The following is a 45,348-nucleotide window of genomic DNA, read 5'->3' as shown; positions in this document are numbered from 1 at the left end:
TTCATCAGATTCATTTAAGCAAGGGTTTCTTCTTCATTCCTGATGAAAGTGCCATCTAAAAAGATGATCTTAATAAATCTATTAAGAATGAGATGGAGCACACTGGATATTTTACTTGTGAAACTGTTTCACTCCTTTACTTAATTTATAGAGTTACCTTCCGCTTTTTGAAAATACGCAACGGCCATTTTTTGCACTTAGATACAGATTTTCTGCGCTGTATGGCATTGATTTGCTGCTAATCCTGTGGTTTGCACTAGCTTTAAGTGGTCGAGATCACATTTCCTTGCTCATCCCCGCAACTCCTCCCTGCCTAATCCCCCGCAGGATGAGGAAGGTCAACATCGAGCCTGGCAAACTAGCGATAACGTTGTGTTGAAAATCTAAGAAAAGTGGAACTCCTATGTCACAACCTATTTTTAACGATAAGCAATTTCAGGAAGCGCTTTCACGTCAGTGGCAGCGTTATGGCTTAAATTCTGCGGCTGAAATGACTCCTCGCCAGTGGTGGCTGGCAGTGAGTGAAGCACTGGCCGAAATGCTGCGTGCTCAGCCATTCGCCAAACCGGTGGCGAATCAGCGACATGTTAACTACATCTCAATGGAGTTTTTGATTGGTCGTCTGACGGGCAACAACCTGTTGAATCTCGGCTGGTATCAGGATGTACAGGATTCGTTGAAGGCTTATGACATCAACCTGACTGACCTGCTGGAAGAAGAGATCGACCCGGCGCTGGGTAACGGTGGTCTGGGACGTCTGGCGGCGTGCTTCCTCGACTCAATGGCAACTGTCGGTCAGTCTGCGACGGGTTACGGTCTGAACTATCAATATGGTTTGTTCCGCCAGTCTTTTGTCGATGGCAAACAGGTTGAAGCGCCGGATGACTGGCATCGCAGTAACTACCCGTGGTTCCGCCACAACGAAGCACTGGATGTGCAGGTAGGGATTGGCGGTAAAGTGATGAAAGACGGACGCTGGGAGCCGGAGTTTACCATTACCGGTCAAGCGTGGGATCTCCCCGTTGTCGGCTATCGTAATGGCGTGGCGCAGCCGCTGCGTCTGTGGCAGGCGACGCATGCGCATCCGTTTGATCTAACTAAATTTAACGACGGTGATTTCCTGCGCGCCGAACAGCAAGGCATCAATGCGGAAAAACTGACCAAAGTTCTCTATCCAAACGACAACCATACTGCCGGTAAAAAGCTGCGCCTGATGCAGCAATACTTCCAGTGTGCCTGTTCGGTAGCGGATATTTTGCGTCGCCATCATCTGGCGGGGCGTAAACTGCACGAACTGGCGGATTACGAAGTTATTCAGCTGAACGATACCCATCCAACTATCGCGATTCCAGAACTGCTGCGCGTGCTGACCGATGAGCACCAGATGAGCTGGGATGACGCCTGGGCCATCACCAGCAAAACTTTCGCTTACACCAACCATACCCTGATGCCAGAAGCGCTGGAACGCTGGGATGTGAAACTGGTGAAAGGCTTACTGCCGCGCCATATGCAGATTATTAACGAAATTAATACTCGCTTTAAAACGCTGGTGGAGAAAACCTGGCCGGGCGATGAAAAAGTGTGGGCCAAACTGGCGGTGGTGCACGATAAACAAGTGCATATGGCGAACCTGTGTGTGGTTGGCGGTTTCGCGGTGAACGGTGTTGCGGCGCTGCACTCGGATCTGGTGGTGAAAGATCTGTTCCCGGAATATCACCAGCTATGGCCGAACAAATTCCATAACGTCACCAACGGTATTACCCCACGTCGCTGGATCAAACAGTGCAACCCTGCACTGGCGGCTCTGTTGGATAAATCACTGCAAAAAGAGTGGGCTAACGATCTCGATCAGCTGATCAATCTGGAAAAATTCGCTGATGATGCGAAATTCCGTCAGCAATATCGCGAGATCAAGCAGGCGAATAAAGTCCGTCTGGCGGAGTTTGTGAAAGTTCGTACCGGTATTGAGATCAATCCACAGGCGATTTTCGATATTCAGATCAAACGTCTGCATGAGTACAAACGCCAGCACCTGAATCTGCTGCATATTCTGGCGTTGTACAAAGAAATTCGTGAAAACCTGCAGGCTGATCGCGTACCGCGCGTCTTCCTCTTCGGCGCGAAAGCGGCACCGGGCTACTACCTGGCGAAGAATATTATCTTTGCGATCAACAAAGTGGCTGACGTGATCAACAACGATCCACTGGTTGGCGATAAGTTGAAGGTGGTGTTCCTGCCGGATTATTGCGTTTCGGCGGCGGAAAAACTGATCCCGGCGGCGGATATCTCCGAACAAATTTCGACTGCAGGTAAAGAAGCTTCCGGTACCGGCAATATGAAACTGGCGCTCAATGGTGCGCTTACTGTCGGTACGCTGGATGGTGCGAACGTTGAAATCGCCGAGAAAGTCGGTGAAGAAAATATCTTTATTTTTGGTCATACCGTGGAACAAGTGAAGGCTATTCTGGCCAAAGGCTACGACCCGGTGAAATGGCGGAAGAAAGATAAGGTGCTGGACGCAGTATTGAAAGAGCTGGAAAGCGGTAAATACAGCGACGGCGATAAGCATGCCTTCGACCAGATGCTGCACAGTATCGGCAAACAGGGCGGCGATCCGTATCTGGTGATGGCGGATTTCGCAGCCTATGTTGAGGCACAAAAGCAGGTGGATGTGCTGTACCGCGACCAGGAGGCCTGGACTCGCGCGGCGATCCTCAATACCGCCCGCTGCGGTATGTTTAGCTCGGATCGCTCTATTCGCGATTATCAGGCTCGTATCTGGCAGGCAAAACGCTAAGGAAGCTCGATGGAAAGCAAACGTCTGGATAATGCCGCGCTGGCGGCGGGGATTAGCCCCAATTACATCAATGCCCACGGTAAACCGCAGTCGATTAGCGCCGAAACCAAACGGCGTTTGCTTGACGCGATGCATCAACGTACCGCCACGAAAGTGGCGGTAACGCCAGTCCCGAATGTCATGGTTTATACCAGCGGCAAAAAAATGCCGATGGTGGTGGAGGGCAGCGGCGAATATAGCTGGCAGCTGACCACCGAAGAAGGAACGCAGTACAAAGGCCATGTAACGGGGGGCAAAGCGTTCAATCTACCGACGAAGCTGCCGGAAGGTTATCACACGCTAACACTCACCCAGGACGACCAGCGCGCGCATTGCCGGGTGATTGTCGCCCCGAAACGTTGTTACGAACCGCAGGCTTTGCTGAATAAACAAAAGCTGTGGGGTGCCTGCGTTCAGCTTTATACGCTGCGATCGGAAAAAAACTGGGGTATTGGGGATTTTGGCGATCTCAAAGCGATGCTGGTGGATGTGGCAAAACGTGGCGGGTCGTTCATTGGCCTGAACCCGATTCATGCGCTCTATCCGGCAAATCCGGAGAGCGCCAGCCCATACAGCCCGTCTTCTCGCCGTTGGCTGAATGTGATTTATATCGACGTTAACGCCGTTGAAGATTTCCATCTTAGCGAAGAGGCTCAGGCCTGGTGGCAGTTGCCGACCACGCAACAGACGCTGCAACAGGCGCGCGATGCCGACTGGGTCGATTACTCCACGGTTACCGCCCTAAAAATGACAGCATTACGAATGGCGTGGAAAGGTTTCGCGCAACGTGATGATGAGCAGATGGCCGCGTTTCGCCAGTTTGTTGCAGAGCAGGGCGACAGCCTGTTCTGGCAGGCAGCCTTTGATGCGCTACATGCCCAGCAAGTGAAAGAGGACGAAATGCGCTGGGGCTGGCCTGCATGGCCAGAGATGTATAAGAACGTGGATTCACCAGAAGTGCGTCAGTTCTGCGAAGAACATCGTGATGACGTCGATTTTTATCTCTGGTTGCAGTGGCTGGCTTACAGCCAGTTTGCCGCCTGCTGGGAGATAAGCCAGGGCTATGAAATGCCGATTGGCTTGTATCGTGATCTGGCGGTTGGCGTAGCGGAAGGTGGGGCGGAAACCTGGTGTGACCGTGAACTATATTGCCTGAAAGCATCGGTTGGCGCGCCGCCGGATATCCTCGGCCCGTTGGGGCAGAACTGGGGATTACCGCCAATGGACCCGCATATCATCACCGCGCGTGCCTATGAACCGTTTATCGAGCTGTTGCGTGCCAATATGCAAAACTGCGGCGCATTACGAATTGACCATGTGATGTCGATGCTGCGTTTGTGGTGGATACCGTATGGCGAGACGGCAGATCAGGGCGCGTATGTTCACTATCCGGTGGATGATCTGCTCTCGATTCTGGCACTCGAAAGTAAACGTCATCGCTGTATGGTGATTGGTGAAGATCTCGGTACCGTACCGGTAGAGATTGTCGGTAAGCTGCGCAGCAGCGGTGTGTACTCTTACAAAGTGCTCTATTTCGAAAACGACCACGAGAAGACGTTCCGTGCACCGAAAGCGTATCCGGAGCAGTCGATGGCGGTTGCGGCGACACATGACCTGCCAACGCTGCGTGGTTACTGGGAGAGCGGGGATCTAACGCTGGGCAAAACCCTGGGGCTGTATCCGGATGAAGTGGTACTGCGCGGTCTGTATCAGGATCGCGAACTGGCGAAGCAAGGGCTGCTGGATGCACTGCATAAATATGGTTGTCTGCCAAAACGTGCCGGGCATAAGGCATCGTTGATGTCGATGACGACGACGCTGAACCGTGGTTTGCAGCGCTACATTGCCGACAGTAACAGTGCTCTGTTAGGACTACAGCCGGAAGACTGGCTGGATATGGCCGAACCGGTGAATATTCCTGGCACCAGTTACCAGTATAAAAACTGGCGACGCAAGCTTTCCGCAACGCTTGAGTCGATGTTTGCCGATGATGGCGTGAACAAGTTGCTGAAGGATTTGGACAGACGGCGCAGAGCTGCAGCGAAGAAGAAGTAGAGTGCGGTTGATGTCGGATGCGATGCATCCGGCAGTCAGTGTTATCAAATCACCATATTCAGCAGCAGACAGCCTACCAGACCGCACACCGAGATAATGGTTTCCAGCATCGACCAGGATTTGATGGTCTCGCCGATAGTCAGGTTAAAGTACTCTTTGAACAGCCAGAAGCCCGGATCGTTCACATGAGAGAAAATCACACTACCGGAACCCACCGCAATAACCATCAGCTCTGGGCTAACACCCGTCGTTGCAATCAGCGGTGCCGCGATACCACCCGCAGTGATTGCCGCAACGGTTGCGGAACCCAGCGCGATACGCAGTACGGCAGCAATCGACCAGGCCATCAGCAGCGGAGAAATGTTGGTTTCGTGCATCATGGAAGCAATGTATTTGTCCACGCCGCTGTCTACCAGCACCTGCTTGAACGCACCGCCACCACCGATGATCAACAGCATCATCGCAATGATTTTGATGGAAGAAACCAGCGTGTCGTTAATCTGATCCATTGAACGACCACGGTTCAGACCAAAGGTGAACATCGCAATCAGCACGGCAATCAGCGTTGCCATTACCGGGTCACCGAGGAACTCCGCTACCGGCAGGAAAGCGTGACCTTTCGGCAGGATCATTTCGGCAATCGCACGCATCGCCATCAGTACAACCGGCACCAGAGAGGTCCAGACGCTGACGCCAAAGCTCGGCATCTCTTCTTCGCTGAAGGTTTTCGCGCTGTAGAGACCTTCCGGGATTGGCTTATCGATACCTTTCAACACGCGAGCGTAAACCGGACCGGCGAGAATCACGGTCGGGATTGCCAGAATAGTACCGTACAGCAGGGTTTTACCCATATCGGCATTGAAAATGGTGGCAATCGCAGTCGGGCCCGGATGCGGTGGCAGGAAGCCGTGGGTCACAGACAGTGCAGCCGCCATTGGTACACCAACATACAGCAATGGAATATTCGCGGAAGCCGCGATGGTAAACACCAGCGGCAGCATCAGCACGAAGCCCACTTCATAGAACAGGGCAAAACCAACGGTAAAACCGGTTAACACCACCGCCCACTGGATGTGCTTTTTACCAAATTTGGCAATCAGCGTGGTGGCGATACGTTGTGCGCCACCGCAGTTTGCCAGCATTGCGCCAAAACCCATGATCAGGGCAAGGCTACCGAGCGTCCCGCCGACACCGGCTTTGATGGAGCCAATAACTTTATCCAGCGGCATTCCTTGCATTAATCCAACAGCAAGCGCCACGAGGACGAGAGCGATGAAGCCGTTCATTTTGAAGCGGATCATCAGGAGCAACAACAAGATTACACCGATAGCAACAATGACTAATGGCATGATTTACCTGGCCTTTCATTTGTTATGGGTAATGTCAATTTTCTGACGACAAACTCTAATTATCCCAATCGGGAACAGAGATATTGCGGCACCACGACTGATACCCACTAAAACTAATTATTGTAGTCAGATGTCAGGAGTATGTTTGGTACCCATGTGAATGATACGGGTAACATCTGGCGTTTGAGAATCACCAGAGCGGGGTAAATTTAAATTATGAGAGGTTGGTCATATTATCGCGGGGAAACGAAGGGAGGGATTTGCCAAAGCAATGCTGTGCCAACGTCTGGCACATGTTCAACGTAGGCCCGAAATGACGCTTTAGCGTCGCATCGGGCAATCTACAAAAGAGGGGATAACTTAGTAGTAGGAGTGTTCGCCGCGCTGGTGTTCGGTGAGATCGCGCACACCTTTCAGCTCCGGGAATTCGTTCAGCAGCTGCTTCTCGATCCCTTCTTTCAGCGTCACATCGACCATGGAACAACCGTTACAGCCGCCGCCAAATTGCAGAATGGCGTAACCGTCTTCGGTGATTTCCATCAGCGAAACGCGACCACCGTGACCAGCAAGCTGTGGGTTGATCTGCGACTGCAGCATATACTCCACGCGCTCCATCAGCGGTGCATCGTCTGCCACTTTACGCATTTTGGCGTTCGGGGCTTTCAGCGTTAACTGAGAACCCAACTGGTCGGTAACAAAGTCGATCTCTGCATCTTCCAGGTATGGTGCGCTTAACTCATCAACATACGCGGTCAGCAGGTCAAATTTCAGGGCAGTGTCGGTGGCTTCCACGGCATCCGGCGGACAATAAGAAACACCACATTCAGCGTTAGGCGTGCCAGGGTTAATCACAAATACGCGGATTTGTGTCCCTTCTTCCTGATTTGCCAGCAGTTTGGCAAAGTGCGCTTGTGCAGCATCGGAAATACGGATCATAGTAATGGCCTAATAGTTGACTATTTTAGTTGGTTATAATACGCCCATCATCGAGGCTCTACAAGGTTCGACAAAGGCACCAGACCTGGACAGTCGCCGCACCATTGCGTAAAAGCAACTGCGCAATCTCTGCGACGGTACTTCCGGTGGTAACGACATCATCCACAATCACCATATGGCGACCTTGCACGGGCAATTCAAGACGAAAGGCATTTTTCAGGTTGCGCTTGCGCAGCCGGGCACTGAGAAAATGCTGGGTCGCAGTGGCCCGTGTACGTGTGACGGCTTCGCTATCCCATTGGCAGTGCAACCAGCGTGATAACGGCTGACACAGCAAATCGCTCTGATTAAATCCCCGACGCCAGTGACGCCGCTGCCATAACGGAACGCTGATGATGCGATCCGGCAATTGCAACCCGGTGGTGCGACGAGCGTGTAAGACTTCCAATAGTAACAGACGTGACAGGGCGCTGGCGATTTCACTGCGCCGGGAAAATTTAAGCTGGTGGATAAGCGGACTTAACGGCGGCGCATAGTCGGCAACCGTGACCAGTCTTTGCCAGGGCGGCGGTTTTTGCAGGCAGCGACCGCAGGGAAGATGGGAGTGTGTGGCGGGTAATCCACATTGTGGGCATAACGTTTTATCTGTGCGGGTGGCGCGTGAACAGACCGAACAAATCCCCCAATGACCTAACGCCAGTGGCATTCGGCATAGCCAGCATAATCCCGGTACTGTTAGCATATGTTCATCCTTGTAAGTCAAAAGAGAACAATAGCGGATGAATAACATCTGGTGGCAGACCAAAGGTCAGGGGAATGTTCATCTTGTGCTGCTGCACGGATGGGGACTGAATGCCGAAGTGTGGCGTTGCATTGACGAGGAACTTAGCTCGCATTTTACGCTGCACCTTGTTGACCTGCCCGGCTTCGGGCGTAGCCGGGGATTTGGTGCGCTGTCACTTGCTGATATGGCCGAAGCCGTGCTGCAACAGGCACCTGATAAAGCCATTTGGTTAGGCTGGAGTCTGGGCGGGCTGGTGGCAAGCCAGATTGCGTTAACCCATCCCGAGCGTGTTCAGGCGCTGGTCACCGTGGCGTCGTCACCTTATTTTAGTGCTCGTGACGAGTGGCCGGGGATAAAACCGGACGTGCTGGCGGGATTTCAGCAGCAACTCAGTGATGATTTTCAGCGTACAGTGGAGCGGTTCCTGGCGTTACAAACCATGGGGACTGAAACGGCGCGCCAGGATGCGCGGGCGTTGAAGAAAACCGTTCTGGCGTTACCGATGCCGGAGGTTGACGTGCTTAATGGCGGGCTGGAAATCCTGAAAACGGTCGATCTCCGTCAGCCGCTGCAAAACGTGTCCATGCCGTTTTTGCGATTGTATGGCTATCTCGACGGTCTGGTGCCGCGCAAAGTGGTGCCGATGCTGGATAAACTTTGGCCTCACAGCGAATCATATATCTTCGCCAAAGCGGCCCATGCGCCGTTTATTTCGCATCCGGTCGAGTTTTGTCACCTGCTGGTGGCGTTGAAGCAGAGGGTGTTGGTGGTAAGTGAGAGCTAATTATTGTGGGTCGATTAAATTCACCAGTTTACTGATAACTTCACTAATCAATTTTTCATCGGCAACGGTATGAAATTTAGCGCCACGGGCAATAAGATCGACGGCTTTTAGCTGGTGACAAAGTACAACGCCATGCAGGTTACCGGTTTGCGTATCACAGGGGAGGACGTTCACCGTCACCCCTGTGGAACGTGCTGCATTTGCCCCTGTTGAAATCGGGCAGCACATAGCAACTTTTAAAACATTGTTGAGTTTTTTGTCCGTTACCACAATGCAATAATGTGGCCCCTGAAGTTCATGCCCGGCAACCGGATCAGGGTTAAAATACCAGATCTCACCACGATGTGGCGTCCGTGCCTTTACCATGCTTCATTACCTTTTTTCCCTTCAGCCCATCCTTCTGTGGACTGATTTAGCTCCGTAATTTCGCTTTCATCGATTTGGCTCAACAACTGCGCGACGGTAAGACGCCCACGCGGTTTGTGCTCTGTGGCGCGCAAATTAACGCTATCGCCTTTTTTCTCCACGGTAAGCTCTGTGCCCGGTGACCAGCCAAGATCGATGGCAAGATCTCGTGGGATAGTAACGATCATGGCTCCTCCTTGTTGCCGTAATTTCACTGTCTGCATATCAGTTCCCTAAGTGCTACTTTGTGTTACATGCAAGATAGCACAAAGTAGCACTTAAGCAGGGTAGAGTATCTACTGACTCGCCGCAGCCAACTCTTCTTCTGACAGCCCGGTAAATCGCATGATGTCTGCAAGAGGGACTCCGGATTCAAGCATTATTTTGGCTATATGCAGGGCTTTGGATTGTTCCCCCTCCTGCCGCAATCTTTCCGCAATAGTCATTAAACTCTCCTTGTGTTTCGGTGAACGTTCGGCAACGCCGTCGATAAAATCGTTAAAACGTACAGCGTCGCCAGTTTGCAGTATGTAATTAAACAGCCCTTTGATTTGTCTGTCATTAGCGTATCCACTACTTAATAAGCAGGCCATTTGCTCTACCAGCCCCATCAGATCGCGTTGACGAATATGTTTTTGAATTAACTCCAGCAGCGCCATACGTCGGTGCTGCATGATTTCATCATCAGGCATGACGGTGACATCAATCAGCGGAAATGCGGAGGCATAAAGCTGCCTTGCCAGTTTGGGATCGGCGAAACAATCCAGCCAACACAGCGAATAGGGATAGGGGCTTTCAATACCGTGGTAAAACAACAATGGCACCACCATCGGCAACGTTTTGTATCCAGCATCAAGGTGATTTTGCATTGCGGCAATAGCGTAACGCATCATGCGAAATGCGATCAGTTTGTTTGAGGTGCTTTGATGTTCAATCAGACAATAGATGTATCCTGGTCCTTGTTCCGTTTTCACCGACCACAGCACATCGGAATAGCTTTCACGCAGATCGTCATCAATAAAGCTGCTCGACTCCAGCTTGAGGGTTTTCATATCACAGAGCGCGTGAATGGGTGCCGGTAAATGAAACGCAAGAAAATCGCGTGCCGTCTCCGGTTGGCGTAAAAAGAGTTTGAACAGCGCATCATGTGGGGTGGAACTCTGCTTTTTACTCATGGCGTTCCTTCACCTGTTGTTTGAATGCCGCGACTCTACGCGCCACTCCACATCTGTGCATTAGCGAGTTTTCATCCCTGCGAGACGCTTTCAGAGGAACTTACGTTGCGCTGCAAGAATTGCATTTTTATGGAAAGCCGCACGCAAAAAAGCCCGGATGCAAACGCATACCGGGCTTTTCAAAACAGGCGATGGAGTATGGTTAACGCAGCGCCCACCACTCGCGCAGACAGGCTTTGCCTTCCGGGCAGCTTTTACAACTGCCAGAGAGGCAGCCGTCAGGTTCTTCCTGAATCCGCACGGCTTTGCCCATGCTTTCCAGCTGTTGCAGCATGGCGTTAATCATTGGCTGCGGAGTGTTCAATGTCTGGCTTATCTGGGTCGCTTCCATACGGCCCCGTAACGCCAGCAAATCACGTACCTGAATAAGTGAAGCCATTAATGGCAATCACCGGTGGTGCTGGCTGCGCAGCAACTGCTTACCGACTTGCGGGTTGCCAGCAGTTCGATATCCACCCGGCTACGCGCGCGGCGCAGCAGACCGATAACTACGATGTTAAACAGGATTACCGCCAGAATGCACACCAGGCTGTAAGTTGGGTGCTGACTGTAGCTGGCGACCTGATAGAACAATGTTGCCAGTGAGTAAGCGATATTCAGCCCCCACAGGATGGAGAAGCCCATCCAGCCACGGCTTGATTCACGGGCGATGGCTCCCATCACCGAGATACATGGTACATACAGCAGGACGAAAATCAGGTAGCTGTATGCGGCAGCTGCGCTACCGAATTTCTGATCCATCACGCCCATCGCCCCGGTACCCATTTCACCGTCGCCTTTGCTAGCTTCAATGGGGTTCATCAGTACGCTAAGGCTGAAGGTGTCTTTCAGGCTCTGCCAGGTTTCATCTACCGCACTGAACAGCTCTTCACCGAGGTTGAATTCCGCCGGATTGAACTCTTCGTCCTGAATATTTTCTGCGGTGTAGAGGGTGTTGAGCGTACCCACCACCACTTCTTTTGCCATTGCGCCCGTAAACAGGCCAACCGTTGCCTGCCAGTTATCTTCATGTACGCCAATCGGCTTGAAGACAGGGGTTATCACCCGGCTGACGGAAGCCAGCGCCGAGTCGTTGATGTTATCGACGATTTTCCCGCTCAACGAGAAGCTGTTGAAAGCGCTCAGGAAAATGCTGACGATGATAATCACTTTACCAGCACGCAGAACGAAGCCCTTCAGACGCTGCCAGGTCTGGATAATCAGGCTTTTAACGTGTGGTACATGGTATACCGGCAGCTCCATGACAAACGGCGTTGCTTCACCGCGCATGATGGTGTACTTGAGCATCAGGCCAGTCAGCACCGCCATCACGATACCGAGCATATACAGCGAGAAAACCGCCAGGGCACCGTTCTGCCCGAAGAAGGCAGCCGCGAATACTGCGAAGATAGCCAGACGCGCGCCGCAGGACATAAACGGTGCCATCATGATGGTCATCAGACGTTCACGCGGTGCATCAAGCGTACGTGCGCCCATTACCGACGGTACGTTACAACCGAAACCGACGATCAGCGGCACAAAGGATTTCCCCGGCAAGCCCAGCGCCTGCATCAGGCGGTCCATCACAAACGCTGCACGCGCCATATAGCCGGAGTCCTCAAGGAAGGAGAGGAACAGGTACATCATGCCGATCTGCGGCACCAGTGGCAGCACGGTGTTAATACCGCCACCCATGCCCTGGGCGAGGAAGATAGTCAGCCAGTCCGGGAAGTGGAGCGTGTAGCCAATCCATTGAATACCATGCACAAATAGCGCCACGGAGCCGACGTCAAACAGCGGCTGTAACGCCCCGCCGATGTTGATAGCCAGCAGGAACATCAGGTACATCACAAAGAGGAAAATCGGCAGACCGAGGAAACGGTTGAGCACGATTTTATCTACCGCAGTGGTGAAACGGCTGGGTTCTGCCGTCAGGGTGTTGCTTACCACATCACAGATGGCAGCAATGCACTGGTAACGCGCATCGGCAATGTGCAGCGCCGGATCATCCATTTCATTACGCAGACGGGCGAGGGTGGCATCCAGATGCTGCGACGCTTCACCGGCGTAGGCGCGGCTGTAGATATCGCCTTCCAGCATTTGCAGGCCCAGCCAGCGACGTTGTTTCAGCGGGATGTCGGAAGGCATCACTTTTGCCAGTGAATCTGCTTCGTTGAGTAGCGGCTGTGCGTAATGCACCAGTTCCACATTCTCGTTAGCTTTATAGCGATCAATCGCCAGCTTGAGCGCTTCAATACCGCGACCACGGGTTGAAACCAGCGGGATCACCGGGCAGCCAAGACGTGCCGATAGAGCATCAATTTCAATACGAATATTTTGCTTCTCGGCAATGTCGAGCATGTTCAGCGCCACGATGCAGGGAATGCCGAGTTCCAGCAGTTGCAGCGTCAGGTACAGGTTACGCTCAAGGTTAGACGCATCCACCACGTTAATCAGCAGGTCGGCGTCGCCACTCAAAATGTAGTGACAGGCGATTTGCTCATCGAGCGAGGTCTGCGATGAGATGGTGGTCAGAGAATAGGTGCCGGGCAGGTCCACCAGCGTGACCTGATGATCGGTGGTGGAGAATTGCCCTTCTTTACGTTCGACGGTAACGCCAGCCCAGTTACCTACACGCTGACGTGCGCCAGTGAGCTGGTTAAATAAGGTTGTCTTGCCAGAATTTGGATTACCAATTAAGCCAATGGTTAATTTTTTCATTGTTGTTATCACCGTATTAACAGGAAACCGCTTCCACTTCTAATAAGGCCAGATCTTTTTTGCGTAATACCAGGCTCACACGACGGGTTTCGATATGAATGGGGTCGCCGAGTGGAGCGACGCGCACCACATCAAAAGAGGAGCCAGGTAACATGCCTAGAGAAAGCAGTTTTTGGCGATATGCCGGGCTGATTTCACGGGAAAAGCCAGTGATTTTCCACGCAGTATCTGGAGTGTATTGCATAGGTGCCTACTTGTTTCTCATTAACTGGATAACTACCTCATGGGGCGTTTGACCGCGACATGAGACCAGATGATTTGCCAACAAAGGAGAGATTAAATAATCAACAACACAATGATAATGAGAATGGTTTCTATCAGCAATACTTAAAATGTGTACGAATGTTGGTTTGAATAATAATCTGACTCAATGTTGATGTGGCTCAAGGTTATATCGCAGCGAAAATATAATTCGAATAGTGAGTTACCCGGACTGGCTAATGTTTAATTAAGGTTTCAGTTGTTAATGAAGTGATAAATATTAACGGAGTATATTGTGAGTTTGGCTGTGGAATAAAAGTGCCGGAGATATTCTCCGGCACTTTTATGTCAGGCAAAGCGTTCGTTGCCAGATGCGGCGTGAACGCCTTATCGCGCAGGTTTAGGGGCCAGTCCGGGCGTTTAACGTTTTTTACCCATCGCTGCCGCCAGCGCATCCATCATCGCGCTATTACCGGCAGGCTGCGCTTCACGACCGCGTGGTTTGGCTGCCGGGCGGTTGTTTTGCGGGCGTTCATTACCGCCGCCGCGACGAGAGTTGGTTTCGCCAGGCTGCTCGTCCAGACGCATAGTCAGGGCGATACGTTTACGCTGAAGATCCACTTCCAGCACTTTCACCTTCACAATGTCGCCCGCTTTCACCACGGTATGCGGATCTTCCACAAACTTGTTCGACAATGAAGAGATGTGAACCAGGCCGTCCTGATGCACGCCAATATCGACAAACGCGCCAAAGTTGGTGACGTTGGTCACTGCGCCTTCGAGGATCATACCCGGTTGCAGGTCGTTCATTGTCTCGACGCCATCGGCAAACTGAGCGGTTTTAAATTCCGGACGCGGATCGCGACCCGGTTTTTCCAGCTCTTTGATGATGTCAGTTACTGTCGGCACACCGAATTTTTCATCAGTAAAGTCAGACGCTTTCAGGTTACGCAGTTCGCTGCTGTTACCCATCAGATCTTTCAGTGCCTGCTGTGTTGCTGCCAGAATGCGTTCCACCACCGGATAGGCTTCCGGATGAACGGTAGAGGCGTCCAGCGGGTTATCACCGTGGTTAATGCGCAGGAAGCCCGCGCACTGCTCGAAGGCTTTCGGCCCCAGACGGCTGACTTTCAGCAGTTGCTGACGGTTCTGGAACTGGCCGTTCTCATCGCGCCAGGCCACGATGTTTTGCGCCATCATGCGCGTCAGGCCCGCCACGCGGGTTAATAGCGGAACAGAAGCGGTGTTGAGATCGACGCCAACGCCGTTTACGCAGTCTTCTACTACTGCATCCAGTTTGCGGGCCAGTTGCGTCTGGCTGACGTCATGCTGATACTGACCTACGCCGATAGATTTCGGATCGATTTTCACCAGCTCCGCCAGCGGATCCTGCAAACGGCGGGCGATAGATACCGCACCACGCAGCGAAACGTCGAGATCCGGGAACTCCTGCGCTGCCAGCTCGGAAGCTGAGTAAACCGACGCGCCAGCTTCGCTGACGATCACTTTCTGTGCGGTCACTTTCGGGAACTGCTTCTGCACGTCGAGATAGAAACGTTCAGTTTCGCGGGAAGCTGTACCGTTGCCGATCGCCACCAGTTCAACGTTATGTTTTTCACACAAGGCAGCAACGGTCATCGCTGCTTTTGCGGCTTGTCCGGTGTGCGGGTAAATGGTATCGGTCGCCACCAGTTTGCCAGTGGCATCGACCACCGCCACTTTTACCCCGGTACGCAGACCCGGATCGAGGCCCATCGTTGCACGCAGTCCGGCAGGGGCCGCCATCAGCAGATCGTGCAGGTTACGGGCAAAGACGTTGATTGCTTCATCTTCCGCGCGTTCGCGCACGGTACCCATCAGTTCGGTTTCCAGATGCATCAGCACCTTGATGCGCCAGGTCCAGCTCACTACGCTTTTGCGCCAGCTATCCGCCGGGGCATTGTTCAGGCGCAGGCCAAGGTGATCCATGATGATTTGCTCGCAATAGCTCTCTTTGGGCGGCTCATCGAACTGCGGATCGGCATTCAGCGAAAGCTGGAGTACGCCTTCGTTACGCCCACGGAACATCGCCAGCGCGCGGTGAGAAGGCACCGTGGACAACGGTTCGTGATGATCGAAATAGTCGCGGAATTTCGCCCCTTCCTCTTCTTTACCGCTCACCACCGTAGAAACCAAATGCGCGTTCTTCCACAGATAATCACGCACTTTCGCCAGCAGCGCGGCATCTTCGGCAAACCGTTCCATCAGGATATAGCGCGCGCCATCCAGCGCGGCTTTGGTATCTGCCACGCCTTTATCGGCATCAACATATTGTGCAGCGGCGACTTCTGGCGTGTGTGACGGATCGCTCCACAGCAGGTCAGCCAACGGCTCAAGCCCTGCTTCAATGGCGATTTGCCCGCTGGTGCGGCGTTTAGGTTTGTAGGGCAGGTAGAGGTCTTCGAGTTCGGTTTTGCTTAGGGTGGCGTTGATGGCCTTCGCCAGATCATCGGTGAGTTTGCCTTGCTCGGAAATGGATTTGAGGATCGCCTGACGTCTCTCTTCCAGCTCGCGCAGATAGCTCAGACGCGTTTCCAGATTACGCAGCTGCGTGTCATCCAGACCGCCGGTGATTTCCTTACGATAACGTGCGATAAACGGCACGGTATTCCCTTCATCAAGCAGGCGAACGGCAGCGTCAACCTGTTCCGGGCGCGCCTGAATTTCACCCGCAATAATGCGGCAGAACGAATCATTCATCATGGTTTGAGTTCATCTTTTCGGATCAAAAATCAGGGGATAGTTATACGGACTGGCTGGCAAAAATGCCAGCCATCGGCAGGAGGTTAAGACTCTTCCTTACGGTTTCACGTACTCGATAGCATTAACATACCAGTTCGCTTCCCCGGCAGGGGTATTCACCACCGCCAGATCGCCGACTTCTTTTTTCAGCAATGCGCGGGCCATCGGGGAATCGATAGAGATGTAATCTTTACGGCCAAAAATTTCATCGTAGCCGACAATACGGAAACGGTGAGTCACGCCATCGTCGTTTTCAATCTCCACCCACGCGCCAAAAAAGACTTTGCCTTCCTGCTGAGGGGAGTAATCGACAATTTTGAGATTTTCCAGGCATTTAGTGAGATAGCGCACGCGACGGTCGATTTCACGCAGACGCTTTTTATTATACTGATAGTCAGCATTTTCGCTGCGGTCGCCCAGACTTGCGGCCCAGGTCACCTTTTTTGTGACCTCCGGGCGTTCTTCACGCCAGAGATAATTAAGCTCTTGTTTGAGTTTTTCATACCCTTCCCGGGTAACCAGGGGCGTTTTCATCTCGTTGATTCCCTTTGTCTGTTTGATAATGCGCACATTGGGTATAACGTGATCATATCAACAGAATCAATAATGTTTCGCCGAATAAATTGTATACTTAAGCTGCTGTTTAATATGCTTTGTAACAATTTAGGCTGAAATTCATACCAGATTTAGCTGGTGACGAACGTGAGCTTTTTTAAGAATACACGCTTACAAATTGTTGCGAACCTTTGGGAGTACAAACAATGCAAGAGAACTACAAGATTCTGGTGGTCGATGACGACATGCGCCTGCGTGCGCTGCTGGAACGTTATCTCACCGAACAAGGCTTCCAGGTTCGAAGCGTCGCTAATGCAGAACAGATGGATCGCCTGCTGACTCGTGAATCTTTCCATCTTATGGTACTGGATTTAATGTTACCTGGTGAAGATGGCTTGTCGATTTGCCGACGTCTTCGTAGTCAGAGCAACCCGATGCCGATCATTATGGTGACGGCGAAAGGGGAAGAAGTGGACCGTATCGTAGGCCTGGAGATTGGCGCTGACGACTACATTCCAAAACCGTTTAACCCGCGTGAACTGCTGGCCCGTATTCGTGCGGTGCTGCGTCGTCAGGCGAACGAACTGCCAGGCGCACCGTCACAGGAAGAGGCGGTAATTGCTTTCGGTAAGTTCAAACTTAACCTCGGTACGCGCGAAATGTTCCGCGAAGATGAGCCGATGCCGCTCACCAGCGGTGAGTTTGCGGTACTGAAGGCACTGGTCAGCCATCCGCGTGAGCCGCTCTCCCGCGATAAGCTGATGAACCTTGCCCGTGGTCGTGAATATTCCGCAATGGAACGCTCCATCGACGTGCAGATTTCGCGTCTGCGCCGCATGGTAGAAGAAGATCCAGCGCATCCGCGTTACATTCAGACCGTTTGGGGCCTGGGCTACGTCTTTGTACCGGACGGCTCTAAAGCATGAGGCGATTGCGCTTCTCGCCACGAAGTTCATTTGCCCGTACGTTATTGCTCATCGTCACCTTGCTGTTCGCCAGCCTGGTGACGACTTATCTGGTGGTGCTGAACTTCGCGATTTTGCCGAGCCTCCAGCAGTTTAATAAAGTCCTCGCGTACGAAGTGCGTATGTTGATGACCGATAAACTGCAACTGGAGGACGGCACGCAGTTGGTTGTGCCTCCCGCTTTCCGTCGGGAGATCTACCGTGAGCTGGGGATCTCTCTCTACTCCAACGAGGCTGCCGAAGAGGCAGGTCTGCGTTGGGCGCAACACTATGAATTCTTAAGCCATCAGATGGCACAGCAACTGGGCGGCCCGACGGAAGTGCGCGTTGAGGTCAACAAAAGTTCGCCTGTCGTCTGGCTGAAAACCTGGCTGTCGCCCAATATCTGGGTACGCGTGCCGCTGACCGAAATTCATCAGGGCGATTTCTCTCCGCTGTTCCGCTATACGCTGGCGATTATGCTATTGGCGATAGGCGGGGCGTGGCTGTTTATTCGTATCCAGAACCGACCGTTGGTCGATCTCGAACACGCAGCCTTGCAGGTTGGTAAAGGGATTATTCCGCCGCCGCTGCGTGAATATGGCGCTTCGGAGGTGCGTTCCGTTACCCGTGCCTTTAACCATATGGCGGCTGGTGTTAAGCAACTGGCGGATGACCGCACGCTGCTGATGGCGGGGGTAAGTCACGACTTGCGCACGCCGCTGACGCGTATTCGCCTGGCGACTGAGATGATGAGCGAGCAGGATGGCTATCTGGCAGAATCGATCAATAAAGATATCGAAGAGTGCAACGCCATCATTGAGCAGTTTATCGACTACCTGCGCACCGGGCAGGAGATGCCGATGGAAATGGCGGATCTTAATGCAGTGCTCGGTGAGGTGATTGCTGCCGAAAGTGGCTATGAGCGGGAAATTGAAACCGCGCTTTACCCCGGCAGCATTGAAGTGAAAATGCACCCGCTGTCGATCAAACGCGCGGTGGCGAATATGGTGGTCAACGCCGCCCGTTATGGCAATGGCTGGATCAAAGTCAGCAGCGGAACGGAGCCGAATCGCGCCTGGTTCCAGGTGGAAGATGACGGTCCGGGAATTGCGCCGGAACAACGTAAGCACCTGTTCCAGCCGTTTGTCCGCGGCGACAGTGCGCGCACCATTAGCGGCACGGGATTAGGGCTGGCAATTGTGCAGCGTATCGTGGATAACCATAACGGGATGCTGGAGCTTGGCACCAGCGAGCGGGGCGGGCTTTCCATTCGCGCCTGGCTGCCAGTGCCGGTAACGCGGGCGCAGGGCACGACAAAAGAAGGGTAAATAAACGGGAGGCGAAGGTGCCTCCCGTTTTGCTTTCTATAAGATACTGGATAGATATTCTCCAGCTTCAAATCATTACAGTTTCGGACCAGCCGCTACCAGCGCGGCACCCGCAGGGGTGTCGGTGTATTTATCGAAGTTGTCGATAAACAGTTTCGCCAGGGTTTCGGCTTTTTCCTGCCACTGTTCCGGAGAAGCGTAGGTGTTACGCGGATCGAGAATCTTCGTGTCTACGCCCGGCAGTTCGGTTGGGATCGCCAGGTTAAACATCGGCAGAGTGAAGGTTTCTGCATTATCCAGTGAACCGTTGAGGATGGCGTCGATAATGGCGCGGGTATCTTTAATCGAGATACGTTTGCCAGTGCCGTTCCAGCCAGTGTTAACCAGATAAGCCTGCGCGCCCGCCGCCTGCATACGTTTCACCAGCACTTCTGCGTACTGAGTCGGGTGCAGCGACAGGAACGCCGCGCCGAAGCAAGCGGAGAAGGTTGGCGTCGGTTCGGTGATGCCACGCTCAGTACCGGCCAGTTTGGCGGTGAAGCCAGAGAGGAAGTGATACTGGGTTTGATCGGCAGTCAGGCGAGAAACCGGCGGCAACACGCCGAAAGCATCAGCAGTCAGGAAGATAACCTTAGTCGCGTGGCCCGCTTTGGAAACCGGCTTAACGATGTTATCGATGTGATAGATTGGATAAGAAACGCGGGTGTTCTCGGTTTTTGAACCATCATCAAAGTCGATAGTGCCATCTTCACGCACGGTGACGTTTTCCAGCAGCGCATCACGACGGATAGCGTTGTAGATTTCAGGTTCCGCTTCTTTCGACAGCTTGATAGTTTTTGCGTAGCAGCCGCCTTCGAAATTAAACACGCCGTCATCGTCCCAGCCGTGTTCGTCATCGCCAATCAGGCGGCGTTTCGGGTCGGTGGAAAGGGTGGTTTTACCGGTGCCGGAAAGGCCGAAGAACACCGCAACATCGCCTTTCTCGCCAACGTTGGCGGAGCAGTGCATAGAAGCGATACCTTTCAGCGGCAGCAGGTAGTTCATCATCGAGAACATCCCTTTCTTCATTTCGCCGCCGTACCAGGTGCCGCCAATCAGCTGCATGCGCTCGGTCAGGTTAAACGCCACGAAGTTTTCGGAGTTCAGACCCTGTTCTTTCCACTGCGGGTTAGTGCACTTCGCGCCGTTCATAACGATAAAGTCTGGTTTGAAACCTGCCAGCTCTTCATCGCTCGGGCGAATAAACATGTTTTTGACAAAATGCGCCTGCCAGGCCACTTCGGTGATGAAACGGACGGAAAGACGAGTATCCGGGTTCGCACCACAGAAAGCGTCGACAACGAACAGACGTTTGCCGGAAAGCTGCCTGGTCACCAGGCCTTTCAGATGCTGCCAGGTTTCCGGAGAGAGAGGTTTGTTGTCGTTCTTACCTTTGCCTTTGTCTGCCCACCAGAAAGTATCGCGAGTGGTATCGTCACGGACGATATACTTATCTTTTGGTGAACGACCGGTGAAGATCCCGGTATCGACGGCAACGGCACCCAGATTAGTTAACACCCCGCGCTCATAACCTGTCAGGCTCGGATCGAGCTCTTCCTGATACAGCAGGTCGTAGCTTGGGTTGTAAACGATATCATGTACGTCACTGATACCATAAGCCTCGAGTTCTTGCGGGGTCAAACCATTGTTAACGCGCATTTCACTGCTCCTTAGCCAATATGTATTGCCTGAATAGTAAAGTCTTTTTGGGGGTGTTAACCGCGACAAGGCTCATAGATTTACGTATCTGGAGAAATTCATATTTGACAAAAAACTCCGTGATTCCTGTCACGAAACGGTTGCTATTATCGCAGAAATAGCATTTTAGGTGTGGAAAATGTTCTCAAAAGGTTAAATCTTGGTTTATATGGCGGGAATATTGTGAGTGGAATCGCATTCCTGAATGAAATTGATGCAAATTCAACCGGTAAAGTATCGATTCACCACGCTAACTTTTTTTGATTATTTTCTGAAAAAAGCAAAATACTACTGCCCGGATGCGATAATTAACCCACCTTTTGATTCTGGATAACCAACATGGATAACGTTGAACTTTCACCGGCAACACGCTGGGGGATGATTGCTACCGGATTACTTCAGGGGCTGGTTTGCTACCTGCTTATCGCCTGGCTTGCCGGAAAAAATCACAGTTGGATTGTTTATGGCGTGCCTGCGACCGTCGCGTTTTCATCCGTTTTACTCTTCTCCGTGATCTCTTTTAAACAGAAGCGCCTTTGGGGATGGCTGGCGCTGGTGTTTATTGCCACGACAGGGATGAGCGGTTGGCTGAAGTGGCAAACTGATGGCATGAACCCCTGGAGAGCTGAAAAGGCGATTTGGGATTTTGGCTGCTATCTGCTGTTGATGGCAATGTTGTTGCTACCGTGGATACAACAAAGCCTTCGTATCCGCAATGGCAGTAGCCGCTATAGCTACTTTTACCAGTCAGTATGGCATAACGTACTTATATTACTGGTGATTTTTCTCTCCAATGGCCTGACGTGGCTGGTGCTTTTACTGTGGGGTGAGTTGTTTAAACTTGTTGGCATCACGTTTTTCAATACGCTCTTTTTTGCAACCGACTGGTTTATGTATCTTACATTTGGTCTGGTTACCGCACTGGCGGTGATCCTCGCGCGTACACAGTCACGTTTAATCGACTCTATTCAAAAGTTGTTCACGCTAATCGCCACGGGGTTGCTGCCGTTAGTATCATTGCTAACCCTGATGTTTATCATCACCCTGCCGTTTACGGGCCTGAGCGCGATTTCTCGCCACATCTCCGCCGCCGGGTTGCTGTTAACGCTGGCCTTTTTGCAATTGATCTTAATGGCTATTGTCCGCGATCCGCAAAAAGCGTCACTTCCCTGGACGGGGCCGTTGCGTTGCCTGATTAAAACCGCTTTGCTGGTTGCTCCGCTGTATGTGTTCGTCGCCACCTGGGGGTTATGGCTGCGGGTCGCTCAGTACGGCTGGACTGTCGACCGCTTGCAGGGCGCGCTGGCGGAGCTGGTGTTACTGGTGTGGTCGCTGGGGTATTTTGTCAGTATCGTCTGGCGTAATGGGCAAAATCCCCTTGTTCTTCAGGGCAAAGTGAACCTTGCGGTTTCGTTATTGGTGTTGGTGATACTGGTGCTTCTTAATTCGCCGGTGCTGGACAGTATGCGTATTAGCGTGAACAGTCATATGGCGCGTTATCAGAGCGGCAAAAACACGCCAGACCAGGTAACTATCTACATGCTCGAACAGAGCGGTCGCTATGGACGTGCGGCGCTTGAGTCGCTGAAAAGCGATGCCGGGTTTATGAAAGACCCGAAACGCGCGCGGGATCTGCTGATGGCGTTAGATGGAGAGCAACATCTTCAGGAACAGGTATCGGAAAAAGTATTAGCCGAAAATGTGTTAATTGCCCCTGGTTCTGTTAAACCGGATGCGACATTCTGGTCGGCCTTAATCCAGGATCGCTATAACGTGATGACCTGTATTGAAAAAGACGCCTGCGTACTGGTCGAGCAAGATCTGAATAGTGATGGTCAGGCGGAGCGGATCCTGTTTGCTTTTAATGATGACAGAGTCATTGTCTATGGCTTTGACTCAGACAGAAAAGAATGGGACGCGCTTGATATGAGTTTACTTCCGAACGAAATAACGAAAGAAAAATTACTCACAGCTGCGAAGGATGGAAAACTGGGGACGAGGCCGAAAGCGTGGCGCGATCTGACGGTAGATGGTGAAACGCTGGAAATAAACTTAAGTAAGTGACAACGCTTTTATCGGATACGACGCTGTATCTGACCAAAATAATTTGCGATTTATTTCATAGGCGCTGGTAAGCGCAGCACATCAGGCCATTAAGTCGTAAAATCCGGCAGAGCCCTCTCTGCCGGACATACTCATTAATGAACTTGCGGATCTGCCGGAGACGCGTTGTTGCGGATTTCAGCAATATCCATCGCATTGAACAGATAGTGGTTACCGCAGTAATCACAATGCATGTCAATTTCGCCATCTTCCGCCAGGATGCTATCAACTTCTTCATCAGGCAGCGTTTTCAGCGCATCGGCGCAACGTTCACGCGAGCAGGTGCATTTGAACTCCACATCCTGCGGATCGTAAACCGTCACCTCTTCTTCGTGATACAAACGCCACAACACTTCGTTTGCCGGTAAGGTCAGCAGTTCTTCGGTTTTGATGGTTTCGGTTAGCGTCGCCAGGTGGTCAAAGTCGTCCTGCTGGGTATTTTGCGCAGGCATTACCTGCAACAACATACCGCCTGCAGCCGGTTTGCCGTCTACGTCGCCGGTGCGAATAAACAGGCGCGTCGGCAGCTGTTCAGAACGCATAAAGTAATCTTCTAGGCAGGCCGCCAGGGTATCACCTTCCAGACCAACTACGCCCTGATAGCGTTCGCCTTCGCTCGGGGTAATGGTGATCACCACGTAACCATTGCCGACCAGCGTTTTCAGGTCGGCATTTTCTGGAATTTCGCCCTGCACGCGCGCCACACCGCGCATTTGCTGGTTATTGTTACCGTTAATAACCGCCAGATTCATCGGACCGTCGCCCTGCAGCTGTACGGTGATATCACCATCAAACTTCAGCGTAGCGGTTAACAGGCTGGTCGCAACCAGCAGTTCTGCCAGCACGTTTTTAACGGGCTGCGGATAATCGTGGTTCTCAAGGATCTGTTGCAGGGTTTCCGAAACGGTTACCAGTTCGCCGCGAACGGCAAAATTTTCAAACAGATAGCGATGTAATTGGTCATGTTGCGGCATAATCATCTCTCTTGCAGGTGACAGTTATTCACTGTCGCCGTGTTTAAATCGTAACAGGTCGCGGCGCTCTTTTTTGTCCGGGCGTCGGTCCGGGTGCGGCATGGTTAAGGCATTAAGTTTACGTGCCATCGCCATTTTTTCGCGTTTCTCTACACTTTCCGCAGTCTCTTCATACAGCAAGGCTGCCTCGCTGGCGGGGCGACGCTGTTCAGTAATCGCCTTTACAATCACCGTGCGTTCGTCATTTCCCTGGCGCAGAGTGAGCGTGGCATTCAGCTCGACGATTTTGCTCGGCTTGCTGCGCTGCCCGTTGTAATGCACCTTACCGCCTTTAATCATTTCACGGGCCAGCGCGCGGGTTTTATAAAAACGGGCAGCCCATAGCCATTTATCCAGTCGAACCTCAACAGCAGGTTTCTCTTTCATGGCGTCTCCTTCACATTAGCGAGGGGATCAGGCGGCGGTAGTCATTCAGTGACGGATGGCGTTGATACTGTTTCTCGGCAATCCCGGAATCAGGATTAGTCACGCCGAGGCAGTAACGAATACCAAATTGCGCGGCAGCATCGAGAATCGCTTCGCTGTCATCAATAAACAGCGTTCTTTCAGCTTTCAGACCCGTAGCTTCGGCCACCGCATGCCATAACCGCTGATCCTCTTTCGGATAACCAAATGTGTGGGTGGAAAGTAATAAATCAAGGTGTGCGTCCAGACCCGTATGCTCAAGTTTTACCGCCAGGTTGTGCGGATGAGCATTGGTGAGCAAAATTCGCTGCTTACCGCTGGCTTTCAGTGCCTCAAGAAACGGAATGGTATCTTCACGCAGTACGGCGCGCGGTCCCATCTCGGTGGTCATCGCACAGATATCCAGACCCAGTTGCTCACTCCAGTAATCAAGACAGTACCAGTTTAGCGTATGCTGTACGTCGTGATATTGCTGGCGCATATATTCCATCGCTTCCTGTGGCGTAACCCCGTTTTTCGCGCCCCATGTTTCAGGCACCAGCTTTTGCCAGAAATAGTTATCGAAGGCGAGGTCGAGCAACGTGCCGTCCATATCCAGCAGAACGGTATCTACGTCCTGCCAGGCAATGTTGATATGCATGAGGGAAATCTCCAGAGTGAAGCAATTTGCGCGACAGGGTAGCATAACCTGCCGCGCAAACGTGTTATTCGATAAGGCTTTCTGAAGGGGTGATCAGTTGCGGGTTCAGGCAGCTTTCATAATAGGCCTGAATCTCCATCATGCGAGTGCGATGACGCTGGTAACGACGCCAGGCCTGTACGCCATTGTAAATGGCGCTACCCAGCATCGTCAGTAGCAGCAATGTGGTGCTGAGATAGCGCCACAGGCCGGAACGATCCGGGATCGGATGAAGGCCAATATGCTGCGTACCATTGGCGTCAGTGAAGATTTTTGTGACGATACCTTCGGCGTTAAACGGCGTATGCATCAGCATTTGTGCCAGTTTCTGGAAAGCGTTCCACTGTTCTTGCGGCGGGTAGTCGTAAAGTGATGCCGAAGGCCAGGGCTGATCAACAAAATCGCTGCCTTCGTCGCTGACAATCAGGAATCCGCCGGGGGCCGGACTGTTTAGTGATTGTGCCGCTCGCGCCGTTTCATGCGTGATAAACGGCGCGGTGGAGGTTGCCACCAGGTTATCCAGCGATTCCGCACTCACCGGGCGTAATAACACATTCACGCCATCGAGCTTCCCAGCGTTGGCGCGTTTTACCAGCGCGTCCCAGTCTTTACTGTTGCCGAGATTGACCAGCGCATTTTTCAGTCGCACACAGTCATCTTTGGCAGAACATAAATCCGCTGTCTTCAGTACAATGTCGCCAAAATCATCAAGCAATACCATGCCGGATTTTTGAATCGCTGAACGTAATGAGGCACTGACGCGAGATTCATCTTCCGGTTTAGGGTGCAGCTGGCGATTAACTGCTTCAGTCAATGCCGTCGCTTTGTTGACCAGTTCAGATTCTGGTAATGGTAATGAGCGGGCGTCATTCCAGATGATCTGCGAGCAGTCAAATGGTAAAAAAGGTGAATTGGTTTTCGCGCTCCAGGTTCCGGAAGTGCGAATATTACACATTCCCGTACCGCTAATACGCAATGTATCGCCTACCCGCACGCCAGCGTCAGCCAGTTGTTTTACGCTGGTGGCTTCAATGGTCTGCGCGCCTTTCATCCATGAGAGAGTGAATTTCAGCGGCATATCCAGCGGGATCCAGAATAACAGCATAAACAGCACCAGCAGCGAGCCCGCAGCGATAATCGTACTGCGCAGCCAGTGCTGTAACGGAAAGTTTTTTACTTCATCATGCAGCGAAAGATATCGCCCCTGACGCACTACGTGGCGGTCTAGATAGATATCAATATCGGTTTGTTGACCGAGATCCTGAGCAATGTATGGCTGCCAGTGTGCGGGATAGACCAGGTCGATAATACCGAGTGAAATATTGTTGATCTGTTCCTGATCGTTTTCGCCAAACAATCCCCAACGACGGGGTGTACCGCGCAGACAATGAATTTCTCGCAGGGAGGATTTTGCCGGGGGCGCGAATAGCCCCCACAGACCTGCGCCCAGCAGCAGTAATGCGCCGCCTGCCAGCCACGGAACAAATACATCCGGGGTAATCAGGCAGAAAAAGAACATCAGGAAGGAGGCGACGATCAGCAACGCTTCACGCAGCCCGCGCGGACGACTCAGCGCATATTCTTCATGCGTTTCTTTGCGAATATTGAGTAGCTCGATTTGCTCACTCTCTTCCCCGCGAATCGACGCCTGCGTGGACGGAACAGGTTGCAAGGCATAGCCGCGCGTTTCCTGCATGTACTCCTGCAGCGTATGACCGTTGAGTGAAATAACCAACGGCAGCGAATCGGTATGAATCAGTTCAACGGTATTCTCATCGTTGATGTACTGTTCCCAGAAGGGGGGCAGGTGGACTTCTACCGAATCGAGGTAGTAACGCCATTTATTCGGATCGTCGGTAGAGATGCCGTAACGTGTGATAGCGTGTGTCAGCATCATGACGTTGTTGCTTTCGGCATTCAGCGCCAGAGAGATCGGTGCCGCGCTAGCTCCCGTTGGGCCAGGCACCTGTAATACCTGCGTCAGGCTCTCAAGATAATTTTCAACGGCGCTACGTTCTTCAGGTGTGAGTTTACGCGTTTGCGCATCCGCGAAGGCGTTGGTCCAGGGCAGCTGACGCCGTCTGGATCGCACTTTTATCAGCCATCCCGCAAGTAGTGAGCAGGCCAGCAAAGCAGCTAAAAAAATCACAATGGTGCTCATGCTTTCCCCATCTTACTTAGTCTGTCAGGCGTGGTCAGTCGCACCGGACACAATACATGATTCTGCGGTTGGCTATCGGCAAGCGTGGAGTTTAACTTGAGCATCATTAAGCACATCACAGTAACCGCTGATCATAGCAAACCCTCTGAAGGCGGAATATCAGCAAATTCCTGGAGTTATTTCAACCTATTGACTTTTAATTTGATTTGAGGACGATTATTTATTAAGTTACATAAATGTAAATAACATGCAATTCACATTGCCGAAAGCGTGTCCGATATCGCACAATAACCGCTGATTTCACAGCATAGATCCCACGATGAACAAATCATTACAAAAACCCACCATTCTGAATGTTGAAACTGTAGCCCGTTCCCGACTGTTTACCGTCGAGAGTGTGGATCTGGAGTTCAGCAATGGCGTGCGGCGTGTTTATGAACGAATGCGTCCAACCAACCGGGAAGCAGTGATGATTGTGCCGATTGTGGACGATCACCTGATCCTGATCCGCGAATACGCAGTGGGAACTGAATCCTACGAATTAGGTTTTTCGAAAGGATTAATTGATCCGGGTGAAAGCGTCTACGAAGCCGCTAACCGCGAGCTAAAAGAAGAGGTTGGATTTGGTGCGAACGATCTGACTTTTTTGAAGAAGCTCAGCATGGCACCGTCTTACTTTTCCAGTAAAATGAATATCGTGGTCGCGCAAGATCTCTACCCGGAATCGCTGGAAGGCGATGAGCCAGAGCCGCTACCACAGGTGCGCTGGCCGCTGGCGCATATGATGGATTTGCTGGAAGACCCTGACTTCAACGAAGCGCGTAATGTCAGCGCGCTGTTCCTCGTGCGCGAATGGTTGAAAGGGCAGGGGCGAGTGTAAATGCGTGAAGTTTGCCTGATGCACAACGCTTATCAGGCTTATGGGGTTCCTGCAATATATTGATTTTTCACGATTTTGTTAGCCGGATAACGCGTTCACCCGCATCCGGCATAAACAAATGCACTTTGTCAGCCAACTGAAAAGGCGCCGAAGCGCCTTTTTAATCAGAACAATTCCTGTGCCTCACCATTATCGATAATGGTCGTTCCCACCTCGTGCACCGCCTGTTGTGTCGGCTGCGTACCTTCGATGAAATACTCTTCGCGGCTGTTGCCACCATTAGCTAACTGCCCGGTGCTGCGATCGATATTCACCGTCACAATACCCGGAGGCGGCGTCAGCGGCTGCTCCGGCACACCTTCAAGAACGGCTTTCATATAAGCGTCCCATGCAGGCTGGGCACTCTTGGCACCGCCTTCGTAACCTGAGATCTGATCTTTAATCGCTCCGGAAGCCGTTGTATGACCGAGATTACGACGGTGATCATCAAAGCCAATCCAGACCGAGGTCACAACGCCCGGACCGTAACCCGAGAACCACGCATCTTTCGAACTGTTAGTGGTACCGGTTTTCCCGCCGATATCGCGACGCTGCAAATCACGACCTGCACGCCAGCCGGTACCCTGCCAGCCTGGTTCACCAAAGATATTGGTGTTCAAAGCACTCTTAATCAGGAATGCCAGCGGAGTGTTGATGACGTGCGGTGCGTACTCCTGCGCGCCAGTCTTCGCCACTAACGCCTGATTTGCCTGCTCCAGCTGCGGCATTGGTACAGAAACATTCTGCTGCTCGCGGGAGATAGCGACATCTTCAACATCGTTATTTTCCAGCACGTTCGATTTCTGCGTATCACCGTAAATCACTGGAATATCGCATTCCGGGCAGGCTACTTTCGGTTTCGCTTCGAAAATCACGCCGCCCTGATCGTTTTCAATTTTGCTGATAAACCACGGGTCCACTAGGAAGCCGCCGTTCGCCATGACCGCGTAGCCGCGCGCCACCTGCATTGGGGTGAAGGACGCTGAACCCAGCGCCAGCGATTCGGTGTGGACAATGTTTTGCGCCGGGAAGCCGAAGCGTTGCAGATATTCTGCAGCGTAGTCGACGCCCATCGCCCGCATTGCACGTACCATCACCACGTTTTTCGACTGACCCAGCCCCTGACGTAAGCGAATTGGACCAGCATACTGCGGTGGTGAGTTCTTCGGCTGCCAGTCAGAACCGGCACCTGCATCCCAGCGAGAAATTGGCACATCGTTCAACATACTTGCCAGCGTCAGACCTTTATCCATCGCCGCGGTGTAGAGGAACGGTTTGATGTTGGAACCCACCTGACGCAGTGCCTGGGTGGCGCGGTTAAACTTGCTCTGATTGAAATCAAAGCCACCGACCAGCGCCATAACGGCACCATTTTGCGGATTGATCGACACCAGCGCCGAGTTCACTTCCGGCACTTGTGCCAGCCACCATGCATCGCCAACCTGACGAACCCAGATTTGCTGACCCGTTTGCAGAACATCGGTCACTTTACGCGGCGTCGGTCCCTGCTGAGTATCCGAACGGTAAGGACGCGCCCAGCGAACGCCTTCCATACTCAATGCGACGGTCGACCCGTCCGCCAGCATCGCCGTCGCTCCCTGAGGATTGGCGCTGGTGACTGCGGCAGGCAGCAGCGGACCATAGGTCGGCAGCGCCTTCAGCGTATCGGTAATCTTGTTGTTATCCCACGCCGACTCGCCCACTTTCCACAGCACATTTGCCGGGCCGCGATAGCCGTGGCGCATGTCGTAGTCCAGCACGTTATTACGTACCGCCTGCTGCGCGGCCTGCTGCACTTTGCGGGTGATGGTGGTGTAAATGCGATAACCGTCTTCATAGGCACTTTCGCCATAACGGTTATACATCTCCTGGCGCACCATTTCGCTCAGGTACGGCGCAGAGAAAGCAATCTCCGGCGCGTGATAATTAGCGTTAATCGCCTCAGTGCGTGTCTGATCGAACTGTTGCTGGGTGATATACCCTTCATCCAGCATCCGCGACAGTACGACGTTACGCCGCGCGACGGCACGATCCATTGAGTAGAGCGGATTAAAGGTGGAAGGCGCTTTCGGCAACCCGGCTATCACCGCCATTTCGTTCAGCGTCAGTTGGTCGACCGTTTTACCGAAATAGACTTGTGCCGCAGCACCGACACCATAGGCGCGGTAACCAAGGTAAATCTTGTTCAGATAAAGCTCGAGGATTTCGTCTTTCGTCAGCAACTGTTCAATGCGAATCGCGAGGAAGACTTCCTTAATCTTACGCATCAGCGTGCGTTCTGGACTGAGGAAGAAATTTCTCGCCAGCTGCTGGGTAATGGTACTCGCCCCTTGTGACGCGTGGCCGGAGAACAGCGCCACACTTGCCGCACGGAAGATCCCCACCGGGTCAACGCCGTGATGCTCGTAGAAGCGGCTGTCTTCCGTCGCGATAAAGGCTTTCACCATCTCCGGTGGGATTTGATCCAACGTAACCGGAATACGACGTTTCTCACCGTATTGAGCAATCAGCTCGCCATCGGCGCTGTAAATCTGCATCGGAATTTGCAGGCGAACATCTTTTAATGTCACCACATCCGGCAGTTGTGGCTCGATGTAGCGGTATAGGCCATAAATCGAGCCTGCTCCCAGCAGAATGCAACAGACTGCAAGGATCAAAAAATACTTTACGAACTTCACTGGAAATTTCCCATTTAGTTTCATTTGGGCAGTTTATAAACAAACGCGCGGTAGTATAAAGGCAAGCCAGACGCATTGATATACCCGTCAGAGTGACGGGTGATAAGGAGATCATCACAATGACATTTAAGATCTGGCAAATTGGTTTGCATTTACAACAGCAAGAAGTGGCAGCGGTTGCGATCGTGCGGGGCGCAAAAGAATGCTTTTTGCAACGCTGGTGGCGGTTGCCGCTGGCGCACGACATTATCAAAGATGGGCGGATTGTTGATGCGCAGCAGCTGGCTAAAACGTTGTTACCGTGGAGTCGCGAACTGCCGCAGCGTCATCACATTATGTTGGCGTTTCCCGCCAGTCGCACATTACAGCGGTCATTTCCGCGCCCGTCGATGTCCCTTGGTGAGCGGGAGCAAACGGCCTGGCTGTCAGGGACGATGGCCCGCGAGCTGGATATGGATCCGGACTCCCTGCGCTTCGATTACAGCGAAGACTCACTCAGCCCCGCTTATAACGTGACTGCCGCGCAAAGCAAAGAGCTGGCAACGCTGCTTACGCTGGCAGAAAGGTTGCGTGTTCATGTTAGTGCGATCACCCCGGATGCCAGTGCATTACAGCGATTCCTGCCTTTTTTACCTTCTCATCAGCAATGTCTGGCCTGGCGTGATAACGAACAGTGGCTGTGGGCGACGCGCTATAGCTGGGGGCGCAAACTGGCGGTGGGGATGACTAGCGCGAAGGAGCTGGCGGCAGCGTTATCCGTTGATCCCGACAGCGTCGCGATATGTGGCGAAGGCGGATTTGACCCCTGGGAGGCCGTTTCTGTTCGTCAGCCGCCGCTACCGCCGCCTGGTGGAGACTTTGCCATCGCGCTGGGGCTGGCGCTTGGGAAGGCGTACTGATGAACCCGCCAATTAATTTTTTGCCCTGGCGACAGCAACGCCGGACCGCTTTTCTGCGTTTCTGGTTGCTGATGTTCGTTGCGCCTCTGCTGCTGGCCGTCGGGATAACGCTAATACTGCGTCTGACAGGCAGCGCCGAAGCGCGCATAGACGCAGTTTTGCTTCAGGCGGAACAACAACTCGCCCGCAGCTTACAGATAACGAAGCCACGTTTGCTGGAGCAACAGCAGTTACGCGAACAGCGTTCGCAACGGCAGCGCCAGCGACAATTTACCCGCGACTGGCAATCTGCGCTGGAAGCACTGGCGGCGCTTTTACCCGAGCACGCCTGGCTGACAACGATAAGCTGGCAGCAGGGAACGCTGGAGATCAAGGGGCTGACAACAAGCATTACCGCGTTAAACGCACTAGAAACGTCACTCCGCCAGGATGCGTCTTTTCATCTCAATCAGCGGGGAGCCACGCAGCAGGATGCGCAGGGACGCTGGCAATTTGAGTATCAGTTAACAAGGAAGGTTAGCGATGAACATGTTCTTTGACTGGTGGTTCGCCACATCACCCCGCCTCCGCCAGTTTTGCTGGGCATTCTGGTTGCTGATGTTAGTTACGCTCATTTTTCTATCATCGACACACCATGAAGAGCGCGACGCATTAATTCGACTACGGGCAAGTCATCACCAGCAGTGGGCCGCACTGTATCGCCTGGTAGACACCACTCCCTTCAGCGAGGAAAAAACGCTGCCCTTTTCGCCACTGGATTTTCAGTTATCCGGCGCGCAACTGGTTTCCTGGCATCCATCCGCGCAGGGAGGCGAGTTGGCGTTGAAAACGCTGTGGGAAGCAGTGCCGTCGGCATTTACACGGCTGGCAGAGCGCAACGTCAGCGTGAGCCGTTTTTCGTTAAGCGTGGAAGGTGATGATCTTTTGTTCACGCTACAACTGGAGATGCCGCATGAGGGTTAAACGCTGGTTGTTGGCAGGTATTGCATTGTGCCTTTTAACCGGTATGCGTGACCCTTTTAAATCGCCGGAAGATCTATGCCGGATTAGCGAACTTAGCCAGTGGCGCTATCAGGGGATGGTAGGGCGAGGCGAGCGCATCATCGGTGTAATAAAAGACGGGCAAAAGAAATGGCGACGGGTGCAGCAAAACGATGTGCTGGAAAACGGCTGGACAATTTTACAGCTGACGCCAGACGTACTAACGCTGGGTACCGGGACAAACTGCGAACCGCCACAATGGTTGTGGCAACGGCAAGGAGATACAAATGAAGCAATGGATAGCCGCACTACTGTTGATGCTGATATCCGGCGTACAGGCGGCAAAGCCGCAAAAAGTGACGCTGATGGTGGATGACGTTCCGGTAGCTCAGGTGTTGCAGGCGCTGGCTGAACAGGAGAAGTTGAACCTGGTCGTGTCGCCAGACGTCAGCGGTACGGTGTCGTTACATCTAACAGATGTTCCCTGGAAGCAGGCACTACAAACTGTAGTGAAAAGCGCCGGACTGATAACGCGGCAGGAAGGCAACATTCTCTCAGTGCATTCCATTGCCTGGCAGAATGACAATATCGCCCGCCAGGAGGCGGAGCAGGCGCGGGCGCAGGCAAATCTGCCGCTGGAAAATCGCAGTATAACCCTGCAATACGCCGACGCGGGAGAACTGGCGAAAGCGGGGGAGAAGCTACTGAGTGCCAAAGGGAGTATGACCGTCGATAAACGCACCAATCGCCTTTTGCTACGAGATAACAAAACGGCGTTAAGCGCGCTTGAACAGTGGGTAGCGCAAATGGATCTGCCGGTCGGGCAGGTTGAGCTGTCGGCGCATATTGTCACCATTAATGAAAAAAGTTTGCGTGAGTTAGGCGTGAAATGGACGCTGGCCGATGCGCAACACGCTGGTGGCGTTGGGCAAGTCACCACGCTTGGTAGCGACCTCTCCGTAGCGACGGCGACAACGCATGTCGGTTTTAACATTGGGCGCATCAACGGACGCTTGCTGGATCTTGAGCTTTCCGCGCTCGAACAAAAACAGCAGCTGGATATTATCGCCAGTCCGCGTCTGCTGGCCTCACATCTTCAGCCTGCCAGCATTAAACAGGGGAGCGAAATTCCATATCAGGTTTCCAGCGGGGAAAGTGGCGCGACGTCGGTGGAATTTAAAGAGGCCGTCCTGGGGATGGAGGTCACGCCCACGGTGTTACAAAAAGGTCGCATCCGGCTGAAATTACACATCAGCCAGAACGTTCCGGGGCAGGTGCTACAGCAGGCCGATGGCGAAGTGCTGGCGATTGATAAGCAGGAGATCGAAACGCAGGTCGAGGTAAAAAGCGGAGAAACGTTGGCGCTGGGCGGCATTTTTACCCGTAAAAATAAATCGGGTCAGGATAGCGTACCGTTGCTTGGCGACATTCCCTGGTTCGGGCAATTATTTCGTCATGACGGAAAAGAAGATGAACGACGCGAGTTAGTGGTGTTTATCACGCCACGACTGGTTTCCAGTGAGTAAACAGCCGTAAAAGCGGTAATGTTTTTATGCTGAACGTGTTTCATCTATTTGACGCGCGCAGGTATTTAGCATACAAGGAGTACCGATTTGAGAGTTGGTGCTCTTCGCTGCCTGCGTTCCATGATGATGATTTATCATTCAGGCGGCATTTTGCTGTCTTTTTTACGCTAATCTTACCCGGTGATTTATCGCCAGAGCGGTGGTAGCAAGGCAGTGCGCTTGCAGCGACCAGATATGCAGAGGGATGGGTGATTTATTCAGTTGCCAAACCCGCTGGAGTATTGAGATAATTTTCAGTCTGACTCTCGCAATATCTTATGAGGTTTCAGTTCATGTCCTGCGGCGCTCTCTGAGCGAAGCGGGTTTATCATTAACGAATAGTCTTAGTAGTACCGAAAAAATGGCAGAGAAACGCAATATCTTTCTGGTTGGGCCTATGGGTGCCGGAAAAAGCACTATTGGGCGCCAGTTAGCTCAAAAACTCAATATGGAATTTTACGATTCCGATCAAGAGATTGAGAAACGAACCGGAGCTGATGTGGGCTGGGTTTTCGATTTAGAAGGCGAAGAAGGCTTCCGCGATCGCGAAGAAAAGGTCATCAATGAGTTGACCGAGAAACAGGGTATTGTGCTGGCTACTGGCGGCGGCTCTGTGAAATCCCGTGAAACGCGTAACCGTCTTTCCGCTCGTGGCGTTGTCGTTTATCTTGAAACGACCATCGAAAAGCAACTTGCACGCACGCAGCGTGATAAAAAACGCCCGTTGCTGCACGTTGAAACACCGCCGCGTGAAGTTCTGGAAGCGTTGGCCAATGAACGCAATCCGCTGTATGAAGAGATTGCCGACGTGACCATTCGTACTGATGATCAAAGCGCTAAAGTGGTTGCAAACCAGATTATTCACATGCTGGAAAGCAACTAATTCTGGCTTTATATACACTCGTCTGCGGGTACAGTAATTAAGGTGGATGTCGCGTTATGGAGAGGATTGTCGTTACTCTCGGGGAACGTAGTTACCCAATTACCATCGCATCTGGTTTGTTTAATGAACCAGCTTCATTCTTACCGCTGAAATCGGGCGAGCAGGTCATGTTGGTCACCAGCGAAACCCTGGCTCCTCTGTATCTCGATAAGGTCCGCGGCGTACTTGAACAGGCGGGTGTTAACGTCGATAGCGTTATCCTCCCTGACGGCGAGCAGTATAAAAGCCTAGCTGTACTCGATACCGTCTTTACGGCGTTGTTACAAAAGCCGCATGGTCGCGATACTACGCTGGTGGCGCTTGGCGGCGGCGTAGTGGGCGATCTGACCGGCTTCGCGGCGGCGAGTTATCAGCGCGGTGTTCGTTTCATTCAAGTCCCGACGACGTTACTGTCGCAGGTCGATTCCTCCGTTGGCGGCAAAACTGCGGTCAACCATCCCCTCGGTAAAAACATGATTGGCGCGTTCTACCAGCCTGCTTCAGTGGTGGTGGATCTCGACTGTCTGAAAACGCTTCCCCCGCGTGAGTTAGCGTCGGGGCTGGCAGAAGTCATCAAATACGGCATTATTCTTGACGGTGCGTTTTTTAACTGGCTGGAAGAGAATCTGGATGCGTTGTTGCGTCTGGACGGTCCGGCAATGGCGTACTGTATTCGCCGTTGTTGTGAACTGAAGGCAGAAGTTGTCGCTGCCGACGAGCGCGAAACCGGGTTACGTGCTTTACTGAATCTGGGACACACCTTTGGTCATGCCATTGAAGCTGAAATGGGGTATGGCAATTGGTTACATGGTGAAGCGGTCGCTGCGGGTATGGTGATGGCGGCGCGGACGTCGGAACGTCTCGGGCAGTTTAGTTCTGCCGAAACGCAGCGTATTATAACCCTGCTCACGCGGGCTGGGTTACCGGTCAATGGGCCGCGCGAAATGTCCGCGCAGGCGTATTTACCGCATATGCTGCGTGACAAGAAAGTCCTTGCGGGAGAGATGCGCTTAATTCTTCCGTTGGCAATTGGTAAGAGTGAAGTTCGCAGCGGCGTTTCGCACGAGCTTGTTCTTAACGCCATTGCCGATTGTCAATCAGCGTAACAACAAGAAAGGTCAGGCCGCTTATCAAGCGGTCTATTAGCTTCAGGTTAATTGCAACGTGGTAAGCATTAACCTTTTAGTGGGGTGTTAAATGGATGAATTCAAACCAGAAGACGAGCTGAAACCCGATCCCAGCGATCGTCGTACTGGTCGTTCTCGTCAATCTTCTGAACGTTCTGAGCGTACTGAACGTGGCGAACCGCAGATCAATTTTGATGATATTGAACTTGATGACACTGACGATCGCCGTCCGACTCGTGCGCAAAAAGAGCGCAATGAGGAACCGGAAATCGAAGAAGAAATTGACGAATCCGAAGATGAAACCGTGGATGAAGAGCGCGTAGAGCGTCGTCCGCGTAAGCGCAAAAAAGCAGCCAGTAAACCCGCTTCTCGTCAGTATATGATGATGGGCGTCGGCATTCTGGTTCTACTGCTGTTGATCATCGGTATCGGTTCTGCGCTAAAAGCCCCCTCGACCACTTCCAGCGATCAAACCGCGTCTGGCGAGAAGAGTATTGATCTTGCTGGCAATGCGACCGATCAGGCGAATGGCGTGCAGCCAGCGCCGGGAACCACGTCTGCGGAAAATACTCAGCAGGATGTTTCTCTGCCACCGATCTCTTCTACGCCGACTCAAGGGCAAACCCCGGTGGCAACGGATGGTCAACAACGTGTTGAAGTGCAGGGTGACCTGAACAATGCGCTGACCCAGCCACAAAATCAGCAACAGCTGAACAATGTGGCGGTCAATTCCACGTTGCCGACTGAACCCGCAACGGTTGCGCCTGTTCGCAATGGCAATGCATCGCGTGACACGGCGAAAACGCAAACCGCTGAACGTCCGTCCACTACGCGCCCAGTTCGTCAGCAGGCGGTGATTGAACCGAAAAAACCGCAAGCAACCGTGAAAACGGAGCCGAAGCCGGTAGCACAGACGCCGAAGCGTACTGAACCAGCTGCCCCTGTGGCGAGCACGAAGGCACCGGCTGCGACTTCTACGCCAGCACCAAAAGAGACGGCGACTACGGCTCCAGTACAGACGGCATCCCCGGCGCAAACCACGGCAACACCAGCCGCTGGAGGGAAGACCGCAGGTAATGTTGGTTCGTTGAAATCGGCACCGTCCAGCCATTACACTCTGCAGCTGAGCAGTTCCTCTAACTACGACAACCTGAACGGTTGGGCGAAGAAAGAGAATCTGAAAAACTACGTTGTCTATGAAACGACGCGTAATGGTCAGCCGTGGTATGTCCTGGTTTCTGGCGTGTACGCTTCGAAAGAAGAGGCGAAAAAAGCGGTATCTACATTGCCAGCAGATGTTCAGGCCAAAAACCCGTGGGCGAAACCGCTGCGTCAGGTACAGGCCGATCTGAAGTAATCAAGGTTATCTCCCGCAATGGTTTATCGTTGCGGGAGCTGCCTGAAGCGCTGGATGCTGTCGGAGCTTTCTCCACAGCCGGAGAAGGTGTAATTAGTTAGTCGGCATGAAGAAAAATCGCGCTTTTTTGAAGTGGGCAGGGGGCAAGTATCCCCTGCTTGATGATATTAAACGGCATTTGCCCAAGGGCGAATGTCTGGTTGAGCCTTTTGTAGGTGCCGGGTCGGTGTTTCTCAACACCGACTTTTCTCGTTATATCCTTGCCGATATCAATAGCGACCTGATCAGTCTCTATAACATTGTGAAGATGCGTACTGATGAGTACGTACAGGCCGCACGCGAGCTGTTTGTTCCCGAAACAAATTGCGCCGAGGTTTACTATCAGTTCCGCGAAGAGTTCAACAAAAGCCAGGATCCGTTCCGTCGGGCGGTACTGTTTTTATATTTGAACCGCTACGGTTACAACGGCCTGTGTCGTTACAATCTGCGCGGTGAGTTTAACGTGCCGTTTGGCCGCTACAAAAAACCCTATTTCCCGGAAGCAGAGTTGTATCACTTCGCTGAAAAAGCGCAGAATGCCTTTTTCTATTGTGAGTCTTACGCCGATAGCATGGAGCGCGCAGATGATGCATCCGTCGTCTATTGCGATCCGCCTTATGCACCGCTGTCTGCGACCGCCAACTTTACGGCGTATCACACAAACAGTTTTACGCTTGAACAACAAGCGCATCTGGCGGAGATCGCCGAAGGTCTGGTTGAGCGCCATATTCCAGTGCTGATCTCCAATCACGATACGATGTTAACGCGTGAGTGGTATCAGCGCGCAAAATTGCATGTCGTCAAAGTTCGACGCAGTATAAGCAGCAACGGCGGCACACGTAAAAAGGTGGACGAACTGCTGGCTTTGTACAAACCAGGAGTCGTTTCACCCGCGAAAAAATAATTCTCAAGGAGAAGCGGATGAAACAGTATTTGATTGCCCCCTCAATTCTGTCGGCTGATTTTGCCCGCCTGGGTGAAGATACCGCAAAAGCCCTGGCAGCTGGCGCTGATGTCGTGCATTTTGACGTCATGGATAACCACTATGTTCCCAATCTGACGATTGGGCCAATGGTGCTGAAATCCTTGCGTAACTACGGCATTACCGCCCCTATCGACGTACATCTGATGGTGAAACCCGTCGATCGCATTGTGCCTGATTTCGCTGCCGCTGGTGCCAGCATCATTACCTTTCATCCAGAAGCCTCCGAGCATGTTGACCGCACGCTGCAACTGATTAAAGAAAATGGCTGTAAAGCGGGTCTGGTATTTAACCCGGCGACACCTCTGAGCTATCTGGATTACGTGATGGATAAGCTGGATGTGATCCTGCTGATGTCCGTCAACCCTGGTTTCGGCGGTCAGTCTTTCATTCCTCAAACACTGGATAAACTGCGCGAAGTACGTCGCCGTATCGACGAGTCTGGCTTTGACATTCGTCTGGAAGTGGACGGTGGCGTGAAGGTGAACAACATTGGCGAAATCGCTGCGGCGGGCGCGGATATGTTCGTCGCCGGTTCGGCAATCTTCGACCAGCCAGACTATAAAAAAGTCATTGATGAAATGCGCAGTGAACTGGCAAAGGTAAGTCATGAATAAGTTTGAAGATATTCGCGGCGTCGCTTTTGATCTTGATGGTACGCTGGTCGACAGTGCTCCTGGTCTTGCTGCTGCGGTAGATATGGCGCTGTATGCGCTGGAGTTGCCCGTCGCAGGTGAAGAACGCGTTATTACCTGGATTGGTAACGGCGCAGATGTTCTGATGGAGCGCGCATTGACCTGGGCGCGTCAGGAACGTGCGACTCTGCGTAAAACAATGGGGAAACCGCCCGTTGATGACGACATTCCGGCAGAAGAACAGGTACGTATTCTGCGTAAACTGTTCGATCGCTACTATGGCGAGGTTGCCGAAGAGGGGACGTTTTTGTTCCCGCACGTTGCCGATACGTTGGGCGCGTTGCAGGCTAAAGGCCTGCCGCTAGGCCTGGTCACCAACAAACCGACGCCGTTCGTCGCGCCGCTGCTCGAAGCCTTAGATATTGCCAAATACTTTAGCGTGGTTATCGGCGGCGATGATGTGCAAAACAAAAAACCGCATCCGGACCCGCTGTTACTGGTGGCTGAGCGGATGGGAATTGCCCCACAACAGATGCTGTTTGTCGGCGACTCACGCAATGATATTCAGGCGGCAAAAGCGGCAGGTTGCCCATCAGTTGGCTTAACCTACGGATATAACTACGGCGAGGCTATCGATCTCAGCCAGCCTGATGTAATTTATCAGTCTATAAATGACCTTCTGCCCGCATTAGGGCTTCCGCATAGCGAAAATCAGGAATCGAAAAATGACTAAGCCCATCGTTTTTAGTGGCGCACAGCCCTCAGGTGAATTGACCATTGGTAACTACATGGGTGCGCTGCGTCAGTGGGTAAACATGCAGGATGACTACCATTGCATTTACTGTATCGTTGACCAACACGCGATCACCGTGCGCCAGGATGCACAGAAGCTGCGTAAAGCGACGTTGGATACGCTGGCCTTGTATCTGGCTTGTGGTATCGATCCTGAGAAAAGCACCATTTTTGTTCAGTCCCACGTACCAGAACATGCGCAGTTAGGCTGGGCACTGAACTGCTATACCTACTTCGGCGAACTGAGTCGCATGACGCAGTTTAAAGATAAATCTGCGCGTTATGCCGAGAACATCAACGCTGGTCTGTTTGACTATCCGGTGCTGATGGCTGCGGACATCCTGCTGTATCAAACTAATCTGGTACCGGTGGGTGAAGACCAGAAACAGCACCTGGAACTGAGTCGCGATATCGCCCAGCGTTTCAACGCGCTGTATGGCGAGATCTTTAAGGTGCCGGAGCCGTTTATTCCGAAATCTGGCGCGCGCGTAATGTCGCTGCTGGAGCCGACCAAGAAGATGTCCAAGTCTGACGATAACCGCAATAACGTTATCGGCCTGCTGGAAGATCCGAAATCGGTAGTGAAGAAAATCAAACGCGCGGTCACTGACTCCGACGAGCCGCCGGTAGTTCGCTACGATGTGCAGAACAAAGCGGGCGTTTCCAACCTGCTGGATATCCTTTCTGCGGTAACGGGCCAGAGCATCCCAGAACTGGAAAAACAGTTCGAAGGCAAGATGTATGGTCATCTGAAAGGTGAAGTGGCTGATGCCGTTTCCGGTATGCTGACTGAATTGCAGGAACGCTATCACCGTTTCCGCAACGATGAAGCCTTCCTGCAACAGGTGATGAAAGACGGCGCAGAAAAAGCCAGTGTACACGCTTCCCGTACGCTGAAAGCGGTGTACGAAGCGATTGGTTTTGTGGCGAAGCCGTAATATCAAAACGCTCGGACGGTCCCCTCGCCCCTTTGGGGAGAGGGTTAGGGTGAGGGGAGCAGGCAAGCGCCAGTGGGAATTACCCTTTGCTCGCATTGTCGAATAAATCACTTCGTCATCACTCTGAAACCGGGGAAACCCGGTTTTTTTATCCTCTTTTCGCAACAACCCGAAAAAATGTGAAGCGCCTCGCCGTTTCCACATCTCGTCGTCGCCACTTATCTTCATTTTAATGAAGATATAAATATTCATTTTATTGAAAATATATTATGCGTCGAACGTTTATCAAAAAAGAAGGCGTCGTCATCACGACACTGGCCCGTTATTTGTTGGGTGAAAAATGCGGTAATCGACTGAAAACCATAGATGAGCTGGCAACTGAATGCCGTTCATCGGTTGGCCTGACGCAGGCCGCGTTGAAAACGCTGGAATCAAGCGGAGCGATACGGATTGAACGCCGTGGGCGCAATGGCAGTTATCTTGTCGAGATGGATAACAAAGCATTGCTGAGTCATGTGGATATCAACAACGTGGTATGTGCGATGCCTTTGCCCTATACCCGCTTGTACGAAGGTTTAGCGAGCGGATTGAAAGCCCAGTTTGATGGCATTCCTTTTTACTATGCGCATATGCGCGGCGCGGATATTCGCGTGGAGTGTTTACTTAACGGTGTCTATGACATGGCAGTAGTTTCCCGCCTGGCGGCGGAAAGTTATCTCAGCCAAAACAATTTGTGCATCGCCCTCGAGCTTGGCCCGCATACGTATGTTGGTGAACATCAACTGATATGCCGCAAAGGTGAGTCTGGAAATGTTAAGCGAGTAGGTCTCGATAGTCGTTCGGCGGATCAGAAAATCATGACCGATGTCTTTTTTGGCGATAGTGATGTGGAACGAGTCGATCTCTCTTATCACGAGAGTTTACAACGCATTGTTAAAGGCGATGTCGATGCGGTGATCTGGAACGTGGTGGCGGAAAACGAACTGACCATGCTGGGATTAGAGGCGACGCCGCTAACAGACGATCCGCGATTTTTACTGGCCACCGAAGCCGTGGTCCTGACGCGAGTCGATGATTACCCAATGCAACAATTGCTGCGTGCCGTTGTAGATAAACACGCCCTGCTTGCCCATCAACAACGGGTGGTGAGTGGGGAACAGGAACCCAGTTATTAAACGAAAGGCATCTGATATGGAAACCAGACTCAACCTGCTTTGCGAGGCAGGCGTTATTGATAAGGACGTCTGCAAAGGCATGATGCAGGTCGTCAACGTACTGGAAAAAGAGTGCCATCTGCCGGTGCGCAGTGAGCAAGGAACGATGGCGATGACACATATGGCGAGTGCACTGATGCGCAGTCGCCGTGGTGAAGAAATAGAGCCGCTGGATAACGAGTTGCTGGCGGAACTGGCGCAATCCAGCCACTGGCAAGCCGTTGTGCAATTGCATCAGGTGTTGTTGAAGGAATTCGCTCTGGAAGTTAACCCGTGTGAAGAAGGCTATTTTCTGGCCAATCTTTATGGATTATGGATGGCTGCTAACGAAGAGGTTTGAAGCTCCCGACAAATCCACGTCGCACAACCTAAATATTTAAAAAAATGAATATTTAATTCAAGGAACAGAAACGAGGCAACAAGATGTTTGTAGAAGCATTGAAACGCCAGAACCCGGCGCTGATTTCCGCCGCACTAAGTTTGTGGCAGCAGGGCAAAATCGCCCCGGACAGCTGGGTGATCGACGTGGATCAGATACTGGAAAACGGTAAGCGGCTCATTGAGACGGCGCGGCTTTACGGCATTGAACTGTATCTGATGACCAAGCAATTTGGTCGTAATCCGTGGCTGGCGGAAAAATTGCTGGCATTAGGCTACAGCGGCATTGTGGCGGTGGATTACAAAGAGGCGCGAGTCATGCGCCGCGCTGGTTTGCCAGTGGCGCATCAGGGGCATCTGGTACAAATCCCTTGTCATCAGGTTGCTGACGCCGTTGAACAGGGCACCGACATCATCACCGTGTTTACTCTCGACAAAGCACGGGAAGTTTCTGCGGCAGCGGTTAAGGCCGGACGGGTCCAGCCTGTGCTGCTCAAAGTTTATAGCGACGATGATTTTCTTTATCCGGGGCAGGAGAGCGGTTTTGTACAGCATTCGCTGCACGAGGTGATTGCTGAAATTAAGAAACTGCCGGGGCTGCATTTAGCCGGACTAACCCATTTCCCTTGCCTGCTTTGGGATGAGGCTGCCGGGAAAGTTTTGCCAACACCGAATCTTCACACGCTGGTACAAGCACGGGATCAACTGGCGAAATCTGGTATTGCGATTGAGCAACTGAACGTACCTTCAGCGACCAGCTGCACTTCGCTGCCATTGCTGGCGGAATACGGTGCGACTCATGCCGAACCCGGTCATGCGCTGACCGGTACTATTCCGGCAAACCAGCAGGGCGATCAGCCTGAACGTATCGCGATGCTCTGGTTAAGTGAAATCTCCCATCATTTCCGTGGCGACAGCTACTGCTACGGCGGCGGTTACTACCGTCGTGGTCATGCGCAACATGCGCTGGTGTTTACGCCAGAAAATCAAAAGATTACTGAAACCAATCTCAAAACCGTGGATGACAGCAGTATCGACTATACCCTGCCGCTGGCAGGCGAGTATCCGGTGAGCAGTGCAGTGGTGCTCTGTTTTCGCACGCAGATTTTTGTCACCCGTAGCGATGTGGTGCTGGTGTCCGGTATTCAGCGCGGCGAACCAGAAATAGTTGGTCGTTATGACAGCCTCGGCAACCCTCTGAAGGCATAAATGGCGCGATTTGTGGTGTTAGTGATTGATAGCTTTGGCGTAGGGGCAATGAAAGATGTCACGCTGGTGCGTCCGCAAGATGCCGGGGCGAATACCTGTGGTCACATCCTGAGCCAGTTGCCGCATTTGCAGCTACCAACGTTGGAGAAGCTGGGGCTAATCAACACATTGGGTTATGCGCCAGGCGATATGCAGCCGTCAGATTCCGCAACCTGGGGCGTGGCAGAGCTGCAACATGAAGGTGGCGATACCTTTATGGGGCATCAGGAAATTTTAGGCACGCGCCCGTTACCGCCGCTGCGGATGCCTTTTCGCGATGTGATTGACCGTGTTGAGCAGGCATTAGTTTCCGCTGGCTGGCAGGTGGAGCGCCGTGGCGATGATCTGCAATTTCTGTGGGTCAATCAGGCGGTTGCGATTGGCGATAATCTCGAGGCGGATTTAGGCCAAGTCTATAACATTACCGCCAATCTCTCTGTGATCTCTTTTGACGACGCAATCAAAATTGGTCGTATCGTGCGTGACCAGGTACAGGTCGGTCGGGTCATTACATTTGGCGGCCTGTTAACCAACAGTCAGCGTATTCTCGATGCCGCAGAAAGCAAAGAAGGGCGCTTTATTGGTATTAATGCGCCGCGTTCTGGCGCTTATGACAACGGCTTCCAGGTCGTGCATATGGGCTACGGTGTTGATGAAAAAGTGCAGGTGCCGCAAAAACTGTATGAAGCGGGCGTGCCAACCGTGCTGGTGGGTAAGGTGGCAGATATCGTCAGCAATCCTTATGGTGTGAGCTGGCAAAACCTGGTGGATAGCCAGCGGATTATGGATATCACCCTCGACGAATTTAACACCCATCCGACGGCGTTTATTTGCATCAATATCCAGGAAACCGACCTCGCTGGTCATGCAGAAGACGTCGCACGTTATGCCGAACGTTTGCAGGTCGTTGACCGTAACCTTGCCCGGCTTGTTGAGGCGATGCAGCCAGATGATTGCCTGGTCGTGATGGCGGATCACGGTAACGATCCGACCATTGGTCACAGCCACCATACCCGTGAAGTGGTGCCAGTGCTGGTTTATCAGCAAGGGCTGGTCGCCACGCAGCTCGGTGTGCGCACCACGCTTTCTGATGTGGGAGCTACCGTGTGTGAATTTTTCCGTGCGCCACCGCCACAAAATGGTCGCTCTTTTCTTTCCTCCCTCCGGTTTGCAGGAGACACCCTATGAGTTTTGATCCGACGGGTTACACCCTGGCCCATGAGCATCTGCATATTGATCTCTCCGGCTTTAAAAACAACGTGGACTGCCGCCTTGATCAGTATGCGTTCATTTGCCAGGAGATGAACGACCTGATGACCCGGGGTGTACGTAATGTGATTGAGATGACCAACCGTTACATGGGGCGCAATGCGCAATTTATGCTCGATGTAATGCGCGAAACCGGGATCAACGTGGTGGCCTGTACTGGTTATTACCAGGATGCGTTTTTCCCGGAACATGTGGTGACCCGCAGCGTGCAGGAACTGGCGCAGGAGATGGTCGATGAAATTGAACAGGGTATCGATGGCACGGAGCTGAAAGCCGGGATCATCGCGGAGATCGGCTCCAGCGAAGGAAAGATTACGCCGCTGGAAGAGA

41 protein-coding genes (1 of these 41 cut by a window edge) are annotated in these 45,348 nt (G+C 52.5%); 24 read left to right on the top strand and 17 right to left on the bottom strand.

The annotated features are described in order from the left end of the window. The first annotated feature begins 403 nt into the window (after window positions 1-403). A complete protein-coding gene (malP, locus tag ACUU1I_RS01765; protein ID WP_000081896.1) occupies window positions 404-2,797 on the top strand; it encodes a maltodextrin phosphorylase in 2,394 nt (797 codons plus the stop codon). 9 nt (window positions 2,798-2,806) lie between these two features. Beyond that, entirely contained in the window at window positions 2,807-4,891 is a 2,085-nt protein-coding gene (gene malQ / locus ACUU1I_RS01760; RefSeq protein WP_000444370.1) for a 4-alpha-glucanotransferase, read from the top strand. 44 nt (window positions 4,892-4,935) lie between these two features. Here the strand turns inward: malQ and gntT are convergent, their stop codons facing one another. From gntT to gntX, 3 genes are all read right to left on the bottom strand, one after another. Beyond that, complete coding sequence (gntT, locus tag ACUU1I_RS01755) at window positions 4,936-6,240, bottom strand: gluconate transporter (RefSeq protein WP_001131731.1); 1,305 nt, start codon at window positions 6,238-6,240, stop codon at window positions 4,936-4,938. 360 nt (window positions 6,241-6,600) lie between these two features. Further along, window positions 6,601-7,176: a Fe-S biogenesis protein NfuA gene (nfuA, locus tag ACUU1I_RS01750; protein WP_000619389.1), complete on the bottom strand. Its 576-nt coding sequence runs from the start codon at window positions 7,174-7,176 to the stop codon at window positions 6,601-6,603. A gap of 58 nt (window positions 7,177-7,234) precedes the next feature. Then, window positions 7,235-7,918, bottom strand: a complete 684-nt coding sequence (gene gntX, locus ACUU1I_RS01745) for a DNA utilization protein GntX (RefSeq protein WP_000958727.1) — start codon at window positions 7,916-7,918, stop codon at window positions 7,235-7,237. Window positions 7,919-7,955: 37 nt separating this feature from the next. On the opposite strand from gntX, the gene bioH reads away from it, so the two are divergent. Continuing rightward, window positions 7,956-8,744, top strand: coding sequence for a pimeloyl-ACP methyl ester esterase BioH (gene bioH, locus ACUU1I_RS01740; RefSeq protein ID WP_001060075.1), 789 nt, complete (start codon window positions 7,956-7,958; stop codon window positions 8,742-8,744). Here bioH and ACUU1I_RS01735 read toward each other — a convergent pair whose 3' ends face one another. The 8 genes from ACUU1I_RS01735 to greB form a co-directional block, all read right to left on the bottom strand. Further along, complete coding sequence (locus ACUU1I_RS01735; protein ID WP_000237586.1) at window positions 8,745-9,110, bottom strand: type II toxin-antitoxin system PemK/MazF family toxin; 366 nt, start codon at window positions 9,108-9,110, stop codon at window positions 8,745-8,747. Continuing rightward, complete coding sequence (locus ACUU1I_RS01730; protein WP_011069541.1) at window positions 9,104-9,373, bottom strand: AbrB/MazE/SpoVT family DNA-binding domain-containing protein; 270 nt, start codon at window positions 9,371-9,373, stop codon at window positions 9,104-9,106. The genes ACUU1I_RS01735 and ACUU1I_RS01730 overlap by 7 nt, the downstream gene beginning before the upstream one ends. A gap of 72 nt (window positions 9,374-9,445) precedes the next feature. Continuing rightward, the gene (rpnA, locus tag ACUU1I_RS01725; RefSeq protein WP_000039087.1) at window positions 9,446-10,324 is read right to left on the bottom strand and encodes a recombination-promoting nuclease RpnA; all 879 of its coding nucleotides are present in this window, start codon (window positions 10,322-10,324) and stop codon (window positions 9,446-9,448) included. A 202-nt stretch (window positions 10,325-10,526) separates the two neighbouring features. Then, window positions 10,527-10,763 carry a [Fe-S]-dependent transcriptional repressor FeoC gene (gene feoC / locus ACUU1I_RS01720; RefSeq protein WP_001295699.1) on the bottom strand — a complete coding sequence of 79 codons (237 nt, stop codon included), beginning with the start codon at window positions 10,761-10,763 and terminating at the stop codon, window positions 10,527-10,529. After that, the gene (gene feoB, locus ACUU1I_RS01715; protein WP_000737025.1) at window positions 10,763-13,084 is read right to left on the bottom strand and encodes a Fe(2+) transporter permease subunit FeoB; all 2,322 of its coding nucleotides are present in this window, start codon (window positions 13,082-13,084) and stop codon (window positions 10,763-10,765) included. The genes feoC and feoB overlap by 1 nt, the downstream gene beginning before the upstream one ends. A gap of 16 nt (window positions 13,085-13,100) precedes the next feature. Next, window positions 13,101-13,328, bottom strand: a complete 228-nt coding sequence (gene feoA, locus ACUU1I_RS01710) for a ferrous iron transporter A (protein ID WP_001200453.1) — start codon at window positions 13,326-13,328, stop codon at window positions 13,101-13,103. Window positions 13,329-13,765: 437 nt separating this feature from the next. Next, on the bottom strand, window positions 13,766-16,087 hold the full coding sequence (locus ACUU1I_RS01705) for a Tex family protein (RefSeq protein WP_447388939.1): 2,322 nt from the start codon (window positions 16,085-16,087) through the stop codon (window positions 13,766-13,768). A 96-nt stretch (window positions 16,088-16,183) separates the two neighbouring features. Continuing rightward, a complete protein-coding gene (greB, locus tag ACUU1I_RS01700; protein ID WP_000856735.1) occupies window positions 16,184-16,660 on the bottom strand; it encodes a transcription elongation factor GreB in 477 nt (158 codons plus the stop codon). A 227-nt stretch (window positions 16,661-16,887) separates the two neighbouring features. On the opposite strand from greB, the gene ompR reads away from it, so the two are divergent. Both ompR and envZ read left to right on the top strand, forming a co-directional pair. Further along, complete coding sequence (gene ompR, locus ACUU1I_RS01695; RefSeq protein ID WP_001157751.1) at window positions 16,888-17,607, top strand: osmolarity response regulator transcription factor OmpR; 720 nt, start codon at window positions 16,888-16,890, stop codon at window positions 17,605-17,607. Continuing rightward, window positions 17,604-18,956 carry a two-component system sensor histidine kinase EnvZ gene (envZ, locus tag ACUU1I_RS01690; protein ID WP_001253696.1) on the top strand — a complete coding sequence of 451 codons (1,353 nt, stop codon included), beginning with the start codon at window positions 17,604-17,606 and terminating at the stop codon, window positions 18,954-18,956. Before ompR ends, envZ begins: the two co-directional genes overlap by 4 nt. A 75-nt stretch (window positions 18,957-19,031) precedes the next feature. On the opposite strand, the gene pckA is transcribed toward envZ, so the two are convergent. Further along, on the bottom strand, window positions 19,032-20,654 hold the full coding sequence (gene pckA / locus ACUU1I_RS01685; RefSeq protein ID WP_001265681.1) for a phosphoenolpyruvate carboxykinase (ATP): 1,623 nt from the start codon (window positions 20,652-20,654) through the stop codon (window positions 19,032-19,034). Between the two features lie 378 nt (window positions 20,655-21,032). Between pckA and ACUU1I_RS01680 the strand changes: the two genes are divergently transcribed. Next, the gene (locus ACUU1I_RS01680) at window positions 21,033-22,757 is read left to right on the top strand and encodes a DUF4153 domain-containing protein (protein WP_000370836.1); all 1,725 of its coding nucleotides are present in this window, start codon (window positions 21,033-21,035) and stop codon (window positions 22,755-22,757) included. A 134-nt stretch (window positions 22,758-22,891) separates the two neighbouring features. On the opposite strand, the gene hslO is transcribed toward ACUU1I_RS01680, so the two are convergent. The 4 genes from hslO to igaA form a co-directional block, all read right to left on the bottom strand. Further along, entirely contained in the window at window positions 22,892-23,770 is an 879-nt protein-coding gene (gene hslO / locus ACUU1I_RS01675) for an Hsp33 family molecular chaperone HslO (protein ID WP_005072121.1), read from the bottom strand. A 24-nt stretch (window positions 23,771-23,794) separates the two neighbouring features. After that, window positions 23,795-24,196 carry a ribosome-associated heat shock protein Hsp15 gene (gene hslR / locus ACUU1I_RS01670; RefSeq protein ID WP_000660494.1) on the bottom strand — a complete coding sequence of 134 codons (402 nt, stop codon included), beginning with the start codon at window positions 24,194-24,196 and terminating at the stop codon, window positions 23,795-23,797. Between the two features lie 10 nt (window positions 24,197-24,206). Next, window positions 24,207-24,875, bottom strand: a complete 669-nt coding sequence (yrfG, locus tag ACUU1I_RS01665) for a GMP/IMP nucleotidase (RefSeq protein ID WP_001295168.1) — start codon at window positions 24,873-24,875, stop codon at window positions 24,207-24,209. 64 nt (window positions 24,876-24,939) lie between these two features. After that, window positions 24,940-27,075: an intracellular growth attenuator protein IgaA gene (gene igaA, locus ACUU1I_RS01660; protein ID WP_000104521.1), complete on the bottom strand. Its 2,136-nt coding sequence runs from the start codon at window positions 27,073-27,075 to the stop codon at window positions 24,940-24,942. Window positions 27,076-27,394: 319 nt separating this feature from the next. Between igaA and nudE the strand changes: the two genes are divergently transcribed. After that, window positions 27,395-27,955 carry an ADP compounds hydrolase NudE gene (nudE, locus tag ACUU1I_RS01655; RefSeq protein WP_001043306.1) on the top strand — a complete coding sequence of 187 codons (561 nt, stop codon included), beginning with the start codon at window positions 27,395-27,397 and terminating at the stop codon, window positions 27,953-27,955. Between the two features lie 164 nt (window positions 27,956-28,119). Here the strand turns inward: nudE and mrcA are convergent, their stop codons facing one another. Beyond that, window positions 28,120-30,672, bottom strand: a complete 2,553-nt coding sequence (gene mrcA / locus ACUU1I_RS01650; protein ID WP_005116051.1) for a peptidoglycan glycosyltransferase/peptidoglycan DD-transpeptidase MrcA — start codon at window positions 30,670-30,672, stop codon at window positions 28,120-28,122. Window positions 30,673-30,791: 119 nt separating this feature from the next. On the opposite strand from mrcA, the gene hofM reads away from it, so the two are divergent. The 17 genes from hofM to ACUU1I_RS01565 all read left to right on the top strand — a co-directional run. Continuing rightward, window positions 30,792-31,571, top strand: a complete 780-nt coding sequence (hofM, locus tag ACUU1I_RS01645; protein ID WP_005072125.1) for a DNA utilization protein HofM — start codon at window positions 30,792-30,794, stop codon at window positions 31,569-31,571. Next, on the top strand, window positions 31,571-32,110 hold the full coding sequence (gene hofN, locus ACUU1I_RS01640) for a DNA utilization protein HofN (protein WP_001069315.1): 540 nt from the start codon (window positions 31,571-31,573) through the stop codon (window positions 32,108-32,110). Before hofM ends, hofN begins: the two co-directional genes overlap by 1 nt. Then, complete coding sequence (gene hofO / locus ACUU1I_RS01635; RefSeq protein WP_001055752.1) at window positions 32,094-32,534, top strand: DNA utilization protein HofO; 441 nt, start codon at window positions 32,094-32,096, stop codon at window positions 32,532-32,534. Before hofN ends, hofO begins: the two co-directional genes overlap by 17 nt. Continuing rightward, window positions 32,524-32,928: a DNA utilization protein HofP gene (gene hofP, locus ACUU1I_RS01630; RefSeq protein WP_005116070.1), complete on the top strand. Its 405-nt coding sequence runs from the start codon at window positions 32,524-32,526 to the stop codon at window positions 32,926-32,928. The genes hofO and hofP overlap by 11 nt, the downstream gene beginning before the upstream one ends. Then, on the top strand, window positions 32,840-34,078 hold the full coding sequence (gene hofQ, locus ACUU1I_RS01625; RefSeq protein WP_000816019.1) for a DNA uptake porin HofQ: 1,239 nt from the start codon (window positions 32,840-32,842) through the stop codon (window positions 34,076-34,078). Before hofP ends, hofQ begins: the two co-directional genes overlap by 89 nt. Window positions 34,079-34,478: 400 nt before the next feature. Then, the gene (gene aroK / locus ACUU1I_RS01620) at window positions 34,479-35,000 is read left to right on the top strand and encodes a shikimate kinase AroK (protein WP_005072129.1); all 522 of its coding nucleotides are present in this window, start codon (window positions 34,479-34,481) and stop codon (window positions 34,998-35,000) included. Between the two features lie 56 nt (window positions 35,001-35,056). Beyond that, window positions 35,057-36,145 (top strand): 3-dehydroquinate synthase, encoded by a 1,089-nt coding sequence (gene aroB / locus ACUU1I_RS01615; RefSeq protein WP_000439871.1) that lies wholly within the window; start codon window positions 35,057-35,059, stop codon window positions 36,143-36,145. Window positions 36,146-36,236: 91 nt separating this feature from the next. Beyond that, window positions 36,237-37,523: a cell division protein DamX gene (gene damX, locus ACUU1I_RS01610; protein WP_000343216.1), complete on the top strand. Its 1,287-nt coding sequence runs from the start codon at window positions 36,237-36,239 to the stop codon at window positions 37,521-37,523. Window positions 37,524-37,629: 106 nt separating this feature from the next. After that, the gene (dam, locus tag ACUU1I_RS01605; protein WP_000742151.1) at window positions 37,630-38,466 is read left to right on the top strand and encodes an adenine-specific DNA-methyltransferase; all 837 of its coding nucleotides are present in this window, start codon (window positions 37,630-37,632) and stop codon (window positions 38,464-38,466) included. Window positions 38,467-38,483: 17 nt separating this feature from the next. Beyond that, window positions 38,484-39,161 (top strand): ribulose-phosphate 3-epimerase, encoded by a 678-nt coding sequence (rpe, locus tag ACUU1I_RS01600; RefSeq protein WP_000816280.1) that lies wholly within the window; start codon window positions 38,484-38,486, stop codon window positions 39,159-39,161. After that, window positions 39,154-39,912, top strand: coding sequence for a phosphoglycolate phosphatase (gph, locus tag ACUU1I_RS01595; RefSeq protein ID WP_001031720.1), 759 nt, complete (start codon window positions 39,154-39,156; stop codon window positions 39,910-39,912). Before rpe ends, gph begins: the two co-directional genes overlap by 8 nt. Beyond that, the gene (gene trpS, locus ACUU1I_RS01590) at window positions 39,905-40,909 is read left to right on the top strand and encodes a tryptophan--tRNA ligase (RefSeq protein WP_000165553.1); all 1,005 of its coding nucleotides are present in this window, start codon (window positions 39,905-39,907) and stop codon (window positions 40,907-40,909) included. The genes gph and trpS overlap by 8 nt, the downstream gene beginning before the upstream one ends. Before the next feature lie 269 nt (window positions 40,910-41,178). Beyond that, the gene (gene yhfZ, locus ACUU1I_RS01585; protein WP_001254806.1) at window positions 41,179-42,084 is read left to right on the top strand and encodes a GntR family transcriptional regulator YhfZ; all 906 of its coding nucleotides are present in this window, start codon (window positions 41,179-41,181) and stop codon (window positions 42,082-42,084) included. A 16-nt stretch (window positions 42,085-42,100) separates the two neighbouring features. Continuing rightward, window positions 42,101-42,463, top strand: coding sequence for a hypothetical protein (locus ACUU1I_RS01580; RefSeq protein WP_005072136.1), 363 nt, complete (start codon window positions 42,101-42,103; stop codon window positions 42,461-42,463). 83 nt (window positions 42,464-42,546) lie between these two features. Then, the gene (locus ACUU1I_RS01575) at window positions 42,547-43,710 is read left to right on the top strand and encodes a YhfX family PLP-dependent enzyme (protein WP_000497333.1); all 1,164 of its coding nucleotides are present in this window, start codon (window positions 42,547-42,549) and stop codon (window positions 43,708-43,710) included. Continuing rightward, window positions 43,711-44,937, top strand: a complete 1,227-nt coding sequence (locus tag ACUU1I_RS01570; RefSeq protein ID WP_000090633.1) for a phosphopentomutase — start codon at window positions 43,711-43,713, stop codon at window positions 44,935-44,937. Then, a protein-coding gene (locus ACUU1I_RS01565; RefSeq protein WP_000007017.1) for a phosphotriesterase-related protein crosses the window boundary here: on the top strand, window positions 44,934-45,348 show its start. 464 nt of this gene lie beyond the right edge of the window; the window shows 415 of its 879 coding nt (coding positions 1-415); its start codon is at window positions 44,934-44,936; its stop codon lies beyond the right edge, outside the window. The genes ACUU1I_RS01570 and ACUU1I_RS01565 overlap by 4 nt, the downstream gene beginning before the upstream one ends.

It is taken from the genome of Shigella sp. SIG3, assembly GCF_053555855.1.
The sequence above is the reverse complement of the archived record's forward strand: the minus strand, read 5'-3'. Positions and strand labels throughout refer to the sequence as shown.

What these genes read in the sequence shown, in the direction of transcription:
- dam (WP_000742151.1), top strand. Translation starts at nt 37,630, where the DNA reads ATGAAGAAAAATCGCGCTTTTTTGAAGTGGGCAGGGGGCAAGTATCCC.
- feoA (WP_001200453.1), bottom strand. Translation starts at nt 13,328, where the DNA reads ATGCAATACACTCCAGATACTGCGTGGAAAATCACTGGCTTTTCCCGT.
- gntT (WP_001131731.1), bottom strand. Translation starts at nt 6,240, where the DNA reads ATGCCATTAGTCATTGTTGCTATCGGTGTAATCTTGTTGTTGCTCCTG.
- trpS (WP_000165553.1), top strand. Translation starts at nt 39,905, where the DNA reads ATGACTAAGCCCATCGTTTTTAGTGGCGCACAGCCCTCAGGTGAATTG.
- rpnA (WP_000039087.1), bottom strand. Translation starts at nt 10,324, where the DNA reads ATGAGTAAAAAGCAGAGTTCCACCCCACATGATGCGCTGTTCAAACTC.
- bioH (WP_001060075.1), top strand. Translation starts at nt 7,956, where the DNA reads ATGAATAACATCTGGTGGCAGACCAAAGGTCAGGGGAATGTTCATCTT.
- rpe (WP_000816280.1), top strand. Translation starts at nt 38,484, where the DNA reads ATGAAACAGTATTTGATTGCCCCCTCAATTCTGTCGGCTGATTTTGCC.
- hslO (WP_005072121.1), bottom strand. Translation starts at nt 23,770, where the DNA reads ATGCCGCAACATGACCAATTACATCGCTATCTGTTTGAAAATTTTGCC.
- nudE (WP_001043306.1), top strand. Translation starts at nt 27,395, where the DNA reads ATGAACAAATCATTACAAAAACCCACCATTCTGAATGTTGAAACTGTA.
- ACUU1I_RS01730 (WP_011069541.1), bottom strand. Translation starts at nt 9,373, where the DNA reads ATGCAGACAGTGAAATTACGGCAACAAGGAGGAGCCATGATCGTTACT.
- hofQ (WP_000816019.1), top strand. Translation starts at nt 32,840, where the DNA reads ATGAAGCAATGGATAGCCGCACTACTGTTGATGCTGATATCCGGCGTA.
- aroK (WP_005072129.1), top strand. Translation starts at nt 34,479, where the DNA reads ATGGCAGAGAAACGCAATATCTTTCTGGTTGGGCCTATGGGTGCCGGA.
- yhfZ (WP_001254806.1), top strand. Translation starts at nt 41,179, where the DNA reads ATGCGTCGAACGTTTATCAAAAAAGAAGGCGTCGTCATCACGACACTG.
- gph (WP_001031720.1), top strand. Translation starts at nt 39,154, where the DNA reads ATGAATAAGTTTGAAGATATTCGCGGCGTCGCTTTTGATCTTGATGGT.
- hofN (WP_001069315.1), top strand. Translation starts at nt 31,571, where the DNA reads ATGAACCCGCCAATTAATTTTTTGCCCTGGCGACAGCAACGCCGGACC.
- ompR (WP_001157751.1), top strand. Translation starts at nt 16,888, where the DNA reads ATGCAAGAGAACTACAAGATTCTGGTGGTCGATGACGACATGCGCCTG.
- hslR (WP_000660494.1), bottom strand. Translation starts at nt 24,196, where the DNA reads ATGAAAGAGAAACCTGCTGTTGAGGTTCGACTGGATAAATGGCTATGG.
- ACUU1I_RS01680 (WP_000370836.1), top strand. Translation starts at nt 21,033, where the DNA reads ATGGATAACGTTGAACTTTCACCGGCAACACGCTGGGGGATGATTGCT.
- greB (WP_000856735.1), bottom strand. Translation starts at nt 16,660, where the DNA reads ATGAAAACGCCCCTGGTTACCCGGGAAGGGTATGAAAAACTCAAACAA.
- ACUU1I_RS01570 (WP_000090633.1), top strand. Translation starts at nt 43,711, where the DNA reads ATGGCGCGATTTGTGGTGTTAGTGATTGATAGCTTTGGCGTAGGGGCA.
- malP (WP_000081896.1), top strand. Translation starts at nt 404, where the DNA reads ATGTCACAACCTATTTTTAACGATAAGCAATTTCAGGAAGCGCTTTCA.
- malQ (WP_000444370.1), top strand. Translation starts at nt 2,807, where the DNA reads ATGGAAAGCAAACGTCTGGATAATGCCGCGCTGGCGGCGGGGATTAGC.
- nfuA (WP_000619389.1), bottom strand. Translation starts at nt 7,176, where the DNA reads ATGATCCGTATTTCCGATGCTGCACAAGCGCACTTTGCCAAACTGCTG.
- feoB (WP_000737025.1), bottom strand. Translation starts at nt 13,084, where the DNA reads ATGAAAAAATTAACCATTGGCTTAATTGGTAATCCAAATTCTGGCAAG.
- ACUU1I_RS01735 (WP_000237586.1), bottom strand. Translation starts at nt 9,110, where the DNA reads ATGGTAAAGGCACGGACGCCACATCGTGGTGAGATCTGGTATTTTAAC.
- ACUU1I_RS01575 (WP_000497333.1), top strand. Translation starts at nt 42,547, where the DNA reads ATGTTTGTAGAAGCATTGAAACGCCAGAACCCGGCGCTGATTTCCGCC.
- ACUU1I_RS01580 (WP_005072136.1), top strand. Translation starts at nt 42,101, where the DNA reads ATGGAAACCAGACTCAACCTGCTTTGCGAGGCAGGCGTTATTGATAAG.
- aroB (WP_000439871.1), top strand. Translation starts at nt 35,057, where the DNA reads ATGGAGAGGATTGTCGTTACTCTCGGGGAACGTAGTTACCCAATTACC.
- feoC (WP_001295699.1), bottom strand. Translation starts at nt 10,763, where the DNA reads ATGGCTTCACTTATTCAGGTACGTGATTTGCTGGCGTTACGGGGCCGT.
- envZ (WP_001253696.1), top strand. Translation starts at nt 17,604, where the DNA reads ATGAGGCGATTGCGCTTCTCGCCACGAAGTTCATTTGCCCGTACGTTA.
- ACUU1I_RS01705 (WP_447388939.1), bottom strand. Translation starts at nt 16,087, where the DNA reads ATGATGAATGATTCGTTCTGCCGCATTATTGCGGGTGAAATTCAGGCG.
- gntX (WP_000958727.1), bottom strand. Translation starts at nt 7,918, where the DNA reads ATGCTAACAGTACCGGGATTATGCTGGCTATGCCGAATGCCACTGGCG.
- hofO (WP_001055752.1), top strand. Translation starts at nt 32,094, where the DNA reads ATGAACATGTTCTTTGACTGGTGGTTCGCCACATCACCCCGCCTCCGC.
- damX (WP_000343216.1), top strand. Translation starts at nt 36,237, where the DNA reads ATGGATGAATTCAAACCAGAAGACGAGCTGAAACCCGATCCCAGCGAT.
- yrfG (WP_001295168.1), bottom strand. Translation starts at nt 24,875, where the DNA reads ATGCATATCAACATTGCCTGGCAGGACGTAGATACCGTTCTGCTGGAT.
- igaA (WP_000104521.1), bottom strand. Translation starts at nt 27,075, where the DNA reads ATGAGCACCATTGTGATTTTTTTAGCTGCTTTGCTGGCCTGCTCACTA.
- pckA (WP_001265681.1), bottom strand. Translation starts at nt 20,654, where the DNA reads ATGCGCGTTAACAATGGTTTGACCCCGCAAGAACTCGAGGCTTATGGT.
- hofM (WP_005072125.1), top strand. Translation starts at nt 30,792, where the DNA reads ATGACATTTAAGATCTGGCAAATTGGTTTGCATTTACAACAGCAAGAA.
- hofP (WP_005116070.1), top strand. Translation starts at nt 32,524, where the DNA reads ATGAGGGTTAAACGCTGGTTGTTGGCAGGTATTGCATTGTGCCTTTTA.